The following is a 41246-nucleotide window of genomic DNA, read 5'->3' as shown; positions in this document are numbered from 1 at the left end:
ACCCCCGCCAACAGACGTGCAAGCCATCAACAGCCCCACATCATCCATGCGATGGAGCAGCATCATGGTTTGACAGGGCAGATCATCGGCCTACTCATCCGTACATGCAAAGTGCGGACTGTTCTTCATCGAGTCTCGTCTGGATTTCGGGCGCGACGGAAGGGATAGGATTGGGACTCGCACGCAATATTCCCTATCCGAATGCACGGATCGTCAACCTTTCCCGCCGCGAGCATCCGGATTATGAAAGTCATTATCTGGATCTGGCCGACCAGACGAGCTGGCCCGGCATTGCGGCACTCTTCACGCAGACGCTCCGCACCTTTCGCGGTGAGCGCGCCATCTTCATCCAGAACGCCCATCTGAAAGGCATGACTGGCTTTGCCGGAGAAGTGCCTTCCGACGATTATGAACGGGATATCATCGCCAATGTCGCCGCGCCCTTGCGGCTGGGTGAAATGTTCCTGCACGCCGTCCGCGAAAGTGGCTTTGCAGGGGAAGCCGGGTTGGTGATGATGTCTTCCTCCTCGGCACGCTCGCCGACGGTCGGACAGACCGTCTATTGCGCAGGCAAGGCCGCTCTCGAAATGTGGGTGCGTGTCGCGCGACGCGAACTTGCCTTGCGCGAGAGGCGCAATATCTGGGTCACGGCGGTGCGGCCCGGCTTCGTCGACACATCGCTCACCCGGCACATCGCGACGATGGCGGACAGCGACTATCCGCTGGCGCCACAGATGCGCAAGCAGATGGCAAGCGGCGTCGGCATCATGGATATCGATACCGCCGCGCGCCAGATCTGGGCTGCCCTGCCCACCGACCAGTCACTGCTTCTTTTCGGCGAGCAGGTGCGGCAAGAGGTTTGACCCCCTGCCCCGCCCGACCTGGGACGCGCGCTCTACTTCTCTGTTATCGCATCGTACGCAAAGCCGGTTCCCTACTCAGGACAGGCTTTGCGTACGATGCTCCAGGCGCTCAGCGCGCGTCGGCCAGGATCATGTCGGATGCCTTTTCGGCGATCATCATGGTGGCGGCATTGGTGTTTCCGGACACCACGGCAGGCATGACCGACGCATCGACCACGCGCAGCCCGTCAACGCCATTGACCTTGAGTTCGCCCGAAACCACGGCAGTCTCGTCCATCCCCATCGCGCAGGTAGCGGCCTGATGATAGGCGGTCGATCCGCTCGCTCGCAGGAACGCCAGCAATGCCTCATCCGTTTGTGCGGCGGGCCCAGGTGTCAGTTCATGGTCGAAATAGGGTGCAAGCGACGGACTGGCCATCACCCGCCGCGCCCAGCGCAGGACGGCGATCTGCGCACGCTGGTCGGCCTCGGCTGACAGGTAATTGGGCTTGATCGACGGAGCATCGCGGAAATCGGGTGTCCTGGCGTGGATCGCGCCCTTGGACTGCGGTCGCATGACATAGCCGCCAACGGTCATGCCGGCCTGCTTTTCCATCGACATCGTGCCACTTTTCGCCAATGCCTCGAAATCGATCGTGGCGGGACTGGCGAAGAACTGGAGATCGGGCAGGTCGAGCGCGGGGTCCGATTTCAGGAAGGCGGTCAGATTGGCCCCACCCAATGCCAGCAACCCGGTCCGGGTGAAGGCGAAGCGGAGCATCTGCCCCATCAGCGGCAATCCGCGCGACATCTGGTTCAGGCTGGGGGTGCCGGGCTTGAGCCGCGCCCGCACCATCGATGCATAATGATCCTGCAAATTCTCGCCGACTTGCGGGCTGTGGACCAGGGTCGCAATGCCCAGAGCCTTGAGCCTTTCCGCGTCGCCAATGCCCGACAGTTCCAGCAACTGCGGCGAATTGATCGCGCCGCCCGACAGGATCACTTCGCGGCGCGCGCGGATTTGCCGTCGCTCATTATCCTTCCAATATTCGATGCCGACGGCCTTCTTGCCTTCGAACAGCACCCGCGCAACCAGCGCCTCGGTGATGACCTGCACGTTCGATCGCCGCATGGCCGGGTGCAGATAGGCAACCGCCGCCGAGTTGCGAAGCCCCTTCAGCGCGTTGAGGCGAACCCGCGCGACGCCTTCGCGCGTGGTGCCGTTCAGATCGGCGGCGACCGGCGCGCCCGCTTCCTCGAACGCCTTAGCAAGGGCGTCCAGCATCCGGTGCTGCATCGGCACATCGCAGATGTTGAGCGGCCCCTGCTGCTGATCCCTGGTGACGCCTTCCCCCTGCTGATTCTCGATCCTCCGGAAATAGCGCTCCGCATCGCTCCAGCCCCATCCGGTGAGGCCGCGCTGCCGCCATCCCTCATAATCTTCCGGCAAACCGCGCACCCACAACATGCCATTGATCGAGGAAGAGCCGCCCAGCACCTTGCCACGCGGGAAGGAATGCTGGCGCCCATCAGTGTTCGGATCTGGATCCGTCATATAGTTCCAGTTGACGCGCGGATCATTCAACATCTTGGTGAAGCCCGCCGGCACATGGATATTGAGGGAACTGAATGCCTGAGCGGGATTCATCAAATGCCGCTGCGGCCGGTCGTCGACGCCGGCCTCCAGCACGACGACCTGATGGCGCCCGTCCGCGCTGAGCCGGTTGGCAAGGACGCAACCGGCAGAGCCCGCGCCGACAATGATATAGTCCGCTTCCATGCTGCCATTCGCCGCCTCGGCCATGCTGTCGCTCTCCTTTGCTCTGTCATGGCATTGACGCCTAAAGCGGGTCCGGCCACAATCAATTTGTCGGACCGGAGCACAGAACATCGCTCTTATGATGGCTTGGCATGAGCCATCGAAATCGGGGCCGCGCCCGCGCTATGTCGATGGCACAAAGCTTATAGAGCCAGGGATGAGGATGGAATGACGACGCTTTTCTCGCTCGCAGGACGCACGGCTATGGTCACCGGCGCCTCCCGCGGACTGGGCCGGGCCATCGCCCTTGGCCTGGCGGAAGCGGGCGCCGATCTGATCGTCGCCGCGCGGGACAATGCCAAGCTGGAGGAAACTGCCGGGGCAATCCGCGCGCTGGGCCGCAAGGCCCGGACCATCGCCTTCGATCTTGCCGATCTGGACGCCGTTCAAGCCGCGGCCGATCAGCTGACCGGCGAAGGGGCGATCATCGACATATTGGTGAACAATGGCGCGATCGGCGGCTGGGGCGCGCTGCATCAGTCGACGCTCACCCATTGGGACAATATGTTCGATGTCAACGTGTCATCCATGTACATCCTGTGCCGCGATCTTTCGAGGAGCATGGTGGAGCGCAAATGGGGGCGCATCATCAATTTCGCCTCCTATGTCGCCGATACCGGGCGGCCGAATCTGTCCGCCTATGTCGCCAGCAAGCATGCCGTGCTGGGGCTGACGCGCGCGGTCGCCGCCGATCTTGCACCCCATGGCGTGACCTGCAACGCCATCGCGCCGGGCTTTTTCGATACGGACATGGCCGCGCCGACCGTGGGTCACCCGGAGCGGGCCAGGATCTTCCGCGATGCCATCGCCATCGGCCGGTTCGGCGATCCCAGGGAAATGGTCGGGCCGGTCCAGTTCCTCGCGTCCGATGCCTCCGCCTATATTACAGGCCACATGCTGCCGGTAGACGGCGGCGTGGCGAATATCCTGTCCTTGCCCATCGTCGTCGAAACCTGAACATCCGGGCCGGCGCTCGCCCGTCCATCACCACCGCTCACCTGGAAGGAAAACGCCCTGTGACCGACACTCTTCTTCATCTCGCAAGTCCCGAAAAGCTGTTCATCGGCGGCGGCTGGTCCAGCTCCTCCGGCTCCGACGGCATCGAGATCATCTCGCCCTCGACCGAGGAAAAGATCGGCCGCGTGGCCAAGGCGACAACGGCAGACATGGATCGCGCCGTCGCCGCTGCCCGCGACGCGTTCGACAACGGCCCCTGGCCACGCATGTCCGGCGCCGAACGCGCGGCCTATCTGCGCCGCATCGCAGAGGAAATGGCAAAGCGCGCCGATGATTTCGCCCACGCCTGGACGCTTCAGGTCGGCATGCCCTACACGCAATCCTCGCAGACTGCGCCTTATATGGCCGGCTATTACACCTATTTCGCCGATCTGGCCGAGCAGGGCTTTGAGGAAGTGCGCCAATCCATGATGGGCGGCCATGCGATCATCGCCCGCGAACCGGTCGGCGTCGTCGCTGCGGTCGTGCCCTGGAACGCGCCGCTCGCCACGCTGTCGCTGAAGGTCGCGGCGGGGCTGGCGGCAGGTTGCACCATCATTGCCAAGCCTTCGCCCGAAACCCCGCTGGAGGCGCTGATCCTGGCCGAATGCGTGGCCGCCGCCGGCGTGCCGGAAGGCGTGTTCTCGGTTCTGACCGCCGACCGCGACGTGTCGGATTATCTGATCCGCAAGCCCGAAGTCGACAAGGTCAGCTTCACCGGCTCCACCGCGGCAGGCCTGCACATCGCGTCGGTCGTCAGCGGACGCAGCGGCCGGATCACGACCGAACTGGGGGGCAAGTCCGCCGCCATCATCCTGGACGACGCCGACATCGGCAAGGTCGTGGCCGGCATCATGCCAAACCTGGTCGGCCTGTGCGGACAGCAATGCGCCGCCTTCAGCCGCATCCTGGTTCCCCATGCCCTGAAAGGCGCGGTGGCGGACGCACTGGCCGCCGCGATGCAGCATGTCACCGTCGGCGATCCCTTTGCCGAGGCGACCCAGATGGGTCCGCTCATCACCCGCAACCAGCATGGCCGGGTGTTCGACTATATCGCAAAAGGCAAGGCGGAAGGGGCAAAGGTCGTGACCGGCGGCAACCGCCCCGCGCATCTGGACAAGGGATGGTTTGTGGAGCCAACCCTGTTCACCGACGCCGACAACAGCATGATCATCGCGCGCGAGGAGATTTTCGGACCCGTGGGCACGATCATCCCCTATGGCAGTGAGGAGGAAGCCGTTGCCATCGCTAATGACAGCAATTACGGCCTCTCCGGCGGCGTCTTCACCGAAGATACGGATCGCGCCTATGCCATTGCGCGCCGTATCCGGACTGGCAATTTCGGCCATAATGGCCGCGTGATCGACTATACCATCCCTTATGGCGGCTTCAAGCAGTCGGGCGTCGGTCGGGAGGGCGGCATCGAAGGGCTGCACAGCTTCACCGAGATCAAGGCGATCTTCATGCAGGAACTGCCCAGCCACCTGCGCTCATGAAGATGCGGGTCGCGACCGGGCGCAGGCAGGACTGGCCGGACAATTATCAGGCCGGCACTGCCTGGTGGACGGTCGCGGTGCTAATGATCTTCCAGATCATATCGATGATCGACCGGCAGGTGATGTCGGTCCTCATCCCGGAAATGCGAGCTGACCTGTCGCTCAACGATTTCCAGATCAGCATGGTGCAGGGCCTTTCCTTCGCCCTGTTCTATGGCGTCATGGGCCTTGTCATCGGCGGCATGGTGGACCGTTATTCGCGGCGCGCCATCATGTTCGCCGGCGTCTTCATCTGGTCGCTGGCGGCGACGGGAACCGGGCTGGCGCGCAATTATGGCGAGCTGTTTGCGGGACGGCTGATGGTCGGCTGCGGCGAGGCGGGCGTTTCGCCCGCCGGGCAGTCGCTCCTCTCCTCCATCTTCCCGCGCCATCGGCTGACCACGCCAATGGCCTGCTTCACCGTGTCGGGCATTATCGGCATCTCGCTCTCCTATGCATTGGGCGGCCTCCTGCTCCAGCGCTTTGGCAGTGATCCGCTGGGCGGCCCCTTTGCAGGGCTGGCGCCCTGGCGGCAGGTACTGATCGTCACTGGCCTGCCGGGCGTCCTGGTCGCATTCCTGGCCTTCGCCATCCGAAATCCCGTGCGCCGTGCCGCGCCCCTCTCCCGACCGGATCAGGCCGGATGGGGCGCCTTCTTCCGCTATATCGGCACCCATGCGCGCCTGATGATCGGCATGATCCTCGGTTCGGCGATCATGGCGGTGGCGCTCCAGGGAACCATGGTGTGGACCCCGACCTATGCCCGTCGCGTCCTGAACGCCAGCCCGGCGGAAATCGGCACGATGATGGCGCTCGCCGTAGCTGTCGGCGGCGTTTTGGGCGGACTGGCCCTCGGGCTGCTGATCGACCGCCAGTTCACGCGGGGCACCCGCGACATGGCGCTGCGGCTGCTCTCGGGCTTCTGCATCCTGATCCCTCCGATACTTGCCGTGGCCTTTGTGATCGGCAATCTCAACCTGCTGTTCGCCGCCGTGACTCTGATGATGATGACCATGGGGTCCAGTTACGGTCCGACCATGGCCGCCGTGCAGATGATCGCGCCGCCGGAGATGCGCGGCCGGTTCGCCGCGCTGATGGTGCTGGCGTCGAACCTGTGCGGCTATGCGGTGGGGCCGATGCTGATCGGCTTTCTGACCGACCATGTCTTTGGCGATCCGATGAAGATCGGCCATGCGATCATCACCTGCCTGCTCACCGCCGGTCCCCTGAGCGCATGGATGGTCTGGTCAGCCAGAAAGGATTTCCTGCGGCTGCTGGATCAATAAAATGTGCCGCCGCCATCACAATTGCGCTGATATCGCGCATCCCTCTATCGGATGAGCCGCCTTGCCACCATGCTGCATCGCGCAAAACCGGAACCCGGACTTCTTGAAGAGTAGAGAATCATGACGACGACCATTCCTGCCCTGATGCGCAACGCCGCTGCCCGTTATGGGGATCGCGCGGCGCTTGTCTCGCAGGTCGACGGCGCGATCAGCTATCGCGAACTCGACCGTCAGGCTGACCTGATCGCCAAGGCGCTGATCGCAGATGGCGCGCAACCGGGCGACCGCGCCGCCATCTGGGCGCCCAATATGTGGGAATGGGTCGCCGCGGCAATCGGCATCCAGCGCGCGGCCGGCGTGATGGTGCCGCTCAATACGCGGCTGAAAGGCGGTGAGATCGGCGACATCATCCGCCGGGGCAAAATCGTCCGGCTCTTCACAATCGGCAATTTTCTCGGCCGCTATTATCCCAGGATGTTGCAGGACGAAGCCATGCCCGGCCTGCGCCGCCGCATCGTCCTGCGCGCCGCTCCCGCGGAGTTGGGGCCGGACGAAATCCGCTGGGAAGATTTCGTCGCGATGGCCGAGAACACCGGTGCCGAGCAGCTGGCCGAGCGCGAAGCGATGGTGAAACCCGACACGCTGGCGGACCTCATGTTCACCTCCGGCACGACAGGTACGCCCAAGGGCGCCCTGTTCGACCATAGCCGCTCGGTGGTTGGCGGACGCATCTGGGCCGACATAACGCGCCTGACGCCCGACGACCATTATTGCGTCTTCGGTCCTTTCTCCCACAATGCATCGTACAAGGCAGGCTGGGTCACGGGGCTGATAGGCGGCAGCACCGTCTATTGGCCGGAAAGCTATGACGCGGTTTCAGTCCTCGACCTGATCGCCAACAACCGCATTTCGGTCATGCCGGCGCCGCCCACCGTGTTTCAGGAAATCCTGGCCCACCCCAACTGGCGCGACTGGGATATGTCCAGCTATCGTTTCCTGTCGACCGGGGCCACGGTCGTCCCGATCGAGCTGATGAAGCGCCTGCGGGCCGAAACCACCATAACCGAGATCACGACCGGCTATGGCATGACCGAATGCTGCGGCTCGGCCACCCATACCCGGCCCGGTGACCCGATGGAGCGGGTTGCCTATACCGTCGGCACGGCAATAGCCGGCACCGAGATACGCGTTGCCGGCGCCGACGGCCAATCGCTGCCCATCGGCGAACCGGGTGAAGTGCTGATCCGCGACGACAAGCTGCTGATCGAATATCTGGACAATCCCGAAGCCACCAGGGCGACGCTGGATGCAGAGGGTTGGCTCCATTCAGGTGATGTCGGCTATCTCGATGCGGACGGCTATCTGAAGCTGACCGACCGGCTGAAGGACATGTATATTGTCGGCGGCTTCAACGTCTATCCGGCAGAGATCGAAAAGCAGATGACCGGCCTTCCCGGCGTCCACCAATCCGCCATCATCGGCATACCGGATGCGCGACTGGGGGAAGTGGGCCATGCCTTCATCGTCCGTTCCGCCGGATCGACGATCACCGGCGAGGAGATCATCGCCTGGAGCAAGGCCAATCTCGCCAATTACAAGGTGCCGCGCGGCGTGACCTTCCTCGATGCCCTGCCGATGAATTCCACCGGCAAGGTCATCAAGTTCGCGTTGAAGGAGATGATCAAGGTCGCCTGACCTGCCAGGCTGCCTGATCGGCGGGGATGGTTCAGGCCTCCGCCTCCTGCGGACGCTTTTCAAATTCACGCAGATATTCAAACAACCCCACCGGCGTCGGCTTGCGGCCCGGATTATACCAGGGCAGGAAATTCTTCAGCAGTTGCGGGAAAAACACGCGCGTCTGGAAGCGCTTCAATGCCTTGATGTCACGACCAAAGGCGGCCTGTTCTTCAGCATTCATCGACAGCATGTCCTGCTGGATCATGTATGAAAACATCCGGCCCATATAACCCCATAAATGGACCATGGCGTAGAGGCAGCCGTAAATACGGTAGAAATAGCCGTTCCAGATCTTGCCCCACAGGCCACGACTGTAGAGCGCATGGTAAATCTGGAAACAGACTTCGCGATGTTCGAATTCCTCGGCCATATGCCATTTCCACAGGGCGATCGCATTGGGATCAGCCCCTTCGATCAATTTGTCCATACGCCCGAACCAGATGCCGCCCTGCACCGCGCCCAGGGATTCGAACCCGTCAGCATAGGCCAGCATGAATTTGAGCGAGCGGTTTTGACAAAAGCCTTCCAGATCATCGGCCAGTTGCTTTTCGAACCCGGCAAGGGCCGGATAACCCTGCGCGGCGATGACCTTGTTGAACATGCGATGCTGGCGAAAATGCTGGGACTCCTGCCCGATGAAGGTGGCCATATCCTCCCTCAGCTTCTCCTTGTCTGCCGGCAGAAAATCCATCGCCTTTTGCAGCACCTTGATCAGCCAGGGCTCAACCGGGCCGGGAATGATCGACGTCGCATTCTGCAACTGGGCAAAGGCGATGTTCGGCGCCCAATGCGCCCGGATTTTGGAATAATCAATCCGTGGATAACGCACGATCATCGGCACATTTCCCTCCCTCTCCTGTCAGGATACGATACCGTACCACAGCTGGCATACCCTGTCACAGCAGTGGCTCATCGGATCATGGCTGTGATGCCTCCTCGTTCAGCCTCCTCGCTGAGACGAAGCCGGATAGAATGAATGGAGCAAGGAGAGGGGTATGAAACCGCAACCATATCGCATCGATGCGCCGCAAGCCGTGCTTGATCGCATCCAGGCCCGGTTGGCCGACAGCAGGATCGGCTATATGCCGGATGATGAGGATCAGTGGCGTTACGGCATGGATGCGCGTTATCTGGCCGATCTGGTCGATTATTGGCGCGCAGGCTATGACTGGCGGCACGAAGAAGCCAAGCTCAATCGCTGGCCGCAGTTCCTTGCCGAAATCGACGGAATCCTCATTCATTTCTATCATGTGCAGGGCGATGGACGGCATCCGCTTCCCATCCTGCTGACCCACGGATGGCCGGGTTCGATCGTCGAATTTCAGGAGGTGATCCCCCTGTTGGTCGAGGCGGGCTTTTCCGTCATAGTCCCCTCCCTCCCCGGTTTCGGCTGGTCCGGCAGGCCGCCCCGACCCATCGGCCCTGCCCGCGTCGCGGCATTGTGGCGCAAGCTGATGATCGACGTCCTTGGTTATCCGCGCTTCTTCGCGCAGGGGGGCGACTGGGGCTCGGCCGTGACGACGCAGCTCGGCATTTCCCATGCCGATGCCGTCGCGGCGATCCACCTCAACTTCTTCATGCCGCCTCCGCCCGGTCCCGACGCGGACGCGGAACTCATCGACTATTGGGCATCCGTCGGCAGGCTGATGGAGGCCGAAAGCGGTTATCAGCATGAACAGGCCACCAAACCGCAGACCATCGGCCTCGCCCTGCACGACAATCCGGTCGGCTGGGCCGCCTGGGTGGTCGAGAAATTCCGGGGTTGGGGCGATACCAAGGGCGACATTGAGAGCCGGTTCAGCAAGGATCATCTAATCACCAACCTCATGACCTATCTGGTCAATGATGCGGTGATGTCCTCGATCTGGATGTATTATGGCGTTGGTCAGGATGCGATGGCGGCCGGATTCGTCACTGCGCCGACAGCGCTCGCGCATTTCCCGGCCGAATTCTATCCCATGCCGAACCGCGCGCTGGCCGAACGCCAATATAATGTGGTGCGCATGACAAAGATGGAAGCAGGCGGCCATTTCGCCGCGATGGAGGAACCGCAAGCCTTTGCCCGCGACGTGATCACCTTTTTCGAAGCGCAGTCGGGAGCGATGCCCTGATCGTCCAGGGCGCGCATTTTGCTTTCACATCGTTTTCGCGCAAAACCGGCTCCCCTCAGACGAGAACATATTCGGGCTGACATAAAAAGGGCCGGTCATTCCTGCACGAATGACCGGCCCTGCCCTGGCTACCCGCTCAGATGCCCCATATTTCGGCCGCATTCGTGCCGACGATCTTTCGTCCGCCCTCTTCACCGACGGTGTCGAATATTCCCTTCATGATCGCGTCGCTATTGCCCATCACGCCTTCTGGGTGCGGATAGTCGACCGACCACATGACCCGGTCGGCGCCGATACGCGCGATATTCTCCATCGCCACATCATCTTCCATGAAAGTGGTGTAGCAGTGATTATGCCAGTACCAGCTTGGCTTCTGCGCCAGCCTGGGCCGCAATTCGGTCGCATAGTCGCGAGCCACCTTGTCCGCATTTTCCAGCGTGCCCGGCACCCAGCTCGCGCCGCCTTCGGTAAAGACGACCTTGAGGCCGGGGAAGCGGTCGAATACCCCCGAAAAGACCAGTTGCCCGAAAAGGCCTGTGAAGGGCATCAGATTGGCGTTGAGGTTCGCGCCCAGCGATCCGCGCCCGCTAAATTGCAGATAGGCGCCGATGTGGAACGACACCGGAAAGCCGCTTTCCTCGATCGCGGCCCACATCGGGTCCATATCCTTGCTGTTGTAGCGCACGCCCCGGGGATTGACGGGAATGTCAATCGCCTTGAAGCCTAGCGCCTTCAGCTTCTGGAGATAATCCCTGGTCTGTTCCGGCCAGAGAAAGGTCGGCAGCAGAGCGACCGGGAACAGCCGGTCGGGCGCGGCCTCCTTCCATTCTGCCGCCCATTCGTTGCAGACATCGACGCAGCGGAACCAGAGTTCCTTGTCCGCCATGCGGATAAGGCTGTTCAGCCGGCCATGATAGACGATGGAGGCGTCGATCCCCTCTGCATCCATGTCGGCCAGACGCTTCGACACGTCCCAGAAACCTTCACGGCCTTCGGGAAATTCCGGCGGCAAACCGGGCACGTCATAGGACTCACCGTCAACCGTCAGATGAAAGGCGGTTTCGTCTTTCCAGAATTTGGGCGCGCGATCCTTGTCCGCGCCTTTCAGCCGGTCTTCCCACAGGCCGGGAACCTCGATCAGATGATCGTCGGCCGAAATCACACGCAAACCTTCCGGGCGCTTCCAGACGGGCGCGGGAATGATCCGGTCCCGGGGCCACGGCGTAGCGAAGTAGCTGTTCATCCCTGTTGACCTTTCTTGCAATGTCGTCGGCCGCCATCAGGCGTCCGCCGGTGCCGCGATGATGGTCATGCATACCATGTTCTGGAACGCGCTGCCCCGTCGCCCAGTGCTGCTGACCATCTCATCAGAATTCTGATGAATGGACCATGATTGTCCCGGATCAAATCGATGAAAGACCGGATGTTCCGATCAATTGTTCAGAATCATGGAATAGTCTTTTTGAAACTTGGCGGATTATGCGGAGAAGCATTGAGGTTTAGAAGGAACAGAAGATTGGTCGGCAATCGGCTGCCGGCGGCCTTTACCCTTCGGCTCGCCGCGACAACGCCGATCATGCCGAGACAGAAACAATGAGGAGATGGTGGAATGGCAACCCGGAATATCATGCTCAGGGACCGCACAGGGCTGACGGTCCGGCCACTTGCCGCCGGTTTTGGCGCGGAGGTGAGCGGCCTCGATCTCTCCCGGCCGCTGGACGACGCCACGGTCGCCGCCATTCGCGACATCTGGATCGAGGCGGGCCTGTTGCTGTTTCGCGATGCCAGTCATGATGATGAGGCACAAATGCGACTCAGCCGCGCATTCGGTGAGATGGAACCGGCAGCCACCGCCGATATGAACGACCCCAACAATCAGTATATGATGACGCTGGCTTATGATCCGGACGACAAGTCGCCCCGTTTTCAGCAGCATTATCATTTCGGCGGAAAGGATCGGGCGGGCTATATTCCCTGGCACTGGGACCAGTCCTTCATGCCGACCATCGTTCGCGGTGCGGTGTTGCGCATGGAAAAGCCCGCCCGTGAGATGGGGGAAACCGGCTTCATCGATGCGATCGAGGCTTATGAACGCCTTTCGCCCGCCATGCAGCAACGGATCGAAGGGATGGAGGTGGTCTATCACTTCGTCACCGACTTCACCCAATGCCCTTATGGCGTCCCTGACGATCTGCGCGCGCTGCCGCGCGACCGCCCGGCAAGCCAGTCCAGCTATGATTTCCCGCCCTCGGTCCATCCGATGGTGATCACCCAGCATGAGACAGGCCGGAAGGCACTCAAGATCTCGCCACTCCAGGCCTGGTATATACTCGGCATGGAACAGGAGGAGAGCGACGCATTGCTGGCCGAACTGACGGAACATCTGGTCGATCAGCGTCATGCCTATTTCCACCGCTGGCAGAAGAACGACATGCTCGTCTGGGACAACTGGCGAATGATCCATATGGCGAACGGCGTGCCGCTCGACTGCGCGCGCAGGGCGCGGCGCACGACCATCATGGGCGATTATGAAGTCGGCCGCTATCTTGACCCGACGCTCGACCGCAACCGGACCGTCAAGCGGATCGTCGACTGACGGGACGGGCGTGGCCGGTCCGATCCGGCCACGTCCCTTATCGTCCCGTGAAGTGCGGCGGGCGCTTGCCCATGAAGGCCGCCGTGGCTTCGCCATAATCCTGCGTCATCGTACCCAGTATCTGCACCCGGTTTTCGGCCTCCACCGCAGCCTCGTAGCTGTTGGCGTCGAGATTGGCCCACATCAGCTTCTTGGTATGCGCAACCGAATAGGGGCTGTTCGCCAGCACCGAACGCGCATAGGCAATGGCATCGTCCAGCAGGCTTTCCGGCGCCGAAATCGATCGGACCAGTCCCATGCTTTCTGCCTCCTCCGCTTCGATCGAACGGCCGGTCAGCAGGATGTCGAACGCACGGGAAGCGCCAATCATCCGCGGCAAGAGATAGCTGATGCCGCTTTCCCCGCCGGTCAGGCCGATGCGCACCGCCGCCACGAGGAAACGCGCGGAGGACGTTGCAATGCGGACATCGCAACTGAGCGCCATCGCCATGCCCGCGCCAACCGCCGGACCGTTGACCGCAGCGATCACCAGCTTCGGCATCGCGCGGATGCGCCCGCCCATGCCGGCGAACTGCTGTTGCCAGTGGAGCTTTTCGACCACCCCGCTGCTGCCCGTCTGGTTGCGCGCGTTGGACGCCTCCAGATCCTGGCCCGAGCAGAAGCCCCGGCCCGCGCCGGTGATGATGACGGCGCGGCATTCAGGGTCCGCTGCCAGATCGTCCAGCATCGCATTGAGGCGCCCGACCGTGTCCCGCAGCAGGGCATTGAGCCTTGACGGCCGGTTGAGGGTGATCACGCAGATGCCCACTTCGGGGCGATCCAGTAGGATGTCGGCTTCGCTCGCAGGCTCTCCCACGGCGTCAGGCCGCCATGCCGGAAAAGGCGGGCATCCCCTTGGTGCTGATCCGGTGCAGCAGGCGCCGCTTCCCATCCTCGTCCGAATATTCGATCGGGGTCGCGCAATGCACGGTGCCGAAATTGTCCCACAACACGATATCGCCCGCCTGCACCTTGTAGCTGATACGATGTTCGGGCCGGACGATATGTTCGCGCAATTGGCGGATCAGCGCGGTCGCTTCCGCATCGTCCATGCCGTGGATGGCATAGGCCGTGCCGGAGGTGAAGATGCCCTTACGGCCCGTCACCGGATGCGTCATGATCAGCGGATGATCGGGCGCATCGGTCTTGCGCACCGGCCGATTGGGGTCTGGTTGCGTCTCCCCCTCGATCCAGGGCGCGCGTCCCAGTTCATGGATTGCCACCAGCCCGTCGATCCTGCGTTTCATCTCTTCGGGCAGGCTGTCATAGGCCGCCGTCGTGCTGGCAAAATGGGTTTCACCACCGGCATCGGGCGCTTCCTTGCCGAACAGCATCGTGACGGCGCCCGGTTCCGCCTCATAACTGCTGTCCGAATGCCAGTGGACAGCGCCGTCACGCACCGAAAGGGGCGTCGCCGGATCATTGTTGATATGAATGATCTCGGGGTGATCGGCATTGCGATGCTCGGGAATGAAAAATTCCAGTGGACGGCCGAAAAAGCCCGCAAATCGGACATAGTCGGCATCGCTCAGCATCTGCCGCGGCAGGACGATGACGCCCCGTTCGAACAGCAGTTCGATCAGGTCCCGCATCGTACCGTCGGACATGTCTTTCGACAGGTCCAGACCATGGACGATTGATCCGATGGCGGGGGACATGGCGACGGCTTGGATGGCCATGGCAAATTCTCCTGCGCGCATGATTTCCGCTTCAGTTAGCCGTCAATCGGGCAACGCGCGCAAGCGTCATTGCGCCGTTCGCGCCACTGTTCAGGTAGCCGATGACTGGCCAATGCGGCGCAACAGGCTTTCCTGCGCCGTGGACGCGACCAGCCGCCCCTGCCGGTCGAAGATCTGTCCCAAGGACAGGCCCAGGCCATCGCTCGCCGACGGGCTGACCGTATGGTGCAGCAGCCATTCGCCGCACCGCACGGGGCGATGGAACCAGACTGCATGATCCAGGCTGGAAATCAGGAATTCCCGGCTGTTGGTCGGGAAGATATGGGGCACCGCCGCCACCCCGCCGAGCCAATAGTCGCTGGCAAAGGCCAGCAGGCACTGATGCAGGCGCGGATCGTCGATTTCCGCGGCGCTCGGCTGACGGAACCAGAAGGCGCGCTCGGGCTGCTCCTTGCGCTGCATGAAATAGGCTTCGGGTGCGACCGGACGCATCTCGACGGGCAGTGCACCAGAAAAATTACGGATGGCAGCCTCGTTCAGTTCCGCTTCCCTGTCCCGTACGAAATGCTGCACCGGGGCCACCTGCTCGGGCGGCGGAACGGACGGCATGACAACGGACTGATGGACGAAGCCCGGTTCCGGCGCGTGAAATTCACACATCACCGTGAAGATCGCCTGCCCTTCTTGGAAGGCCGTCACCTGCCGGTTGGCGAAGCGGCGGCTATCGCGCAGTCGCGCGACCCGATAGTCCAGCGGCAGGTTGGTCAGACCGGGCGCCAGGAAATAGGCGTGGAGGGAGCTGACCGGCAGCGCTTCCACCGTCCGCACGGCGGCGGCCAGCGCCTGCGCGAGCAGCCGACCGCCGAACACCGTCCCGATATGATTGATCGTGCCCGATCCAGCGCTGAATGCGTCGGGCCCGCTTTCGGTCAGCGCCAGGATATCGACAGCGGAATCACGCGTCGATACCGCTCCGTCATCGTGGATCATCGCCCCTGCACCGTTCATCCTTCCAGCCCAAGCGCCCGGCGCGCCGCCAATACGCTGTCCATCTCATCCAGACCGCTCCGAGGGACGTCATAGCGCGACCGATCGTCAATCTCTCCAATATGCGCCCATATGTCTTCGGCACTCGGCGCCACCGGTCCAGGACTGTACCAACCCTGCGTCAGGCCAACGAACAGACGGGAATATTTGCCGCCCAGCACCGAATACATGTGCTGGGATCGATCACACTGCCGGCTGGCCATGTAACAGGCCAGCGCGGCCACGAAATCGGGCTTCATGCCGTCGATGAAATGGCGGGAGCGTTCACCCGCCGCCCGAAGAAATGCGATGTCGGGGCGCTGTTCCAGCGGCGTTCCGCCCAGTCGCCCGCCCTGGGCGTTGGGAAAAAGCGTGTTGACGACCACGCCGTCAGGCGCTTCCTGCGCGATCACGTTCATCAGGCCGATCAGCGCCGTCTTGGCCGAGCCATAATTGGCGCGGAAGGGATTGCCGAATATCCCCGACTGCGAACTGACCAGCACGATCCGGCCATAAGCCTGCCGCACCATTTCGCGATAGGCCGGCTGGCAGACGTTGAAGGCGCCCTTGGCATGAACGGCATAGACCGCCTCTATATCTTCCTCGCTGAGCGAACCGAAGGCGCCATTGCGCTGGTTCCCAGCGTTGCTGATGACGATGTCGACGCGACCGAAGGCGGCCAGCGCCGTGTCGATGATCGCCTGCCCGCCCGCTGCCGTCGCTACCGTATCATAATTGGCGACCGCCCGGCCGCCCTGGTCCTTCAGTTCCTCGACAATGGCGTCGGCATAGCCGCGCGATGCGCCTTCCCCCGTGGGCGCGCCGCCCAGATCATTCGCGACGATCGCGGCTCCGCGCCGCGCCAACTCACGGCAAAAGGCCGAGCCAAGCGCGCCACCCGCGCCCGTCACCACCGCCACCTGCCCGCTGAAGTCGATCCCGGCCATCCATCACTCTCCTGTCGCCATGACCATGACGAACGACCCGTGCCGGGCCAAGGCCGGACCGGATGGATTTCGGCCATGTGATGCTTGTCGAAGGGGAGGAGGTCAGCCCTCCGCCTGTCTGGGCTCGGTCGCCTTGAACAGCATGCGCGCCAGCGCGCCTTCCGCAACGCCCTCCTCCGGCGCCTCATCGGGGAAGAACCAGTCGCGGAACAGCACCGCGCCCGCCAGCATGCCGAAGGCGTAGCGCACGACGAGTTCTGGTGGCACATCGAATTGCAACGCCGCCTGCGCATATTGCTCACGCTTCCGGGCAACCGCGCGTGAAAAATAATCGTCCAGCCCGTGCAGCGCCGTCGCCTCCATCTCTCCATTGGATTTGACCAGGGCCAACAGCAGATCGGCATTGTCCCGCAGGAACGGATAGAGCGTATGCACGAAATGCGCGCTGCGTCGCTCTCTATCCGGAGGGAGTCGATCGCTATTCGCCAGGAATTCGCTGAAGCGGGTGTTGAAGGGTTCGATCACCGCTTCGGCGAACAGCGCCGCCTTGCTGCCGAAATTGTTGAAAATCAGCGGTTCGGCCACTTCCGCCCTCGTCGCGATATGCCGCGTGGTGGCCCCGGAAAAGCCGCGCTCGGCGAACAGCGCGCGGGCCGCTTCCAATATCAGCGCACGAATTTCCGCTGTCGTCCGGCGCAGGCGGCGTTGCGGGGCCTTCAACACCCCTTGGGAGGAAAAATCGTGCATGCCGCGATTTAGCATTGTTTTCCACCCAATGGCAAGTTAAATAGTATTTGCTATTTAACGGCCCCGCCGAGCCCGCGCGGCAGGAAGCTGAGAGGAGGCGATATGAGCAATCAGTATGATCTGGTGATCCGTGGCGGAACCGTGGTCGACGGCACGGGGGCCGCGCCCTTCGCTGCGGACGTGGCGGTTCGCGACGGCGTGATTGTCGAAATCGGCACCATTGATGGCCAGGGGCAGGAGGAAATCGACGCCACCGGCCTGGCCGTGACGCCGGGCTTTATCGATGCGCACACCCATTATGACGGCCAGATCACCTGGGAAAGCCAGATGGCGCCGTCCTCCGACCATGGCGTCACGACGATCGTGATGGGCAGTTGTGGCGTCGGCTTTGCTCCCGTGCGCGACGGCGACCATCACCTGATGATCAAGCTGATGGAAGGCGTGGAAGATATTCCCGAAGTCGTCATGGCCGAAGGCGTGCCCTTCAACTGGAGCAGCTTCCCCGAATATCTCGATGCGCTCGATCAGCGGCAGGCCGACGTCGATTTTGCCGCTCAGATTCCGCACAGCCCGCTGCGCGTCTATGTAATGGGCAAGCGCGGCGCCGATCTGGAGCCGCCGACGCCGGAGGATCTGGTCGAAATGCGCCGTTGCGTCAGTGAAGCGGTCAAGGCCGGCGCGCTTGGGGTCGCCAGTTCGCGCAATCTGTTCCACCGTTTCCGTTCGGGCGCGCTGGCGCCATCGGTCACGACCGAACTGGACGAGGTGCTCGCGCTCGCCGAAGGCCTGAAGGATGCGGGCTCCGGCGTTTTCCAGTGCAACCCCAATCTCGACAATGATGCAAAAACGGAACTGGCGATCTTCCGCGCCATTGCCGAACGGACTGGTCGTCCGGTGACTTTCAGCCTTATTGCCATACCCACCCGGCCGGAAAACTGGGACAATTATGTCGAAGGCATCAAACAGGCAGCCAGCGATGGCCTGACCATCCGGGCGCAGTTCATGCCGCGTCCGATGGGCGTGCTCTATGGCCTTGATCTGAGCTATCACCCCTTCTCGCTCAATCCCGGTTTCCGGCCGCTCGCGCAATTGCCGCTGGAAGAAAAGGTCGCACGCATGCGCGATCCGGAACTACGCGCGCGCCTGCTGGCGGAAGAGCCGGAAGATCCCAATCCCGCCTTCGTCGGCCTGCTGAAATCGATCACCGCGCTATACCGCATTTCCGATCCGGCCGACTATAATTTCAAGCCTGAAGACAGTTTGCAGGCGGAAGCCGCCCGTCGCGGCATACCGGCCCGGGAACTCATCTATGACGCGCTGCTGGAGGATGAAGGTCGCGCCATCCTCTGCTCCTATTCCTCCGAAGTTCAGGAATATCTGGCCAAGACCCGCGACCTGATCGGTCAGGACAACAGCATCGTCGCGCTGGGCGATGGCGGTGCCCATTATGGCATGATCTGCGATGCGGCCTACACCACCTACCTGCTGACGGGCCGTCTGGACCGCGACGGGTTGGACCTGACGACCATCATCAAGGCACTGACCAGCCAGCCGGCTAAGTCGATCGGCCTTGAGGATCGCGGTGTCGTGGGCGTCGGTTACAAGGCGGATCTCAACGTCATCGATATCGACAATATGACACTCTACCGCCCACGGATGAAGGCCGACCTTCCGGCCGGCGGCAAACGGCTTTCGCAGAAGTCGAAGGGTTATGTGGCCACGGTCGTCAGCGGCACCGTCACCTATCGCAACGGCGAAGCCACCGGCGCCCTGCCCGGCCGTCTGGTCCGCGGCGTCAAGAACGCGCCCGGGACAAAGGCCGAGGCCGAACGCGAAATCTCCTGATCCTGCCGATCAGGTGGCCGCGCGGCAAAAGGGGACGCGTGGCGAAAAGGGGGCTGGCGCGGCATTAACCGCGGCCTTCAGCATATCATATCCTCGATCCCCTTCGCCCTTGTCAAAGGTTCGATTATTTGGACTATCCAGTCCAATTACAATCATTTTGGGAGAAGGACCATGGCGGACAAGCTCAGGGTCGGGATCATCAGCGCCAATTGGAGCCTGAAGGTCCATGGCGCGGCCTGGCGGCGGATCGAGGGCGTGGAGGTCGCGGCGATCTGCACCTCGCGGCAGGAAACGGCGGAGCGCGCCGCCCGCGAATATGACATTCCCAGGGCCTATTGGAACCATGAGGAGATGTCGGCCGATCCGGACCTCGACATCATCGACGTGGGCACCCGCCCCTCCTTCCGCTTTCCGATGGTCATGGCGGCACTGCGCAACGGCAAGCATGTCTATGACGCGCTGCCCTTCGCGGTCAGCCTGGCCGATGCCGAGGCTATGCGCGACGCGCAGAAGGCGGCGGGAGTCGTCGGCGTGGTCGATGCGCAGTTCCGTTGGGCACCCCATGCGCAGCAGATGAAGGCGATGATCGACGCCGGTTTCATCGGCCGCCCGCTCGGCTTCAACGTGCAGTTGATGCTGCCGCTGATCGTCGCGAACGACAAACCCTATGCCTATTGTGCCTATTCCGAGCATACCGATCCCTATTACTGGCTCGCGGAGAAGGACAGCGGCGGCAGCGCCTGGCGCAATTTCGCCACTCATGCGCTGCTGTTCCTCACCCATCTGATCGGGCCGGTGGAGGAAGCGACCGGCATGCTGACCACCGGCGTCCCCGAATGGCATCTGCCCAATGGCGAAGTGCTGCGCCCGGAAACGCATGATCTGGGCAGCGCCACCCTGCGCATGGCCAATGGCGCGGTCGGCAGCCTGCAGGCGGGCTGGTGCGTGCCCGATACCGAAGGCTGGCGGATCGAAATCTGGGGTGACCGGGGCAGGTTGCTGCTGGTCGATGACAGTTTCGGCAATTTCCCGTCGGCCCGGCTCTATGCGGGCGATGCGCGGCTGTTGACCTATGGTCAGCGCACCTGCGAGGAAGTGGTGATCGATCCCACGCTTTATGCCGTGCCCGGAATGGCGAATACCAGTCCCGAACCCCGCCCCTTCGCCGCGATGGACTGGATGTTCAACCATATGGTCGAGGCCATCCGCAACGGCCATGAAGGATCGCCCAGTTTCACCGAAGCGGCCGCGGTCCATCGCGTGGTGGAGGCGGTCGAGCGCGCCAATGTCGAACGGCGCTGGGTTCGCATGACGGAAATGGGCTGAATATGGAAAAAGGGGGTCGCGCCATCGGCGCGCGCCCCTTTCCTTGCCGTTATGGCTCAATAGGTGAAGCGGACCTCAAGACCATATAAGCGGGGGGCACCCATAAGTTGGGAGGAGAAACCGATCTCATTTTCCAGCGAATAGTTCGCGACGACATATTTCTTGTCGAGCAGATTGTTCACGAAAAAGGCTGCATTGACGTTCTGGCCGGCGATCCGGTTGAGTTCGATGCGGCCGTTCACAAGGCCATAGCCCGGCGTCATGCCATAAATGGCGTGATAGGGGCGATCCTGGATCGAGAATTTGGACTGATGATAATAGGTCAGCTGCACCGCCCCTTGCCCGGCGACCGATCCCAGATTGGCGGACACACGACCCGATAGTCCATATTGCCATTTGGGCGCGCCGGAAAAGTCCGCGACATTGGCAACGTTGACCATAGTGCCCGATGTCGAGTCGAAGATATCGAAGCGCTTATATTTGGGATCGGTGTGCGACACGAACCCGCCAAGTTCGATGAATCCGGTCGGCTTCAGCGTGGTTTCGACCTCGAAACCCTGAATGCGGGCATTGGCGGCGTTCACGACATTCGTGAACACCAGTTTCGTGACCGGGTCCTGATAGGGAACCAGACGTTGAATGTCCGAATAGTTTGATCGATAGATTGCGGCATTCAGGCTGAATGACCCACCATTGTCGAAGCGGTGACTATATTTGGCCCCGATTTCAAAATCGACGACCGTATCGGGATCGAACGGAACCAATTGAGCCGCCGACTGTGATCGCGTGCCCCAACCGCCGGCGCGATACCCCTTGCGATTGGAGAAATAGACGAGCAGGTCCGGCGTGACCTTCCAGTCCAGCGTCGCCGTATAGGTGAATTTCGAGAAATTCTTCTTCAGGTTCACGAAGCAGGTTGCCGGATCAAAATCATAGGGATTGCCCGGCGCGGCCGAGACATCCGCGCCGAAACCGCAGCGCTGCCCCGATGTTCCGATCAGGTAGATGGTGCCGAATTCCGCCTGACGCGTATCCCAGGTATAGCGACCGCCCAGTGTCAGGGACAGGCCATTGACGATATTGTCCAGCTTCTGGGTCGCCGAGCCGAAGACCGACCTGGTGGTGTTCCTGACATTTTCGAACACATTATAGGGCGTCTGGAATGCGTCGAAAGCGGGACTGATCAGCGATGTCGAATTGGAATAGGCATCCACCTTTTCCTGCATGTAATAGCCACCGATGATCCAGTCCAGCTCGTCCCCCCGGCCCAGGATCTGGAATTCCTCCGAAATTTCCCGACCATTCTGATTCGTGCCATATTCCATGTATCGAAGGTCGGAACCGTCGATATTCTCGAAATTGCTGGTCTTATATTCACGATAGCCGACAATGTTCTTCAACGTCACGGCATCACTGATTTCATAGCTCGTCGTGTTGGCGATATTCCAGGCCGGTGCTGTCCGGGCAAAGGAGCGGACATTCGAACGCGCATCGTAGAAGCCCAGGCTCTGGCTATCATCATAGGCCGCCTGGACGACCGGCGTGGTCTGGAAGGTGGTGAGCGTGCTCGGCGAGACGAATTGCGTCATCTTGAAACCGCTGCCGTTCGTGCCGGAACGCATGTAATTGCCGGTGAAGATGGATTCCAGCCGATCCGTCGGATTGAGCTTCAGCGTCACGCGGAACGCGCCCCCGTCCAGATCCTGCGCGTCCTCTTCCTTGCCGGCCGGTGTATAGACCTCATGACCATTCACGAATTCAGGCCGCAGCAGCTCGGCTCCGTTGCGTGCCGTTACATGCACATAGCCATCGCGCTTTTCATAGCGCCCTGCAATGCGCAGAGCCGCCTTCTCGCCCAATGGAATGTTGACATAGCCTTCGACCTTCCGATCATTGAAATTGCCGATGCCGGCAAGGACGGAAGCCTCGAACTGCTCGGTGGGCAGCGCAGGACGGAAGATGATGTTACCGCCCGTCACGTTAAGACCGAACAATGTGCCCTGCGCGCCCTTGAGCACTTCAACCGAAGCCAGGTCGAACGACACCTGATCTATGCCATAGGTCCGCTTGAACAATTGGTCGCCGACATAAATGCCAACAGACGGGTCGACCGAGGCCAGCGTGTCGCCCTGCCGCTGGCCGCGGATGGTGAACAGCGGAATCTGGCGACCGCCGCCAGCGCTCTGGCTGACATTGGTGGAAGGCGCGATGCGGCGAATATCCTGCACGCTGACGACGCCCTGCCGCTCGATCGCTTCCGTGCCCAGCGCCGTCACGGCAACCGGCACGTCCTGCAATCGTTCTTCGCGCCGGCGGGCCGTCACGACGATCTCGTCAGACCGGACCGCGGGCTCCGGTTTCGCATCCTTTTGAACCTGAGCCGCAGCAGGCATCCAGACCAGCGCGCTGCACCCGAAGCCCAGAATGTGCAACGCCTTCAACCGTCCACGCATCCTCTTTCTCCCCAACGATTCTTGATGATCTCTGGGCTGGATGGATATCAATGTAGTGATCACTACACAACTCATGCATGAAACATGGCGGAGAGTTCGCATTCATGATGCTTTCGCCGTCGGTCATGGGCTGATCGATGCCGATCGCTATCAGGCACGTGATGAATGATCCAACCCTCTGCCTTTCGCCCATGCAGCATTTATAGGGCGGGCGAACATCGCGCTTCATGATTCGATCGGGGTCACATTCATGCGTACAGCCTATATCGTCTCGCCCGTCCGCACCGCAGTCGGCAAATATCTGGGGTCACTGGCCGACATGCCTGCCGAACGGCTGGCGGAGACGGTCATCCGAGCGGTCGTCGCGCGCAGCGGCATCGATCCGGCAGCGATCGACGATGTCATCTTGGCGCAGAGCTACGCCAATGGCGAAGCGCCCAGCATCGGCCGCTGGGCGGCGCTGGCCGCCGATTTGCCATTGGAAGTGCCTGGCATGCAACTCGACCGCCGTTGCGCGGGGGGCCTCACCGCCGTCGCGACCGCCGCTGCCATGGTACAGGGGGGCATGGCCGACGTCATCCTGGCCGGTGGCGCGGAAAGCATGAGCAATGTCGAATATTATACCAACGGCATGCGCAAGGGGATGCGCGCGGGCAATGCAATGCTCTATGATCGGCTGGATCGTCAGCGTGAACGGTCGCAACCGGTCGAACGCTTCGGCGTGATTTCCGGCATGATCGAGACGGCCGAAAATGTCGCGCGCGACCATGAAATCGCACGCGCCGATGCCGACGCCTATGCCGCCCGCAGCCATCAGCGGGCCACCGCTGCCTGGGACGCGGGCAAATTCACCGATGAGCTGGTGCCGGTAACGGTCAAGACCCGCAAGGGCGAGGTCGTCGTTGACCGGGACGAAGGAATCCGTCCCGACGCGACCGCCCAATCCATGGCCGCTCTGCGCCCGCTCATGAAGGACGGCATCGTCACCGCCGGCAATGCCAGCCAGCAGAATGACGCCGCCGCCGCCTGCCTGGTGGTGTCGGAGGAAAAGCTCAAGGAGCTGCACCTTGTCCCGATGGCGCGTTTCGTCGGCTATTCGGTCGCCGGATGCCATCCGGGCGTGATGGGCATCGGTCCTGTTCCCGCGGTGGAAAAGCTGTTCCGCCAGACCGGCCTTGGCTGGAGCGATATCGACCTTGTCGAACTGAACGAAGCATTTGCTCCGCAGGTTCTGGCCTGCCTCAAAGGGTGGGACTGGAACGATCCGGAAAGGCTCAACGTCAATGGCGGTGGCATATCGCTGGGCCATCCGATCGCTGCCACCGGCGCGCGCATCCTGGCGTCCATGCTGCACGAAATGCATCGGCGCGGCGCGCGCTATGGACTGGAAACCATGTGCGTAGGCGGCGGCCAGGGTGCGGCGGCCATCTTCGAACGCGTCTGATCCGGCCCTATGTCCCGGCAGCCGTGCCGACGACAGGGGCGGTTCAACCGGGGTGAGAGCCCCCGCCCGCCACTTCAAGCCCGCGCCCCGTGATCATCGCGGCTTCATCGCTGGACAGGAACAGCACGGCCGCGGCGACCTCTCGCGGTTCGACGGCGCGATGGATCATCTGATGTTCCGACGCGATCACCCCCTGTTGCTCGGTCGTGAACATGGAGGTGATCAGCGGCGTCGCGGTCAGGCCGGGAAGCACGCTGTTCACCCGGATATTATCCTTGGCATAGGCGCAGCTTGCATATTGGCTGAGATGGATGACGCCCGCCTTGGCCGCCGAATAGGACGGCGCCGCCGAAGGCGTGTAGATGCGGCCCGACATGGACGCGGTGTTGACGATGGTGCCACCGCCATTGGTCCTCATCACCGGCACCTCATATTTCATCGCCAGGAAAACGCTGGTGAGCGAAATCCTCATCGTCCAGTTCCAGTCCTCCAGGCTCAATTCCTCCAGGCTGCCGGGACGCGACAGGCCGACATTGTTGAAGGCGTGGCGCACCGGTCCGTGCGCCGCGCAGGCGGCCTCGATCATTCCCTTCACCGACCCTTCGTCCGCGGCATCGGTTTCGACGAACAAGGCCTTTCCACCCTGCTCGATAATGGCGGCGCGGACCGCAGCGCCCTTGACCGGATCGAGTTCGGCGAGCGTCACCAGCGCCCCTTCCGCCGCGAAGGCCTGCGCGGTCGCCGCCCCTATGCCTGACCCCGCGCCGGTCACGATCACGGAACGCCCCTCGAAACGCCGCGCCTGCATCATGTCATTCTCCCGTCGGCTTCATCGTCAGGCGGGCCAGCCTGTCCTTGTCCTCATTTTCCCAAAAGGGATTCCAACTCTCGAAATCCTGCGGCAGGTCCGGCGGATTGTCATGCGCGGCCCAACCGGTGAAAGGTGCGGTGGGACGTTCCTGCCAATCGGCGGCGTACCAATGTTTCTCGCGCCGCCGAACGAAAAACCATTCGCCGTCGCGCCTTTCATAGCTGTCGAAATAGGCGATCGCCATGATCACCCATTTGCCGTCATCCTCATGCTCGGCCCGGCAATAGACGACGCCATGGGCATGGTCGGCATCGTCAAATTCGACCCGATGCCCGCAAATCTGGTGGATGGACCGATAGAAGGTCCGAACCGCCGGTTCTATGATCGATTTGAGTACCGCCCGCCCGGTCCCGCGCCGCCCACAATGGACGTCGGGAATGAACAGGCCGACCCAGGCATCCAGGTCGCGCCCGTCCACCGCCAATGCATAGCGAATGGGAAGCTGCTGGATCGCGGCCAGCGATTCCAGCCGGTCGATGCGCGCCTCCAGTTCCATCATGCCAGCCTCTCCAGATTTGCGGGGTCAAAGGGCAGGAAGGGCTGGTCATTGCACGCCCTGGTGAACCAGTCGGGATCATTCAGGATCGCCCGCCCCACTGCGACAAGGTCGAATTCACCCCGATCGAACCGCTCGATCAGCAGCGGCAGATTGTTCACCGACTGCTGGCTGTCGTCGATATGCTTCGCATCGCCCTTGGCTTTATCAAGCGCGACGCCGCCAACCGTCATCGATGCCTTGCCCGTCAGCTTCTTCGCCCAGCCGGCGAGGTTGAGGTGCGACCCTTCGAAGATCGGCGTATCGAAATAGCGCTGGCTGGCATCGAACAGATCGACCCCTGCCTCCGCCAGCGGACCGATCAATTCGCCCAGCGCATCGGGCGTGTTGGCCAGCACCGCGCGATAATCCTGCATCTTGAACTGGGAAAAGCGCAGCACGATCGGCCTGTCCTCGCCGACCTCGGCGCGGATCGCCTTCACCACCGCCACGCCGAAGGCCGCGCGACGGACGGGATCACCGCCCCATTGGTCTACGCGGCGATTGGTATAGTCCCACAGGAACGTGTCGATCAGATAGCCGTGCGCCCCATGGATGGCGATGCCATCGGCGCCCAGCGCCACCGCATTGCGCGCCGCCAGCGCATAGGCGGCGATGATGTCGGCAATGTCGCTGTCGGTCATCGGCGGCACCGGCGTCAGGCTTTCCTCGCGACCCTCCGGCCGGAAGGAGATGACGCCGTCCGTCGGCCCCCATATGCCCGATGGCCGCATCGGATTGCCGGTCCCGGTCCCGGCATATTCGACGTTCCACATCGCGCCCTGATGCCAGAGCTGCGGGATGATCCGTCCGCCCGCGCCATGGACCGCGTCGATCACCTTCCTCCAGCCCGCCAGCACATCGACGCCGTCCAGCCGGGGAATATCGGGATGATCGGCCGCCGCATAATGGGGCAGCGCGACGCCTTCGGTCAGGATCGCGCCCAGGCCCGTCGCGGCGCGGCGTCCATAATAGCTCGCCACATCATCCGTCGGCACGCCCAGCGGCGAGCGGTAACGGGTCATCGGCGCCATCAGCACCCGGTTGGGCAGCGTCAGGCCGCGCAGGGTGAAGGGTGCCAGCAGGGAATCGATGCGGCTCATGTCATTGTCCTGTGAAGTCCGGCTTCCGCTTTTCGATGAAGGCCTTACGTTTTTCAGCCGTGTCGGCGGTCGACTGGCTCATGAAGATGGCGCGATTTTCCATTTCGATCGCGGCCCCCAGGCTGGGCGCGTCGACATTCAGCCACATCGATCCCTTGGTGACGGCAATGCCGATCGGGCTGTTCACCATCACCGCTTCGGCCAGTTTCAGCGCCTCGTCCATCAGCGCCTCGTCATCGACGCAGCGCAGGATCATGCCGATCTGCGCCGCCTCCTCCGCCATGACGGCCCGGCCCGTCAGCATCAGTTCCGCCGCGCGCTGCATGCCGACCAGACGCGGCAACAGATAACTGAAGCCGATTTCATGGCCCGTGCCCGCATTGTGGAAGGCATTGACGAACTTGGCCGAACGGGCGGCGATGGTCATGTCGGCGGCAAGGGCAATCGGATAGCCGGCGCCCGCGGTCACGCCGTTCACCGCGCAGATGACCGGTTGCGGCAGGGCGTGCATCAGCACCGGTATCTGCCCCAGCTTCGCCATCACCCGCTGCTGGAACTGCGCCTTGCCCAGCCCCTCGGCCACCCAGTCGGGCTTCCCCGCGCCGCGTATGTCATGCCCGGCGCAGAAGCCCCTCCCCGCGCCCGTCAGGATGACGACCCGCACATCATGGTCGTAACGGATCGCTTCCAGATGGTCGACCAGCTCCTCATACATGGAAAAGGTCAGCGAATTGAGCGCATCGGGACGATTGAGTGTCAGGCGGCAGACACCCTCCACCGGCGTATCACGCAAAATATGGCCCATGCCTCTCCCATCCTTTCGTTTCCAGCGCTTGCCATGGCTGTGAACCATAGTCGGCCAAAAGGCGAGTATACGGAAAGTCCTGACGTCCTGTCCGTCCGGGCATATCATGGTTGTGAACACACTGCTGCGGGACTTGTCATCATGGTGCCGGATGGCAAGGGAACAAAGCATCATCAGCAAGGTGAACCATGGCCAGACTGCCCCTAGAAAAGATCCGCATACTCGACCTCACCCGCGTTTTGGCGGGGCCGTTCGGATCGCAGGTGCTGGCCGACATGGGCGCCGACGTCATCAAGATCGAGCGTCCGGTGGTGGGTGACGACGCCCGCATCTTCGGCGAGCCCTATCTGCGCGACTCGGAGGGTAACCGGACACGCGAAAACGCCTTCTATATGTCGGTCAACCGCAACAAGCGATCGGTCGCGCTCAACATCGCCAGTCCCAAGGGGCAGGCATTGATCAGGGAACTGGTCGAAACCTGCGATGTGGTGATGGAAAATTACAAGGTCGGCGATCTCAAGCGCTACGGCCTTGATTATGAAAGCCTGAAGGCGATCAATCCCGGCATCATCTACTGCTCGGTGACAGGCTATGGCCAGGACGGGCCGCTGGCGACCAAGCCTGGCTATGACGCGGTGTTCCAGGGCGAATGCGGCCTGATGAGCGTGACCGGCGTGCCGGAGGGCAAGCCCGGCGCCGGGCCGATGAAGGTCGGTCCCAGCATCATCGACCTGTTCACCGGCCTCAACGTCGCCAATGCCATTCTCGCCGCGCTTTATCATCGCGACGCGGCGGGCGGCAAAGGCCAGTATATCGACATCGCCCTGCTCGATTGCGGCATTTCGGCCCTGTCGCATTACGCGCAAATCTTTCTGACCTCAGGCGAAGTGCCCGTGCGACGCGGTACGCAGGGCAATGGCGGCATGCCCACCAGCATGTTCCCGTGCAGCGATGGCGCGATCATGATCACCTCGGGCAATGACAAGCAATATGACGCGCTGTGCGACGCGGTGGGTCGTCCCGAACTGAAGACCGATCCCCGCTTCTACACCAATGTCGAGCGCGTGAAGAACCGCGACGAGATCACTGAGATGTTCAACGCGATCTTCGTGACCAACACAGTTGACTATTGGCTGGACAAGCTGGGCGCGGCAGGCATCCCCAGCGGGCCGATCAACGATCTGGAACAGGTCTTCGCCTATCCGCAGGCTGTGCATCGCGGCCTGCGCGTGCGCGCGGCCCACCCGCTGAAGCCCGATCTCGACGTGATCCGCAGCCCGCTGAATTTCTCGGAAACCCCGATCACCGACTATCGCGCGCCACCGATGCTGGGCGAACATACGCGTGAGGTGCTGGCGCAGGAACTGGGGCTGGACGAAGCCGCTCTGGACGCTCTCACCGCAGAGGGCATCATCTGAAACGATGCCGGACACCTGCTCCGACCGTGAACAGCTCCTCTCGCATTCGCAGGACCCTGGTTCAAATATAACCCCGACGTTCCCGATAAGCGGCGAAGCGATCAGCCAGACCCTGCCGGGTTAGGCCGAAATCCTCGGGAATATGCTTCGGCCCCTTGGTGGACCGGCGCGGATGGGTATCCAGCCAGACCTGCATCGCAGCTTCCGTCCCGGTGGTGAGCGTCAGGCCCAACTGGTCATAGATCGACCGGATCGTCGCCATCTGGTCGCGCGTGAAGTCGCCAAATTCGACATCGACGAACATGTTGCCGCTATTCGCCCTGACGGCTTCGGCCCGCTCCAGCGCTTGCGCCCACATCTCCGCTTCGCGCTGGCCGACATCGGCACGCTCTGCCCTGTCGGCGCAGAAAGCGCGCCGGGCGGAAAAGATGAGATTGCTGATGGAAGGCATGGAATCCACCGGATCACGGTGGGTCTGGATGACCTTCGCGTCTGGAAAAACGTTCAGCACTTCCCGCAACGAGAAGAGATCGGTCGGATTCTTCAGCAACCAGCGCCGCCCGTCTCCCGCCCCGATCAGGCGCAGCACATCGGCCAGCCAGCGATAGCTGTCCGTGTCGTCCCGGCTGCGATACCAGCGGTCATAATGGGGCACTTCCCACATCGATGGCCACATATTGCTGGAAAAGCTGGAGCCAAGGATGAACAGCGATTCCTCAATCCCTTCCGCCGTCATCATATGATCGTCCGCCGCCTCCGGAGAGGCCGCCAGAAATCCATCCAGCGTCGCCTTTTCGGACAGATATTGCGGAATGCCGTCCCAGGCCGCCCGAGGCGGACGGGGCATCGGATAGACGGTCAGCCAATGTTCCGGTCCCTGGAATTGCGGATCGAGCGACATCAGCAGATGCAGCGCCGTGGTGCCCGACCGCACCAAGCCAGCGATGATGATCGGCTCCCTGATGGAGCAATCCAGCACCTCGGGCCGGTCCTTCAGGCCCTGGACCGCCAATGCCCGGGTATCGAGCGACTGGCCGATCCGCCAGGCGCTGGCCCGCACGCAGGCCGGATCGAGATACAGCGCCCTGATATCCGACAGCAACAGATCAAACCCTTCCCGGAAGGACGGATCGCCGAAATCCGACAGGCCAGTGCGCGCCGTCGATGCGGCCAGCATCGCTTCCGGGGTCAGCAACTGTTCGCCGCGAACGGCTTCCTGGCTGGTCATTGTGCGCTCCACGGATCGACATGCACCTTGGTTTCATTGGCGCCGGCCCGCAGCGCTTCGAACAGGTCGGGAAAAGCATCCAGCCCCACCGTTTTCGAGATCATCAGCCGCGGCTCGACATGCCCCGCCCCCAGCATGTCCGCGCAATGCTGGAATTCGCGCAGATCATAGGCGAAGGAGAATTTGATCGTCACCTGCTTCCACGTGGCGAGCGAAGGCAGGATCGGGTCGGGCGACGTGCAGAAGCCCAGCGAGACGAGCATACCGCCCGGCGCGACCAGTTCGATCGCCTTTTGCGTCATGCCGATCGCGCCAGTGCATTCCAGCACGATATCGGGCATGCCGCCAAGCGCTGAGGCGATCCGTTCGCCTTCGCCCTCGCCCAGCGTTTCGAAACCGCTGGCGCCCATCTGGACGGCAAGATCCGCTCGGCGGGCCGAGCGGGATATGGCAACGATCTTGCCCGCGCCCAACAGGCGCGCCCAATAAATGGCGGCAAGGCCGATCGAGCCTGCTCCCAGCACCGCGACGCGCGCGCCCGGCTGCATCCGGGCCAGCCGTACCCCGCGCAGTCCGACGGCCAGCGGTTCGACCAATGCGCCGTCAGCAGCGGACAATGTTTCCGGCAGGATCACCGAACTCTGCGCCGCGATCCGCATATATTCGCCAAAGCCGCCGACGCGCCCCTCCATCCGCATGCAGGCCATGGGATAACCCGCAAGGCAGGCCTGGCATTGACCACATCCGCCGACCGGCATGGCCGTGACGAACTGGCCGAGCTTCAGATGATCGACGCCCTTGCCCAGAGCGACGATCTCTCCGCAATATTCATGGCCGATGACGCTATTGTCGGGAAAATCATTGCCATGCCCTGACGTCATGTGCAGATCGGTGCCACACACGCCGCAGCGCTGTACCTTGATGACGGCCTCGCCCGCGCGCGGCGTCGGATCATCCACCGTCTCCACCACCAGCGGCATGCCCGCCCGCTTGAACACTGCTGCCTTCATCTCTCTCTCCTTCGGCGGTCCGGCGCATGTCAGGGGAGTGGACGGCCGTCGCCTTTGCCACTGACAGTATAGATACTTATTAGTACCTAAATTGACAAGAGCGTGTTCCGCCATGCTGGTGCGGGCGAAAGAGTGCATGGACCGGCCATGGGCTTGCAAGTGGACCGCGCAAGGATCGCAAACATGATGAGGCTTGGCAGAAAGGCATCGCCGCTTCATGAAAGTGCCATGCCCCGTATCACCTTCATCGCTCCGTCCGGCGTCCAGCGCACCTTCGATGGGGAAGTCGGCCAGTCCGTGATGGAGATCGCCAAGCGCAACGGCGTGGAAGGCATTGTGGGCGAATGTGGCGGCAGTTGCGCCTGCTCGACCTGCCATATCTATGTGGACGATGCGTGGCGCCTGGCCGTGGGGCCGCCTTCCCCCGATGAAGCGGACATGCTCGATTTCGCTTATGACAGACGCACGACATCGCGCCTTGCCTGTCAGATTCGCCTGCATCCGGAGCTGGACGGACTGATCGTCCATACCCCGGAACGGCAGAGCAGCTGATCAGTCCCAGGCCACGGGCAACTGACGCTGGCCCCAATAAATCCAGCTGTCGATGCGTTCCGTCTCGCCCGTAAGGCGGAGATTGGGCAACCGATCGACCAGCTTGCGCAGGCCGATCTGCGCCTCCAGCCGCGCAATTGGCGCACCCAGGCAGAAATGGACGCCATAGCCAAAGCTCAGATGCCGCCTGGACTGGTTCAGCGGACGATCCAGCCTGAATGTATCGGGGTCGTCGAAAATATTGGGGTCACGATTGGCGCCCATCATGGAGAACATCAGCTTGGCGCGTTCCGGCAGCTCCGCGCCGTGCATGGTCACGGGACAAAGGCTGGTGCGGAAGTGCGAATTGATCGGCGGGTCAAAGCGCAGGCTTTCCTCAACCGCATTTTCGACCAGATCGGGATTGGCCTTCAGCTGTTCCCAGCGCTCCGGCTCTTCCAGCAGGCGCCAGACGACATTGGTGAGCAGGCTGGTCGTCGTTTCCTGACCGCCCGTCAGAAAGGCGGTGCAGATTTGGAAAAGTTCCATATCGTCGAACCGGCGACCTTCGACCCGGCTGACGAGGCCCAAGGATATATAGTCCAGAGGCAGGACCGTGCCCCAATGTTCAAGCCCCGGATCGTCGATGCCCGCATCGCGCAGCATCTGCTTGCGTTGCTCGATCAATCCCATGAAATGCGGCTGGATTTCCCGCATCAGCGTCTGTTCGGCACTGGGATTCTTGTCGTTGAACAGCAGCGACTGCAATTCATCCGCCCAATGTTTGTAATCGGCATAGAGCGACTGGTCTGCCCCCAGCATGAAGCACATGGTCCGTGCCGGCAGCGGCAGGGCGAAAAGGTCGTGGAAATTACCATGCTTGTCGGCGCGGCTTTCAAGGCCGCTGACCAGATCCTCCGCGATTCGTTCCACTTCCGGACGATAATATTTCATCCGCGACGGCGTCATGCCCTTCCGCAAGGCAGCGATGTAGTCGAGGTGGAAGGGGGGGTCGGTCAATATGCCGAAATCGCTGAACGTCTCCCAATCCATGGGCGCATCGCCCCATTTGAAGGACCAGACCGGGTTGTCGGACAGGATCTTGTCACGGATCTCTTTATAATCGCTCGTGATGTAGAACTGATAATCGGCGCCCTGATAGTGATAAATGGGACATGCTTTCGCCAGCGCCGAATAGGCGGGACCGGGGTTGCGGACGGTTTCAGGGTTCAGCGGATCAAAGGCATGATCGTCCGCCGTCTTCAACTTGCGTTCGCTCTGTTCTGCCGGCGCGGGAACCTGCGCTGTCTCGGTCATCCCCAGTCTCCTATATGCTTGATGGGAGCGAGACTAGGGAGGCGGACGACCAATTTGAACAGTCAGTTGTTTAGGACCCTAATCATCCTGATAGGGGCCGCCGACGAATTCACGATCAAATCGCTGGTGCAGTTCACCCAATATTCGTACCAGCGACGACTGATCCTCAGGCGCCAGTTCACGGAAGAAGCGGGCGATCTTGGCCTGGCGGGCGATCTCCACGATCGCCTGTTCCACCAGCGCCCGCCCTGTTTCGGTCAAGCGCAGCGCATAGGCCCGCCGATCCTTGCGCCGCCGCCTCTGGACAAGGCCATTGCGCTCAAGCCGCGCAATACGGGTGGAGATAACCGCGTTCGACAAATAGAGGGTGGAAGCAAGGTCCGTCGCCCGCATTTCCCGCTCTTCATCAATGCCCAGCGTCGCCAGCAGGTCAAGGTCCGCAAAGCTGCAATGATATCGCCGCGCGATGCTGTCGAGATCCGTGGTGACGAGATGGCCGACCGTGAAAAGATGCCACAGCGCGCCGAAATGCGCGTCGTCCACTTGCGGCAGGAGCCGGGCATAATAAGCGCGCCCGGCCTTCAATTGATCGATGGGCCTACGCGGCAATATCCTGCTCCACTCATGATCATGGCGCCAGACTGCACAAATGCCCTATCCTACGCCAGCCTTTTCCCCGGCAAGCCCCCCCGGATTCAACGCATAGGGCATGCTTGTCAATATAGGTTCATCATAGTAGCTATTTTGTCTGGAACGGAGAGGAGCGGCCCCGGCACCCTTTGCCACCGGCCCGCCAGACCAAAAAAACGGAGAGAGGAATGAGGAATTTTTTCAGCGGCTTTTTTCAATTGGGTTATGTGACCCGCAACGTCTCCGTGGCCATTGCCGCCTTTCGGGAAAAGTTCGGCCCGATCGAATTCCTGATCAACGATCCCACGTCGATCGACGGCAAGGCGCCCCCGACCCGCCGCATCGCACTGGCCTACATCGACGATGTCATGACCGAGATCATCGAACCTGATCCGGCGCAAAAGACCATTTACGACGACGCCCTGCCCGCGGTCGAAGGCCCGATCCGCCTGCATCATTTCGGCTATCTGATCGACGATCATGCCGCCATGCTGGAACGACTGCGGAACATGGGCTATGCCGTGCCCCTGCATGGGTCGGTGCCCGGCGCGCTGGATTACAGCTATGCCGACACCCGCGCTGACCTTGGCGTCTTTTCCGAATTCATCCGGCTGGATGAAGGCGGCCGCGCCTTCTTCAACACCCTGCCCCGCACCAGCACGCGCTGAATGCCGCCTCACGCTATCGGCGACGGGCCTGACAGGCCGCCCCAAGAGCGATGCAAGCGGCCATGTAAAGCGCAACCACTGCCTCCGACTCCATGAAGCGCAGGACAAGCGCCGCCATCAGCGCGCCAGCGGTTTGCCCGAGCAAGCGGCACAGGGACAGCATGCCCGCTGCGGCGCCTGCCCGGTCAAGGGGGGCGGTGACCAGCATCACTCTGTTATTGGGCGCCTGAAACAGACCGAAGCCAATGCCGCAGAGCGCCATGGCGAGGACAAGGGCAGCCAAAGGCGGCCTCGACGAGAGAAGCGACGCCATGGCCATCAACGCGGCCGCCATGAGGCAGAGGCCAAGCGCGCTCATCAGGCCGGACCAGTTCCGTTCCGCAAGTCCCCCGGCTATGGGCGAAATAAGCCCAAGGCCCACCGGAAAGGGCAGGATCAGCAGGCCGACCGTCGCAGCGCTCACATTCAGATGGTGCATCATCAGGAACGGCAACGAAACCAGCGCGCACATCTGCGCGGCGAAAGCGCAGATAGAGGCGCCATAAGCGCGGCGCAGGCGACCCAAGCCCATGAGGTCGAGTGGAATAAGCGGGCGCGCAACGGATCGCACGCGCCGGACCAACAGCATCCCGACCATTATTCCCAGCAAGCCCTGCCCTACAGACCAGAATGACAGGCCGCCATGCACGACATCCGATGCGGTCAGAAACAGGGCGCCGAACATGATGGCGTTGAGCAAAGCGCTCTGCCAGTCGAACAATCTGGTTACCGGCGCGATGTCAGGCGCAAAACCGATCACCAGCAGCAAGACGATCAGGCCCAGCGGGATGTTGACAAGAAAAAGCCAGGGCCAATTGCCGAACGACAGAATGACGCCGGCAAGGCCAGGGCCCGCCGCCGCCGCGCCGGCTATGACAAGCGCATTATAACCGATGCCGCGCCCCAGCAGCGCTTTGGGCCAGACGAAGCGCATCTGCGCGCCGTTGACGCCCATCATCGCCGCCGCCCCCAAGCCCTGGGCAAAGCGACAGGCCGTCAGCACGTCAAGCCGGGACGCAAAGGCGCAGCCGGCCGACATCAGGGTGAAGAGGATCAGCCCACCCAGATAGACCCGATGATAACCGCATCTTTCGCCCAAAGCCGCGACCGGCAAAAGGGTCATGACGATCGCGATCTGATAGGCGGTCACGATCCAGGTGGTCGATGCCGAACTGACCATCAGATCGCGCGCCATGGGCGGCAGGGCGATATTGACGATGGCGCTGTCGAGAACCGACATGGCCATGCCGATCCACAAGCCCGCCAGGACCCAGTAACGGCGCGGCGCCGGCAGTCCGTCGGCTGGCGAACCGCTCACCGATGCGCTTTGCCCGCATAGGCATCGGTCGCCCGGATCAGGCGGTCGAGTATGCCCGGTTCGGTAAAGGCATGGCCAGCCCCTTCGATCAGGTGGAAATCCGCCTCCGGCCACGCCTTGTGCAGTTCATGCGCGGTTCGCGTCGGGCAGGCCATGTCATAGCGTCCCTGGACGATGGTGCCGGCTATGCCCCGCAGCTTGTGCGCGTCGCGGATAAGCTGGTTGTCCTCCAGCCAGCCATTGTGCACGAAATAATGATTTTCGATGCGGGCGAAGGCCAGAGCGAAATGCGGATCACCGAAACCGGCAGTCATGTCGGCGTCGGGCAACAGCGTCAGCGTCCGCCCTTCCCACAGCGCCCACGCCTGCGCCGCTTCCAGCCGAACCGCTTCGTCCTCTCCGGTCAGCCGCTTGCGATAGGCAGCACGCAGGTCGTGGCGTTCTTCTTCCGCTATGGGTTTCAGAAAAGCGTCCCATTTTTCCGGATGCACTTCGGACGCGCCATATTGATAATACCAGTCCAGCTCCGACGGCCGCACGGTGAAGATGCCGCGCAACACCAGTTCGCTGACATGGCGGGGATGCGTCTGCGCATAAGCGAGAGCCAGCGCCGATCCCCATGACCCGCCAAAGACCAGCCATTGCTCCACCCCCATCTCGGCGCGCAACTTTTCCATGTCGGCGACAAGGTGCCAGGTGGTGTTCGCCTCCAGCCCGGCATGGGGCGTCGAACGCCCGCAACCGCGCTGGTCGAACAGCATCACGTCATAGAGGTCGGGATCGAACAATTGCCGGTGCCGGGGCGATATGCCGCCCCCCGGCCCGCCATGCAGGAACACCGCCGGCCTGCCGCCGGGCGTGCCGCTGCGCTCATAATAGAGCATATGACCGTCACCGACGTCCAGCATGCCGGTTTCATAGGGGTCGATGGGCGGATAGAAGCTGCGAAGGTCGTTCATCTCATCCCTGATGCAGCCTGCGGGGCACAAGGTCCAGCGGCGCGTTCGTCGCCGCCTCCACCGCTTCATGCATCAGATGATGGTCGGGCGAGCGGTGGCAGGCCGGATCGGTCCGCCCAGCATCGCCGGCCAGCGCCAGCGCCTGACAGCGGCAGCCGCCCCAGTCGATCTCCCGCTGGTCGCACCCACGGCAGGGCTGCGGCATCCAGTCCGTGCCGCGAAAGCGCGCAAACGCGTCGGACCCGCTCCAGATCGCGCTCAGCCCCTGCTCACGGATCGACGGAAAGGCGAAGCCCGGCAATGTCTCCGCTGCGTGGCAGGGCAGCGCCTTGCCGGAGGGCGAGATATTGATGAAGCGATTGCCCCATCCGCCCATGCAGGCCTTGGGCCGGGCGGCGTGATAGTCCGGCACGACATAGTCGATAACGATCTGCCCTTTCAGCCTTTCACGCGCCGCCGCGACCACAGCGTTCACATATTCAAGCTGTGGACGGCTCGGCAGCAGCGCATTGCGGTTGAGCAGCGCCCAGCCATAATATTGGGTGTGCGCGACCTCGATCCGTTCGGCGCCCAGTTCCTCGCCCAGCGCGATCATGGCCTCCACCCGCTCGATATTCTGACGGTGGATGACGAAATTGGCGGTCAGCGGCAGACCTGCCTCGCGGATGCGGCGGGCGGCCTCCAGCTTCTTTTCATGGCCGCCCTTATAGCCGCCGAAACGGTTGGCTTCACCGGTTTGCGCATCCTGAAAGCTGAGCTGGATATGGTCGATCCCGGCGGCGAGCAGGTCCGTCATGGCCGCATCGCTCAGCAACACGCCGGAGGTGATGATGTTGGTGTAGAGCCCCGCCCCCGACGCATGGGCCACCAGATCGCGCAGGTCGCGCCGGGCCATGGGTTCGCCGCCGGAAAAATGGACCTGCAATATGCCGATGGCGGCGGCTTCATCGAGGACGCGGCACCACTCCTCGGTCGACAATTCGGATTTGGGCGCGTCCATCTCCAGCGGATTGGAGCAATAGGCGCATTGCAGCGGGCAGCGATGCGTCAATTCCGCGATCAGACCCAAGGGTGGCGCCAGCGCGCTCATAGCTGGATGCCCCCACGCGCGGAAAGGTCGTCCAGCGCCGCGATCACATCGCTGGCGATCAGTTCGCGCGGCGCATCGAAGCGGGCGGCGAGATCGTCGACGATCGCGCCGATCGAACGCGCGCCATCGACCAGCTTCAAAATCTCGACGGCGATCTCGTCGGGCATGAACAGTTTTTCCGGCGCCAGCAGCACCCAGGCGTCGCGCACCGCATCGAAGCGGAATTTGACGCCGCGCCGGAAGGCCGGGATGGCGGCTTCGTCGGTCATGCCGCCTCATCCGGCACGAAAGCGCCCGGCGGGATCATCCCCGGCGCCACATAGGCGAAGTACAGCCCATCCAGCTGGCACCAGAGCACATCGCATTTGAACCGCAGCGCCGCCAGTACCGCCTGCTGCTTTTCCGCCGTATCGGCATGACGCTTCACATAGGCCAGCGCCCAGTCGCTGTCCTGCGGGGCCTGCGTCAGGCGCGGCTTGAAATAGGCGAGCGTGTCTTCGGTGATCCAGTCATAATTGGCGAGCATCCCCGACACCCGCTCGGCAATGATGGTGGGCGAGAAGAGTTCTGTCAGCGAGGACGCAACCGCTTCGAGCAGGCTGCGGTCGCGCACGAAATGGACATAGGCGTCCACGGCGAAGCGCGTTTCCGACAGGATGAAGGCCGCGCTCTCCACCATCGCCCGGTCGAGGCCCATGCCCTCAGCCAGTTTCAGCCAGCGCTCAATCCCGCCCGGCTTCTCGCCGTCGCCGTCATGATCCTCGATCCGCCGTCGCCATTCGCGCCGCTCCTCCACGGTCGGCAGACGCGCCATCAGCGTCGCGTCCTTGGCCGGAATCGATGCCTGATAATAATAGCGGTTGAGCGCCCAGGCCTGGACTTGAGGCCGCGTCAGCTTGCCGTCGTGCAGCAGCCGGTGAAACGGGTGGTGGATATGGTAACGCTCCGCGCCGATCTGCCGCAGCGCGGCTTCCAGTTCGTCGGGAGAAAGAAGATTGTCGCTCACCTCGCGCGCCCTTCAGATCGTGAATGCCAGACCGTCATGGCCGATGATCCAGCCTGCCGCCTCGGCCTCCGCCCGTTCCACGCTATCAGCCAGCAGGACGGGATTGCTATTGTTCATATGGACAATGACCTTGCGCCCGACCCGGATAGGCTTGAAGGCCTCGATGGTTCCCTCCGGCCCGCTGAGGCTCATATGGCCCATGCGCCGTCCGGTCTTCTGGCCGATGCCCGCCTCCAGCATCTCGTCATCGCGCCAGAGCGTGCCGTCGAAGAAGACGATATCGGCGCCATCGAGCCGGCCGCTGAGGTCCGGCGTCATCGCCGCGCAACCGGGGATGAAGATCATGCGACGGCCATCCTCGACAATCTCCAGTCCGACAGTCGTGTCGTCGACGACCATCGGTGGCGGTTCGCTACCGCTTTCCAGATAAAGCGGCACCTTGCCCGGCACGGCGAAGAAGCGGGCGGTCAGCCCCTCCTCCAGCACAAAGGACGCATCGAGCGCCTCGACGCTGCGTGTCACGACATCGCGCGCCAGCACCTCGAAGATCGAATTGGCATCCAGCACATCGTGGATGCGCTGTGTCGCATGGACGGTCAGCGCCTGCCGCTCACGCAGGGTCAAAAGGCCTGCGATCACGTCAACATCGCCGCCCGTCAGCACCACCCCGGCGATCGGGCTGTGGCGCAAACCTTGCCGCGGGTACAGCGCGGGCGTCTCGTTGATCTGCTGTCGCAAATCCGGCGAGGCATTGAGCAGGAACCACCGCTCTCCGTCCCGGCTGACCGCGACGCTCGCCTGCGTACGCGCCGGGGCCGCAGGATCACCGCTGCGGGCACGATTACATGCTGATGCGTTGCTATTCCACTGGGGGAAGCCGCCGCCTGCGGCCGCCCCCAGGACGATGATTTCCATCGGGATTTAAGCGGTCAGTTCCGCGCAGGCATAGCAGTTGATCTCCGCGCCCAGCGCGATCTCACGAATCTTCGGCGTCTTCCAGGTCATGAATCTTCTCCTGTGGTGCATTTCAAGTGCATTCGATCTTGCCCATTTCCCCGACCCGCGCAAGCCTCTGCGGGCCAATGAGAGCTCATCCTTTAGACCCATGCCTCATTCGCTACCGGACGGCCAGCACGACGGCTCACTTGATCGACATGAGCTGGGATTCGATCCCGCCGATCCTCTTGAACATCTCCAGAATGACCGGATCGCGCTCATTGCTTCTGATGGCGATTTGGATTGCGATGGGCGCAGGGGTCGGCTGGTCGATGATGGCGAGCGTCTCCATCTCCAGTCCGCTCGCGACCATGTTGCGGGGAAACAGCCCGATGCCGCCGCCAGCTTCCACGATCTCGATCATCGAGCGGACATTGTTGCAGCTATTGACGCGCAGATGGCGAAGGGACGTACGACGCACCGCGGCGGCCATGAGTTCGTGCATCGGTGAATGGCGAGCGACCGACCATAGCGGGAGGGTCGTGTTTTTGATCCAGCCTTCCTCCATCATCGATCGGGCGATGGAAGGACTGGCGAGCCAGACAAGCTCGACCTGTCCCAGTGGCCGGGAGTTGATGCCCGACACGTTCAACGCGCCGATCGCGAACACCATGTCGATGGGTCCACCCAGCAAGTCATCGATGAGACGGGCGGTCAGGCCTATCTCGACCTCAAGCGACACGCCCGGCATCGCGGCGTTCATCCTGTTCGTGAAAGCGGGGAGACAACTCGCCGCCGCGATTTCGCCCGATCCGATTCGCACAATGCCTGTCGCGCCGTGATAATCATTCCCGGCAAGCAGCATCTCTTCGATATTGACCCAGAGATCCTCGCACTGGCGGACGAACTCCCGGCCTTTCACCGTAAAGGTCATGTTCCGGCCCTGGCGGTGAAACAGGCGGAACCCGATCTGGCGTTCCAGTTCGCGCATGCGCCCGGAAATCGTTGGCTGACTGGCATTCAGCCGTTCGGCCGCCGCGGCAAAAGTGCCGAGCCGCGCAATCCAGAGGAGCGTTTCAAGATGATAGAATGCGATTCGATTCATAGGAACTGCTGAAGGATATACCCTAAAAAACTATGATTGGAATGAATTGATTGTCTCAGGCACATAGCAAGCCGATTGGCTCGCCGACACGAATTCGGACGGCGCCGCACCGCATGGGGAGATTTCTCGGGTGAGAACACAATCAAAGCAGTCCGCGACAGCTGGCGAACCGCCTGTTGCCATTGACACCCACCCTTCCCGTTTAAAGGCTCCGATTTCTGCTGGTGCGGACCATAACCGTGCTCGGCC

At 62.3% G+C, this 41246-nt stretch carries 39 protein-coding genes; 14 read left to right on the top strand and 25 right to left on the bottom strand.

What is annotated here, in order from left to right; translation table 11 throughout:
- Positions 1 to 104: 104 nt before the first annotated feature.
- Complete coding sequence (locus RUH75_RS15720) at positions 105 to 863, top strand: SDR family NAD(P)-dependent oxidoreductase (RefSeq protein WP_313807671.1); 759 nt, start codon at positions 105 to 107, stop codon at positions 861 to 863.
- Between the two features lie 109 nt (positions 864 to 972).
- Here the strand turns inward: RUH75_RS15720 and RUH75_RS15715 are convergent, their stop codons facing one another.
- A complete protein-coding gene (locus RUH75_RS15715) occupies positions 973 to 2646 on the bottom strand; it encodes a GMC family oxidoreductase (RefSeq protein WP_313807669.1) in 1674 nt (557 codons plus the stop codon).
- A gap of 183 nt (positions 2647 to 2829) precedes the next feature.
- Here RUH75_RS15715 and RUH75_RS15710 point away from each other — a divergent pair, with 183 nt between their 5' ends.
- The 4 genes from RUH75_RS15710 to RUH75_RS15695 all read left to right on the top strand — a co-directional run bounded on the left by RUH75_RS15710 (position 2830) and on the right by RUH75_RS15695 (position 8173).
- Positions 2830 to 3618, top strand: coding sequence for an SDR family oxidoreductase (locus RUH75_RS15710; RefSeq protein WP_313807668.1), 789 nt, complete (start codon positions 2830 to 2832; stop codon positions 3616 to 3618).
- Between the two features lie 59 nt (positions 3619 to 3677).
- A complete protein-coding gene (locus RUH75_RS15705) occupies positions 3678 to 5153 on the top strand; it encodes an aldehyde dehydrogenase (RefSeq protein WP_313807666.1) in 1476 nt (491 codons plus the stop codon).
- Positions 5150 to 6478, top strand: coding sequence for an MFS transporter (locus RUH75_RS15700; RefSeq protein WP_313807662.1), 1329 nt, complete (start codon positions 5150 to 5152; stop codon positions 6476 to 6478). Before RUH75_RS15705 ends, RUH75_RS15700 begins: the two co-directional genes overlap by 4 nt.
- Positions 6479 to 6598: 120 nt before the next feature.
- On the top strand, positions 6599 to 8173 hold the full coding sequence (locus RUH75_RS15695) for an AMP-binding protein (protein ID WP_313807660.1): 1575 nt from the start codon (positions 6599 to 6601) through the stop codon (positions 8171 to 8173).
- 31 nt (positions 8174 to 8204) lie between these two features.
- Here RUH75_RS15695 and RUH75_RS15690 read toward each other — a convergent pair whose 3' ends face one another.
- Positions 8205 to 9050, bottom strand: a complete 846-nt coding sequence (locus RUH75_RS15690) for a metal-dependent hydrolase (protein ID WP_313807673.1) — start codon at positions 9048 to 9050, stop codon at positions 8205 to 8207.
- Positions 9051 to 9210: 160 nt separating this feature from the next.
- Between RUH75_RS15690 and RUH75_RS15685 the strand changes: the two genes are divergently transcribed.
- The gene (locus RUH75_RS15685; protein WP_313807658.1) at positions 9211 to 10326 is read left to right on the top strand and encodes an alpha/beta fold hydrolase; all 1116 of its coding nucleotides are present in this window, start codon (positions 9211 to 9213) and stop codon (positions 10324 to 10326) included.
- Between the two features lie 136 nt (positions 10327 to 10462).
- Here RUH75_RS15685 and RUH75_RS15680 read toward each other — a convergent pair whose 3' ends face one another.
- On the bottom strand, positions 10463 to 11569 hold the full coding sequence (locus tag RUH75_RS15680) for an amidohydrolase family protein (RefSeq protein ID WP_313807656.1): 1107 nt from the start codon (positions 11567 to 11569) through the stop codon (positions 10463 to 10465).
- Between the two features lie 366 nt (positions 11570 to 11935).
- On the opposite strand from RUH75_RS15680, the gene RUH75_RS15675 reads away from it, so the two are divergent.
- Positions 11936 to 12922 (top strand): TauD/TfdA family dioxygenase, encoded by a 987-nt coding sequence (locus RUH75_RS15675; RefSeq protein ID WP_313807654.1) that lies wholly within the window; start codon positions 11936 to 11938, stop codon positions 12920 to 12922.
- A gap of 37 nt (positions 12923 to 12959) precedes the next feature.
- Here the strand turns inward: RUH75_RS15675 and RUH75_RS15670 are convergent, their stop codons facing one another.
- The 5 genes from RUH75_RS15670 to RUH75_RS15650 form a co-directional block, all read right to left on the bottom strand.
- On the bottom strand, positions 12960 to 13778 hold the full coding sequence (locus RUH75_RS15670; protein WP_313807652.1) for an enoyl-CoA hydratase/isomerase family protein: 819 nt from the start codon (positions 13776 to 13778) through the stop codon (positions 12960 to 12962).
- A gap of 4 nt (positions 13779 to 13782) precedes the next feature.
- Positions 13783 to 14640: a TauD/TfdA family dioxygenase gene (locus RUH75_RS15665; protein ID WP_313807650.1), complete on the bottom strand. Its 858-nt coding sequence runs from the start codon at positions 14638 to 14640 to the stop codon at positions 13783 to 13785.
- 90 nt (positions 14641 to 14730) lie between these two features.
- Positions 14731 to 15648, bottom strand: coding sequence for an acyl-CoA thioesterase domain-containing protein (locus tag RUH75_RS15660; RefSeq protein ID WP_313807648.1), 918 nt, complete (start codon positions 15646 to 15648; stop codon positions 14731 to 14733).
- Entirely contained in the window at positions 15645 to 16613 is a 969-nt protein-coding gene (locus RUH75_RS15655) for an SDR family NAD(P)-dependent oxidoreductase (RefSeq protein WP_313807646.1), read from the bottom strand. The genes RUH75_RS15660 and RUH75_RS15655 overlap by 4 nt, the downstream gene beginning before the upstream one ends.
- A gap of 102 nt (positions 16614 to 16715) precedes the next feature.
- Positions 16716 to 17360: a helix-turn-helix domain-containing protein gene (locus RUH75_RS15650; protein ID WP_313807644.1), complete on the bottom strand. Its 645-nt coding sequence runs from the start codon at positions 17358 to 17360 to the stop codon at positions 16716 to 16718.
- A 102-nt stretch (positions 17361 to 17462) separates the two neighbouring features.
- Here RUH75_RS15650 and RUH75_RS15645 point away from each other — a divergent pair, with 102 nt between their 5' ends.
- Complete coding sequence (locus RUH75_RS15645) at positions 17463 to 19205, top strand: N-acyl-D-amino-acid deacylase family protein (protein ID WP_313807641.1); 1743 nt, start codon at positions 17463 to 17465, stop codon at positions 19203 to 19205.
- 171 nt (positions 19206 to 19376) lie between these two features.
- Positions 19377 to 20531, top strand: coding sequence for a Gfo/Idh/MocA family oxidoreductase (locus RUH75_RS15640; RefSeq protein ID WP_313807639.1), 1155 nt, complete (start codon positions 19377 to 19379; stop codon positions 20529 to 20531).
- A 56-nt stretch (positions 20532 to 20587) separates the two neighbouring features.
- Here RUH75_RS15640 and RUH75_RS15635 read toward each other — a convergent pair whose 3' ends face one another.
- The gene (locus RUH75_RS15635; protein WP_313807637.1) at positions 20588 to 22984 is read right to left on the bottom strand and encodes a TonB-dependent receptor; all 2397 of its coding nucleotides are present in this window, start codon (positions 22982 to 22984) and stop codon (positions 20588 to 20590) included.
- Positions 22985 to 23024: 40 nt separating this feature from the next.
- Between RUH75_RS15635 and RUH75_RS15630 the strand changes: the two genes are divergently transcribed.
- Together RUH75_RS15630 and RUH75_RS15625 are read left to right on the top strand one after the other, a co-directional pair.
- Positions 23025 to 23153: a hypothetical protein gene (locus RUH75_RS15630; protein ID WP_313807634.1), complete on the top strand. Its 129-nt coding sequence runs from the start codon at positions 23025 to 23027 to the stop codon at positions 23151 to 23153.
- A gap of 81 nt (positions 23154 to 23234) precedes the next feature.
- Positions 23235 to 24428, top strand: a complete 1194-nt coding sequence (locus RUH75_RS15625) for an acetyl-CoA C-acetyltransferase (RefSeq protein ID WP_313807632.1) — start codon at positions 23235 to 23237, stop codon at positions 24426 to 24428.
- A gap of 43 nt (positions 24429 to 24471) precedes the next feature.
- On the opposite strand, the gene RUH75_RS15620 is transcribed toward RUH75_RS15625, so the two are convergent.
- Genes RUH75_RS15620 through RUH75_RS15605 form a run of 4 tightly spaced genes read right to left on the bottom strand, consistent with a single transcriptional unit; the run spans position 24472 to position 27742 of the window.
- Entirely contained in the window at positions 24472 to 25239 is a 768-nt protein-coding gene (locus RUH75_RS15620; protein WP_313807630.1) for an SDR family NAD(P)-dependent oxidoreductase, read from the bottom strand.
- A 1-nt stretch (position 25240) separates the two neighbouring features.
- Entirely contained in the window at positions 25241 to 25798 is a 558-nt protein-coding gene (locus RUH75_RS15615) for a nuclear transport factor 2 family protein (RefSeq protein ID WP_313807628.1), read from the bottom strand.
- Positions 25795 to 26937, bottom strand: a complete 1143-nt coding sequence (locus RUH75_RS15610; protein ID WP_313807626.1) for an NADH:flavin oxidoreductase — start codon at positions 26935 to 26937, stop codon at positions 25795 to 25797. The genes RUH75_RS15615 and RUH75_RS15610 overlap by 4 nt, the downstream gene beginning before the upstream one ends.
- Position 26938: 1 nt before the next feature.
- Entirely contained in the window at positions 26939 to 27742 is an 804-nt protein-coding gene (locus RUH75_RS15605) for an enoyl-CoA hydratase-related protein (RefSeq protein WP_313807624.1), read from the bottom strand.
- Positions 27743 to 27930: 188 nt separating this feature from the next.
- Here RUH75_RS15605 and RUH75_RS15600 point away from each other — a divergent pair, with 188 nt between their 5' ends.
- Positions 27931 to 29160: a CaiB/BaiF CoA-transferase family protein gene (locus RUH75_RS15600; protein ID WP_313807621.1), complete on the top strand. Its 1230-nt coding sequence runs from the start codon at positions 27931 to 27933 to the stop codon at positions 29158 to 29160.
- Positions 29161 to 29221: 61 nt separating this feature from the next.
- Here RUH75_RS15600 and RUH75_RS15595 read toward each other — a convergent pair whose 3' ends face one another.
- Entirely contained in the window at positions 29222 to 30388 is a 1167-nt protein-coding gene (locus RUH75_RS15595) for a sulfotransferase (protein WP_313807619.1), read from the bottom strand.
- Positions 30385 to 31398 (bottom strand): alcohol dehydrogenase catalytic domain-containing protein, encoded by a 1014-nt coding sequence (locus RUH75_RS15590; RefSeq protein ID WP_313807617.1) that lies wholly within the window; start codon positions 31396 to 31398, stop codon positions 30385 to 30387. The genes RUH75_RS15595 and RUH75_RS15590 overlap by 4 nt, the downstream gene beginning before the upstream one ends.
- 228 nt (positions 31399 to 31626) lie before the next feature.
- On the opposite strand from RUH75_RS15590, the gene RUH75_RS15585 reads away from it, so the two are divergent.
- Complete coding sequence (locus RUH75_RS15585) at positions 31627 to 31950, top strand: 2Fe-2S iron-sulfur cluster-binding protein (RefSeq protein WP_313807615.1); 324 nt, start codon at positions 31627 to 31629, stop codon at positions 31948 to 31950.
- Here RUH75_RS15585 and RUH75_RS15580 read toward each other — a convergent pair whose 3' ends face one another.
- Positions 31951 to 33246 carry a cytochrome P450 gene (locus RUH75_RS15580; protein ID WP_313807613.1) on the bottom strand — a complete coding sequence of 432 codons (1296 nt, stop codon included), beginning with the start codon at positions 33244 to 33246 and terminating at the stop codon, positions 31951 to 31953.
- Between the two features lie 78 nt (positions 33247 to 33324).
- Positions 33325 to 33855 (bottom strand): MarR family winged helix-turn-helix transcriptional regulator, encoded by a 531-nt coding sequence (locus RUH75_RS15575; RefSeq protein ID WP_313807611.1) that lies wholly within the window; start codon positions 33853 to 33855, stop codon positions 33325 to 33327.
- A 209-nt stretch (positions 33856 to 34064) separates the two neighbouring features.
- On the opposite strand from RUH75_RS15575, the gene RUH75_RS15570 reads away from it, so the two are divergent.
- Positions 34065 to 34544, top strand: coding sequence for a VOC family protein (locus RUH75_RS15570; RefSeq protein WP_313807608.1), 480 nt, complete (start codon positions 34065 to 34067; stop codon positions 34542 to 34544).
- A gap of 13 nt (positions 34545 to 34557) precedes the next feature.
- Here RUH75_RS15570 and RUH75_RS15565 read toward each other — a convergent pair whose 3' ends face one another.
- From RUH75_RS15565 to RUH75_RS15530, 8 genes are all read right to left on the bottom strand, one after another.
- Positions 34558 to 35901, bottom strand: a complete 1344-nt coding sequence (locus RUH75_RS15565; RefSeq protein ID WP_313807606.1) for an MFS transporter — start codon at positions 35899 to 35901, stop codon at positions 34558 to 34560.
- Entirely contained in the window at positions 35898 to 36860 is a 963-nt protein-coding gene (gene pip, locus RUH75_RS15560; protein ID WP_313807604.1) for a prolyl aminopeptidase, read from the bottom strand. Before pip ends, RUH75_RS15565 begins: the two co-directional genes overlap by 4 nt.
- Position 36861: 1 nt before the next feature.
- The gene (pqqE, locus tag RUH75_RS15555; RefSeq protein WP_313807603.1) at positions 36862 to 37950 is read right to left on the bottom strand and encodes a pyrroloquinoline quinone biosynthesis protein PqqE; all 1089 of its coding nucleotides are present in this window, start codon (positions 37948 to 37950) and stop codon (positions 36862 to 36864) included.
- Positions 37947 to 38219 carry a pyrroloquinoline quinone biosynthesis peptide chaperone PqqD gene (pqqD, locus tag RUH75_RS15550; protein WP_313807601.1) on the bottom strand — a complete coding sequence of 91 codons (273 nt, stop codon included), beginning with the start codon at positions 38217 to 38219 and terminating at the stop codon, positions 37947 to 37949. The genes pqqE and pqqD overlap by 4 nt, the downstream gene beginning before the upstream one ends.
- A complete protein-coding gene (pqqC, locus tag RUH75_RS15545; protein WP_313807599.1) occupies positions 38216 to 38956 on the bottom strand; it encodes a pyrroloquinoline-quinone synthase PqqC in 741 nt (246 codons plus the stop codon). The genes pqqD and pqqC overlap by 4 nt, the downstream gene beginning before the upstream one ends.
- 12 nt (positions 38957 to 38968) lie before the next feature.
- A complete protein-coding gene (gene pqqB, locus RUH75_RS15540; protein ID WP_313807597.1) occupies positions 38969 to 39871 on the bottom strand; it encodes a pyrroloquinoline quinone biosynthesis protein PqqB in 903 nt (300 codons plus the stop codon).
- 6 nt (positions 39872 to 39877) lie between these two features.
- Positions 39878 to 39982, bottom strand: coding sequence for a pyrroloquinoline quinone precursor peptide PqqA (pqqA, locus tag RUH75_RS15535; RefSeq protein ID WP_313807595.1), 105 nt, complete (start codon positions 39980 to 39982; stop codon positions 39878 to 39880).
- Between the two features lie 115 nt (positions 39983 to 40097).
- The gene (locus tag RUH75_RS15530) at positions 40098 to 40997 is read right to left on the bottom strand and encodes a LysR family transcriptional regulator (RefSeq protein WP_313807593.1); all 900 of its coding nucleotides are present in this window, start codon (positions 40995 to 40997) and stop codon (positions 40098 to 40100) included.
- Positions 40998 to 41246: the final 249 nt, after the last annotated feature.

Origin of the sequence: Sphingobium sp. (genome assembly GCF_032153725.1) — a bacterium.
Lineage (GTDB): Bacteria > Pseudomonadota > Alphaproteobacteria > Sphingomonadales > Sphingomonadaceae > Sphingobium.
Note: the sequence above shows the minus strand (reverse complement) of the source record. Positions and strands in the feature narration are given on the sequence as shown.

Excerpts from the sequence above, each read along its gene's own strand:
- RUH75_RS15720 (WP_313807671.1), top strand. The coding sequence starts at position 105 with ATGCAAAGTGCGGACTGTTCTTCATCGAGTCTCGTCTGGATTTCGGGC.
- RUH75_RS15715 (WP_313807669.1), bottom strand. The coding sequence starts at position 2,646 with ATGGCCGAGGCGGCGAATGGCAGCATGGAAGCGGACTATATCATTGTC.
- RUH75_RS15710 (WP_313807668.1), top strand. The coding sequence starts at position 2,830 with ATGACGACGCTTTTCTCGCTCGCAGGACGCACGGCTATGGTCACCGGC.
- RUH75_RS15700 (WP_313807662.1), top strand. The coding sequence starts at position 5,150 with ATGAAGATGCGGGTCGCGACCGGGCGCAGGCAGGACTGGCCGGACAAT.
- RUH75_RS15695 (WP_313807660.1), top strand. The coding sequence starts at position 6,599 with ATGACGACGACCATTCCTGCCCTGATGCGCAACGCCGCTGCCCGTTAT.
- RUH75_RS15690 (WP_313807673.1), bottom strand. The coding sequence starts at position 9,050 with ATGATCGTGCGTTATCCACGGATTGATTATTCCAAAATCCGGGCGCAT.
- RUH75_RS15685 (WP_313807658.1), top strand. The coding sequence starts at position 9,211 with ATGAAACCGCAACCATATCGCATCGATGCGCCGCAAGCCGTGCTTGAT.
- RUH75_RS15680 (WP_313807656.1), bottom strand. The coding sequence starts at position 11,569 with ATGAACAGCTACTTCGCTACGCCGTGGCCCCGGGACCGGATCATTCCC.
- RUH75_RS15675 (WP_313807654.1), top strand. The coding sequence starts at position 11,936 with ATGGCAACCCGGAATATCATGCTCAGGGACCGCACAGGGCTGACGGTC.
- RUH75_RS15665 (WP_313807650.1), bottom strand. The coding sequence starts at position 14,640 with ATGGCCATCCAAGCCGTCGCCATGTCCCCCGCCATCGGATCAATCGTC.
- RUH75_RS15660 (WP_313807648.1), bottom strand. The coding sequence starts at position 15,648 with ATGAACGGTGCAGGGGCGATGATCCACGATGACGGAGCGGTATCGACG.
- RUH75_RS15655 (WP_313807646.1), bottom strand. The coding sequence starts at position 16,613 with ATGGCCGGGATCGACTTCAGCGGGCAGGTGGCGGTGGTGACGGGCGCG.
- RUH75_RS15650 (WP_313807644.1), bottom strand. The coding sequence starts at position 17,360 with ATGCACGATTTTTCCTCCCAAGGGGTGTTGAAGGCCCCGCAACGCCGC.
- RUH75_RS15645 (WP_313807641.1), top strand. The coding sequence starts at position 17,463 with ATGAGCAATCAGTATGATCTGGTGATCCGTGGCGGAACCGTGGTCGAC.
- RUH75_RS15640 (WP_313807639.1), top strand. The coding sequence starts at position 19,377 with ATGGCGGACAAGCTCAGGGTCGGGATCATCAGCGCCAATTGGAGCCTG.
- RUH75_RS15635 (WP_313807637.1), bottom strand. The coding sequence starts at position 22,984 with ATGCGTGGACGGTTGAAGGCGTTGCACATTCTGGGCTTCGGGTGCAGC.
- RUH75_RS15630 (WP_313807634.1), top strand. The coding sequence starts at position 23,025 with ATGGATATCAATGTAGTGATCACTACACAACTCATGCATGAAACATGG.
- RUH75_RS15625 (WP_313807632.1), top strand. The coding sequence starts at position 23,235 with ATGCGTACAGCCTATATCGTCTCGCCCGTCCGCACCGCAGTCGGCAAA.
- RUH75_RS15620 (WP_313807630.1), bottom strand. The coding sequence starts at position 25,239 with ATGATGCAGGCGCGGCGTTTCGAGGGGCGTTCCGTGATCGTGACCGGC.
- RUH75_RS15615 (WP_313807628.1), bottom strand. The coding sequence starts at position 25,798 with ATGATGGAACTGGAGGCGCGCATCGACCGGCTGGAATCGCTGGCCGCG.
- RUH75_RS15610 (WP_313807626.1), bottom strand. The coding sequence starts at position 26,937 with ATGAGCCGCATCGATTCCCTGCTGGCACCCTTCACCCTGCGCGGCCTG.
- RUH75_RS15605 (WP_313807624.1), bottom strand. The coding sequence starts at position 27,742 with ATGGGCCATATTTTGCGTGATACGCCGGTGGAGGGTGTCTGCCGCCTG.
- RUH75_RS15600 (WP_313807621.1), top strand. The coding sequence starts at position 27,931 with ATGGCCAGACTGCCCCTAGAAAAGATCCGCATACTCGACCTCACCCGC.
- RUH75_RS15595 (WP_313807619.1), bottom strand. The coding sequence starts at position 30,388 with ATGACCAGCCAGGAAGCCGTTCGCGGCGAACAGTTGCTGACCCCGGAA.
- RUH75_RS15590 (WP_313807617.1), bottom strand. The coding sequence starts at position 31,398 with ATGAAGGCAGCAGTGTTCAAGCGGGCGGGCATGCCGCTGGTGGTGGAG.
- RUH75_RS15585 (WP_313807615.1), top strand. The coding sequence starts at position 31,627 with ATGCCCCGTATCACCTTCATCGCTCCGTCCGGCGTCCAGCGCACCTTC.
- RUH75_RS15580 (WP_313807613.1), bottom strand. The coding sequence starts at position 33,246 with ATGACCGAGACAGCGCAGGTTCCCGCGCCGGCAGAACAGAGCGAACGC.
- RUH75_RS15570 (WP_313807608.1), top strand. The coding sequence starts at position 34,065 with ATGAGGAATTTTTTCAGCGGCTTTTTTCAATTGGGTTATGTGACCCGC.
- pip (WP_313807604.1), bottom strand. The coding sequence starts at position 36,860 with ATGAACGACCTTCGCAGCTTCTATCCGCCCATCGACCCCTATGAAACC.
- pqqE (WP_313807603.1), bottom strand. The coding sequence starts at position 37,950 with ATGAGCGCGCTGGCGCCACCCTTGGGTCTGATCGCGGAATTGACGCAT.
- pqqD (WP_313807601.1), bottom strand. The coding sequence starts at position 38,219 with ATGACCGACGAAGCCGCCATCCCGGCCTTCCGGCGCGGCGTCAAATTC.
- pqqB (WP_313807597.1), bottom strand. The coding sequence starts at position 39,871 with ATGGAAATCATCGTCCTGGGGGCGGCCGCAGGCGGCGGCTTCCCCCAG.
- pqqA (WP_313807595.1), bottom strand. The coding sequence starts at position 39,982 with ATGCACCACAGGAGAAGATTCATGACCTGGAAGACGCCGAAGATTCGT.
- RUH75_RS15530 (WP_313807593.1), bottom strand. The coding sequence starts at position 40,997 with ATGAATCGAATCGCATTCTATCATCTTGAAACGCTCCTCTGGATTGCG.